51 protein-coding genes and 1 rRNA gene (2 of these 52 only partly in view) are annotated in these 56400 nt (G+C 61.6%); 22 read left to right on the top strand and 30 right to left on the bottom strand.

The annotated features are described in order from the left end of the window. Window positions 1-1393: the beginning of a transporter substrate-binding domain-containing protein gene (locus POS17_RS26000; RefSeq protein WP_060842016.1), read on the bottom strand. 2258 nt of this gene lie to the left of the window's left edge; only the first 1393 of its 3651 coding nucleotides appear in the window; it begins with the start codon at window positions 1391-1393; the stop codon falls past the left edge of the window. A gap of 122 nt (window positions 1394-1515) precedes the next feature. Beyond that, complete coding sequence (locus POS17_RS25995) at window positions 1516-2691, bottom strand: EAL domain-containing response regulator (RefSeq protein ID WP_060841149.1); 1176 nt, start codon at window positions 2689-2691, stop codon at window positions 1516-1518. Window positions 2692-3010: 319 nt separating this feature from the next. On the opposite strand from POS17_RS25995, the gene POS17_RS25990 reads away from it, so the two are divergent. Then, window positions 3011-3640 (top strand): response regulator transcription factor, encoded by a 630-nt coding sequence (locus POS17_RS25990; protein ID WP_060841148.1) that lies wholly within the window; start codon window positions 3011-3013, stop codon window positions 3638-3640. A gap of 315 nt (window positions 3641-3955) precedes the next feature. Here the strand turns inward: POS17_RS25990 and POS17_RS25985 are convergent, their stop codons facing one another. The 4 genes from POS17_RS25985 to POS17_RS25970 form a co-directional block, all read right to left on the bottom strand. Then, window positions 3956-5167 (bottom strand): M24 family metallopeptidase, encoded by a 1212-nt coding sequence (locus tag POS17_RS25985; RefSeq protein ID WP_060841147.1) that lies wholly within the window; start codon window positions 5165-5167, stop codon window positions 3956-3958. A gap of 238 nt (window positions 5168-5405) precedes the next feature. Further along, complete coding sequence (locus tag POS17_RS25980; RefSeq protein ID WP_060841146.1) at window positions 5406-6704, bottom strand: NAD(P)/FAD-dependent oxidoreductase; 1299 nt, start codon at window positions 6702-6704, stop codon at window positions 5406-5408. 60 nt (window positions 6705-6764) lie between these two features. Beyond that, complete coding sequence (locus POS17_RS25975) at window positions 6765-6938, bottom strand: DUF3094 family protein (protein WP_060841145.1); 174 nt, start codon at window positions 6936-6938, stop codon at window positions 6765-6767. Window positions 6939-7126: 188 nt separating this feature from the next. Beyond that, the gene (locus tag POS17_RS25970; protein WP_060841144.1) at window positions 7127-7756 is read right to left on the bottom strand and encodes a DUF1780 domain-containing protein; all 630 of its coding nucleotides are present in this window, start codon (window positions 7754-7756) and stop codon (window positions 7127-7129) included. Between the two features lie 146 nt (window positions 7757-7902). Here POS17_RS25970 and POS17_RS25965 point away from each other — a divergent pair, with 146 nt between their 5' ends. The 3 genes from POS17_RS25965 to POS17_RS25955 all read left to right on the top strand — a co-directional run bounded on the left by POS17_RS25965 (window position 7903) and on the right by POS17_RS25955 (window position 9335). Next, the gene (locus POS17_RS25965; RefSeq protein WP_060841143.1) at window positions 7903-8370 is read left to right on the top strand and encodes a hypothetical protein; all 468 of its coding nucleotides are present in this window, start codon (window positions 7903-7905) and stop codon (window positions 8368-8370) included. After that, complete coding sequence (locus tag POS17_RS25960; RefSeq protein ID WP_016968160.1) at window positions 8367-9056, top strand: energy-coupling factor ABC transporter permease; 690 nt, start codon at window positions 8367-8369, stop codon at window positions 9054-9056. The genes POS17_RS25965 and POS17_RS25960 overlap by 4 nt, the downstream gene beginning before the upstream one ends. Window positions 9057-9119: 63 nt before the next feature. Then, window positions 9120-9335, top strand: coding sequence for a hypothetical protein (locus tag POS17_RS25955; RefSeq protein ID WP_016968161.1), 216 nt, complete (start codon window positions 9120-9122; stop codon window positions 9333-9335). Window positions 9336-9354: 19 nt separating this feature from the next. Here the strand turns inward: POS17_RS25955 and yacG are convergent, their stop codons facing one another. The 4 genes from yacG to POS17_RS25935 are packed head-to-tail and all read right to left on the bottom strand — an operon-like array spanning window position 9355 to window position 12267. Further along, the gene (yacG, locus tag POS17_RS25950) at window positions 9355-9558 is read right to left on the bottom strand and encodes a DNA gyrase inhibitor YacG (protein WP_060841142.1); all 204 of its coding nucleotides are present in this window, start codon (window positions 9556-9558) and stop codon (window positions 9355-9357) included. Further along, window positions 9555-10178 carry a dephospho-CoA kinase gene (coaE, locus tag POS17_RS25945; protein WP_060841141.1) on the bottom strand — a complete coding sequence of 208 codons (624 nt, stop codon included), beginning with the start codon at window positions 10176-10178 and terminating at the stop codon, window positions 9555-9557. The genes yacG and coaE overlap by 4 nt, the downstream gene beginning before the upstream one ends. Further along, window positions 10175-11047, bottom strand: a complete 873-nt coding sequence (locus tag POS17_RS25940) for a prepilin peptidase (protein WP_060841140.1) — start codon at window positions 11045-11047, stop codon at window positions 10175-10177. Before POS17_RS25940 ends, coaE begins: the two co-directional genes overlap by 4 nt. A 2-nt stretch (window positions 11048-11049) precedes the next feature. After that, window positions 11050-12267, bottom strand: coding sequence for a type II secretion system F family protein (locus tag POS17_RS25935; RefSeq protein ID WP_060841139.1), 1218 nt, complete (start codon window positions 12265-12267; stop codon window positions 11050-11052). Window positions 12268-12588: 321 nt separating this feature from the next. Between POS17_RS25935 and POS17_RS25930 the strand changes: the two genes are divergently transcribed. Further along, window positions 12589-13005: a pilin gene (locus tag POS17_RS25930; RefSeq protein ID WP_060841138.1), complete on the top strand. Its 417-nt coding sequence runs from the start codon at window positions 12589-12591 to the stop codon at window positions 13003-13005. Between the two features lie 241 nt (window positions 13006-13246). Then, complete coding sequence (locus tag POS17_RS25925) at window positions 13247-13603, top strand: BON domain-containing protein (RefSeq protein ID WP_060841137.1); 357 nt, start codon at window positions 13247-13249, stop codon at window positions 13601-13603. 189 nt (window positions 13604-13792) lie between these two features. Here the strand turns inward: POS17_RS25925 and POS17_RS25920 are convergent, their stop codons facing one another. The 15 genes from POS17_RS25920 to dksA form a co-directional block, all read right to left on the bottom strand. Further along, complete coding sequence (locus POS17_RS25920) at window positions 13793-16711, bottom strand: DUF748 domain-containing protein (RefSeq protein WP_060841136.1); 2919 nt, start codon at window positions 16709-16711, stop codon at window positions 13793-13795. A 105-nt stretch (window positions 16712-16816) separates the two neighbouring features. Beyond that, on the bottom strand, window positions 16817-17833 hold the full coding sequence (locus tag POS17_RS25915; RefSeq protein ID WP_060841135.1) for a class I SAM-dependent rRNA methyltransferase: 1017 nt from the start codon (window positions 17831-17833) through the stop codon (window positions 16817-16819). A gap of 149 nt (window positions 17834-17982) precedes the next feature. Further along, on the bottom strand, window positions 17983-19161 hold the full coding sequence (locus POS17_RS25910; RefSeq protein WP_060841134.1) for an acetyl-CoA C-acetyltransferase: 1179 nt from the start codon (window positions 19159-19161) through the stop codon (window positions 17983-17985). A gap of 161 nt (window positions 19162-19322) precedes the next feature. Further along, a complete protein-coding gene (locus tag POS17_RS25905) occupies window positions 19323-20189 on the bottom strand; it encodes an oxygenase MpaB family protein (RefSeq protein WP_060841133.1) in 867 nt (288 codons plus the stop codon). 52 nt (window positions 20190-20241) lie between these two features. Beyond that, window positions 20242-22179: an acetate--CoA ligase gene (acs, locus tag POS17_RS25900; RefSeq protein WP_060841132.1), complete on the bottom strand. Its 1938-nt coding sequence runs from the start codon at window positions 22177-22179 to the stop codon at window positions 20242-20244. A gap of 117 nt (window positions 22180-22296) precedes the next feature. Next, complete coding sequence (gene pgi, locus POS17_RS25895) at window positions 22297-23961, bottom strand: glucose-6-phosphate isomerase (protein WP_060841131.1); 1665 nt, start codon at window positions 23959-23961, stop codon at window positions 22297-22299. Window positions 23962-24431: 470 nt separating this feature from the next. Further along, complete coding sequence (gene panC / locus POS17_RS25890) at window positions 24432-25292, bottom strand: pantoate--beta-alanine ligase (protein WP_060841130.1); 861 nt, start codon at window positions 25290-25292, stop codon at window positions 24432-24434. After that, window positions 25289-26089, bottom strand: coding sequence for a 3-methyl-2-oxobutanoate hydroxymethyltransferase (gene panB / locus POS17_RS25885; RefSeq protein ID WP_060841129.1), 801 nt, complete (start codon window positions 26087-26089; stop codon window positions 25289-25291). The genes panC and panB overlap by 4 nt, the downstream gene beginning before the upstream one ends. 395 nt (window positions 26090-26484) lie before the next feature. Next, the gene (folK, locus tag POS17_RS25880) at window positions 26485-26964 is read right to left on the bottom strand and encodes a 2-amino-4-hydroxy-6-hydroxymethyldihydropteridine diphosphokinase (RefSeq protein WP_060841128.1); all 480 of its coding nucleotides are present in this window, start codon (window positions 26962-26964) and stop codon (window positions 26485-26487) included. Window positions 26965-26967: 3 nt separating this feature from the next. Beyond that, window positions 26968-28365: a polynucleotide adenylyltransferase PcnB gene (locus POS17_RS25875; RefSeq protein ID WP_060841127.1), complete on the bottom strand. Its 1398-nt coding sequence runs from the start codon at window positions 28363-28365 to the stop codon at window positions 26968-26970. A gap of 743 nt (window positions 28366-29108) precedes the next feature. Further along, window positions 29109-30536: a sigma-54-dependent transcriptional regulator gene (locus POS17_RS25870; protein WP_060841126.1), complete on the bottom strand. Its 1428-nt coding sequence runs from the start codon at window positions 30534-30536 to the stop codon at window positions 29109-29111. A 22-nt stretch (window positions 30537-30558) separates the two neighbouring features. Continuing rightward, entirely contained in the window at window positions 30559-33513 is a 2955-nt protein-coding gene (locus POS17_RS25865; protein ID WP_161799193.1) for a sensor histidine kinase, read from the bottom strand. Next, on the bottom strand, window positions 33497-33673 hold the full coding sequence (locus POS17_RS31975) for a hypothetical protein (RefSeq protein WP_003176118.1): 177 nt from the start codon (window positions 33671-33673) through the stop codon (window positions 33497-33499). The genes POS17_RS25865 and POS17_RS31975 overlap by 17 nt, the downstream gene beginning before the upstream one ends. Before the next feature lie 78 nt (window positions 33674-33751). Further along, entirely contained in the window at window positions 33752-34648 is an 897-nt protein-coding gene (gene gluQRS / locus POS17_RS25860; protein WP_060841125.1) for a tRNA glutamyl-Q(34) synthetase GluQRS, read from the bottom strand. A gap of 140 nt (window positions 34649-34788) precedes the next feature. After that, window positions 34789-35229 carry an RNA polymerase-binding protein DksA gene (gene dksA, locus POS17_RS25855; RefSeq protein ID WP_011063504.1) on the bottom strand — a complete coding sequence of 147 codons (441 nt, stop codon included), beginning with the start codon at window positions 35227-35229 and terminating at the stop codon, window positions 34789-34791. Window positions 35230-35571: 342 nt separating this feature from the next. Here dksA and POS17_RS25850 point away from each other — a divergent pair, with 342 nt between their 5' ends. Next, window positions 35572-36744 carry a pyridoxal phosphate-dependent aminotransferase gene (locus POS17_RS25850; protein WP_060841124.1) on the top strand — a complete coding sequence of 391 codons (1173 nt, stop codon included), beginning with the start codon at window positions 35572-35574 and terminating at the stop codon, window positions 36742-36744. Continuing rightward, complete coding sequence (gene sfsA / locus POS17_RS25845) at window positions 36744-37457, top strand: DNA/RNA nuclease SfsA (protein WP_060841123.1); 714 nt, start codon at window positions 36744-36746, stop codon at window positions 37455-37457. Before POS17_RS25850 ends, sfsA begins: the two co-directional genes overlap by 1 nt. Here the strand turns inward: sfsA and POS17_RS25840 are convergent. Next, window positions 37454-37771 (bottom strand): Rieske (2Fe-2S) protein, encoded by a 318-nt coding sequence (locus POS17_RS25840; protein ID WP_060841122.1) that lies wholly within the window; start codon window positions 37769-37771, stop codon window positions 37454-37456. The two genes, sfsA and POS17_RS25840, sit on opposite strands and share 4 nt — an antisense overlap. Window positions 37772-37990: 219 nt before the next feature. Between POS17_RS25840 and POS17_RS25835 the strand changes: the two genes are divergently transcribed. Genes POS17_RS25835 through POS17_RS25820 form a run of 4 tightly spaced genes read left to right on the top strand, consistent with a single transcriptional unit; the run spans window position 37991 to window position 41555 of the window. Next, window positions 37991-38866 carry a heme/hemin ABC transporter substrate-binding protein gene (locus POS17_RS25835; protein WP_060841121.1) on the top strand — a complete coding sequence of 292 codons (876 nt, stop codon included), beginning with the start codon at window positions 37991-37993 and terminating at the stop codon, window positions 38864-38866. Continuing rightward, window positions 38863-39900: a FecCD family ABC transporter permease gene (locus POS17_RS25830; RefSeq protein ID WP_060841120.1), complete on the top strand. Its 1038-nt coding sequence runs from the start codon at window positions 38863-38865 to the stop codon at window positions 39898-39900. Before POS17_RS25835 ends, POS17_RS25830 begins: the two co-directional genes overlap by 4 nt. Next, window positions 39900-40667 carry a heme ABC transporter ATP-binding protein gene (locus POS17_RS25825; protein WP_060841119.1) on the top strand — a complete coding sequence of 256 codons (768 nt, stop codon included), beginning with the start codon at window positions 39900-39902 and terminating at the stop codon, window positions 40665-40667. Before POS17_RS25830 ends, POS17_RS25825 begins: the two co-directional genes overlap by 1 nt. A gap of 21 nt (window positions 40668-40688) precedes the next feature. Further along, window positions 40689-41555, top strand: a complete 867-nt coding sequence (locus POS17_RS25820) for a ChaN family lipoprotein (protein ID WP_060841118.1) — start codon at window positions 40689-40691, stop codon at window positions 41553-41555. A gap of 229 nt (window positions 41556-41784) precedes the next feature. On the opposite strand, the gene POS17_RS25815 is transcribed toward POS17_RS25820, so the two are convergent. The 4 genes from POS17_RS25815 to POS17_RS25800 form a co-directional block, all read right to left on the bottom strand. Beyond that, window positions 41785-42591, bottom strand: a complete 807-nt coding sequence (locus POS17_RS25815) for a Crp/Fnr family transcriptional regulator (RefSeq protein WP_060841117.1) — start codon at window positions 42589-42591, stop codon at window positions 41785-41787. Between the two features lie 13 nt (window positions 42592-42604). Then, window positions 42605-42877, bottom strand: a complete 273-nt coding sequence (locus tag POS17_RS25810) for a TfoX/Sxy family protein (RefSeq protein WP_016964849.1) — start codon at window positions 42875-42877, stop codon at window positions 42605-42607. Between the two features lie 232 nt (window positions 42878-43109). Next, on the bottom strand, window positions 43110-43454 hold the full coding sequence (locus POS17_RS25805; protein ID WP_060841116.1) for a pentapeptide repeat-containing protein: 345 nt from the start codon (window positions 43452-43454) through the stop codon (window positions 43110-43112). A gap of 92 nt (window positions 43455-43546) precedes the next feature. Further along, window positions 43547-45103, bottom strand: a complete 1557-nt coding sequence (locus POS17_RS25800) for a bifunctional aminoglycoside phosphotransferase/ATP-binding protein (protein ID WP_060841115.1) — start codon at window positions 45101-45103, stop codon at window positions 43547-43549. A 115-nt stretch (window positions 45104-45218) separates the two neighbouring features. On the opposite strand from POS17_RS25800, the gene mrcB reads away from it, so the two are divergent. The 10 genes from mrcB to POS17_RS25750 all read left to right on the top strand — a co-directional run. Next, the gene (gene mrcB / locus POS17_RS25795) at window positions 45219-47543 is read left to right on the top strand and encodes a penicillin-binding protein 1B (protein ID WP_060841114.1); all 2325 of its coding nucleotides are present in this window, start codon (window positions 45219-45221) and stop codon (window positions 47541-47543) included. 16 nt (window positions 47544-47559) lie between these two features. Beyond that, window positions 47560-48306, top strand: coding sequence for a tetratricopeptide repeat protein (locus POS17_RS25790; RefSeq protein WP_047289227.1), 747 nt, complete (start codon window positions 47560-47562; stop codon window positions 48304-48306). Further along, complete coding sequence (locus tag POS17_RS25785) at window positions 48306-48641, top strand: YqcC family protein (protein ID WP_060841113.1); 336 nt, start codon at window positions 48306-48308, stop codon at window positions 48639-48641. The genes POS17_RS25790 and POS17_RS25785 overlap by 1 nt, the downstream gene beginning before the upstream one ends. Window positions 48642-49189: 548 nt before the next feature. Further along, on the top strand, window positions 49190-50914 hold the full coding sequence (locus POS17_RS25780; RefSeq protein ID WP_060842015.1) for an acetolactate synthase 3 large subunit: 1725 nt from the start codon (window positions 49190-49192) through the stop codon (window positions 50912-50914). A 2-nt stretch (window positions 50915-50916) separates the two neighbouring features. Then, the gene (gene ilvN / locus POS17_RS25775; protein WP_016964842.1) at window positions 50917-51408 is read left to right on the top strand and encodes an acetolactate synthase small subunit; all 492 of its coding nucleotides are present in this window, start codon (window positions 50917-50919) and stop codon (window positions 51406-51408) included. A gap of 45 nt (window positions 51409-51453) precedes the next feature. Next, a complete protein-coding gene (gene ilvC / locus POS17_RS25770) occupies window positions 51454-52470 on the top strand; it encodes a ketol-acid reductoisomerase (protein WP_007959661.1) in 1017 nt (338 codons plus the stop codon). A gap of 146 nt (window positions 52471-52616) precedes the next feature. Then, window positions 52617-53474, top strand: a complete 858-nt coding sequence (gene pssA, locus POS17_RS25765; protein WP_060841112.1) for a CDP-diacylglycerol--serine O-phosphatidyltransferase — start codon at window positions 52617-52619, stop codon at window positions 53472-53474. A gap of 63 nt (window positions 53475-53537) precedes the next feature. Next, the gene (msrP, locus tag POS17_RS25760) at window positions 53538-54551 is read left to right on the top strand and encodes a protein-methionine-sulfoxide reductase catalytic subunit MsrP (protein WP_060841111.1); all 1014 of its coding nucleotides are present in this window, start codon (window positions 53538-53540) and stop codon (window positions 54549-54551) included. Continuing rightward, entirely contained in the window at window positions 54551-55171 is a 621-nt protein-coding gene (msrQ, locus tag POS17_RS25755) for a protein-methionine-sulfoxide reductase heme-binding subunit MsrQ (RefSeq protein WP_060841110.1), read from the top strand. Before msrP ends, msrQ begins: the two co-directional genes overlap by 1 nt. Before the next feature lie 544 nt (window positions 55172-55715). Further along, a 16S ribosomal RNA gene (locus POS17_RS25750) occupies window positions 55716-56400 on the top strand; it runs 854 nt beyond the window's last position.

The raw sequence follows: 56400 nt of genomic DNA, 5'->3' as shown, positions 1-56400 counted from the left end.
GACGGACAATGTAGTAACGCGAGGCCGGTAGGGACACCACCGCAGCATCGGCAGCGCCTTCATAGACCTTGTTCATGGCATCCAGCGAGGCACCGGCTTCGATTATCCGGGTTTGCGGATAGAGCTCGCGCACCTGTTGCAGCGTGACATGGCCGCTCGGTATGGCCAGGCGCTTGCCGATCAGTGCTCCGGCGAGCAGTGCCTTGCCGTTCTTGTCGGTTTGGGTGACGAGGACGAAGGGGCTGCTGAGAAAGGGCCGGGTGAAGCGCAGATTGTTCTCGCGTTGCGCGCTGGCGGTCATGATGGCCAGGTCCGCTTCCGATTTACGCAGGGCTTCAATCTGTTCCGGGTAGCCGCCGTTGCGGGCGGTCACCTGGAAACGCAGGCCGGTACGTTGGGCAATCAGCTCCAGCAGTTCGGCGGTGACTCCGGAGAAAATGCCGTTGGCGTCGAAAAAGGCCACGGGTGCCAGGTCATCGTTGATCACCAGGCGGACCACCGGATTGCGGGCGATCCAGCGCGACTCCTCCGGCGTCAGCACCACCTTCTCGTCCGAGGGAATGAAGCCGCTGCCGACCCAGCGGCGACTGAGGCTGGTGAGTTTTTCCCGGCCAATGGCTTCGATGCACTGGTCGACGATGCGCAGCAGGCGCTGGTTGTCCTCTTTGAGGGCAAAGCCATAGCCACCTTCGGAAAACGCAGCGAAACGTTCGAACTTGAGGTAGCTGTAGTAGGCGCGGTTGATGCGGAAGTAGGCACTGAGCACGTCGTCCAGGTACAGATCGGCATGGCCGAAGGCCGCCGCGGCGATGGCTTCGTCGGGGTTGGGGTAGATCATCGCGTGGGCGAGCGGAAAGCGTGACAGCAGTTCGGCGCTGTGCTCCTGAGGGACGGCTACCCGCAGCCCGGCCAGGTTGGCGGACACAGGCTTCAGGTCGTCGTTGCGCCTGAACAGCGCCAGGCGACCCTCGGCGAAGGGGCGGCTGAACCTGATGCTGTCGGCAGTGGCTGGCGCGGAACTGTAGCTGCCCAGCAGATCGATGTTGGCCGTCTGCAAGGCCTGCAAGGCGGCGTCCCGGGTGGCAAACGGCACGACCTTGATGCGTATCCCGAGCATCTGCCCGATCAGGGCGCTGACGTCGGCGGAAATGCCTTCGTAGTAGTTGTCGTTGTAGCTGACATTGAACGGTGCCGACTCGGTGGCGACGGCGCCGATTTTCAACTCCGACTTGTGACGCAGCCAATGCCAGTCTTCATCCTCCAGGACCAGATCGTGGTGATCGAGGTGAACCGTGCTGTGCAGGGTATTGGGCAATGTCGGGGGCTCGGCCGCTGCCGGTTGCACAGCGGTGAGCGCCAAGCAGAAAAACAGCCAGATAAATCGTGAATGCATGATCGCGTCGAAAGTAGGAGGGCAGGAGGACTTGAGCCGGGAGTCGTAGCGCAAGGCGCGTCGGGCGGACGGTACATGAAGCAGGGTCATGGGTCGCCACCTTAATCGGCCGTCATGAGGGGCTAGCGGCTGCAATAGGCGATGAAATGATTTTCCGGCATGGGCCGCGCGAACAGAAAACCCTGGGCGGTCTCGCACCCCAGTGCCAGCAAGCGCTCCTGCTGCTCGCGGGTTTCCACCCCTTCGATGATCAATGACATGCCCAGCGAGCGAGCCAGCGCCACGGTGTAGCTGATGACCGCATTGCTCCTGGGTTGGTGCCCCATCTTGCGCACGAAGGCTCCATCGAGCTTGATCTGACTGAAGGGCAGTTCACACAGGCGATCCAGGCTGGCGTAGCCGGCGCCGAAATCGTCCATGGCCAGGCCGCAACCCATCACTCGCAGGCGCACCAGGTTTTCCAGACTGATGGCGGGAGCGCTGACCAGACTGCTCTCCGTGATCTCGAAAGTGATGCAGGCGCACGGCACCTGAAACAGCGTGAGCAACGAGGCAATGGATTCGGTCAGGGTCTGGGACGTCAGTTGCGAGGGGTGCAGGTTGAAGGAAAATCCCAGGGCGGTTCCTTTCTCCGCCAGTTTGCGACGCAGGGCCAGGCCTTGATCGAGCAGTTGCCAGAACAGGCGGTCCAGCAGGTGGTGGTGTTCCATGAGACACAGAAAGTGCGAGGGCGGCAGGACGCCTAGCTGGGGGTGGTTCCAGCGAGCCAGAACTTCCACCCCCAGTAGAGACGCGTCTTCGAGGGCGACTTTGGGCTGGTAATAGGGCTCGAATTCACCGTTGTCCAGGCCTCGAAGGACATCCTTCAGGGCCGGTAGCCTGGATTGTTCCAGCGGCCTGACCAGTCCGGGACGCTGGGACGGATAGCGTTTGAGCAAAGTGGTCAGCCGCTCCAGATCGAAGGGCTTGCCCAGGTCACCCAGGAAGTTGAAGCCCAGGTGCTTGATCATGGACGCGGTGGTGTGCCGCAAAATCGAATCGATCTGGCTGCAGAGAATGACCGAGTGCAGCTTGCCGCTGTGACTGGCGTTACGCAGGAAGGCCAGGCCGTCCATGCCGGACATCTTCAAGTCGCAGATGGCGATGTCCATCTTCTCGCTGTTCTCCAGCAGCGCCAGGGCCTCGCGGCCGCTGGCGGCCTGATGCACCTGCCCCGACATCACCTTTTTCAGGGCCGTCACGGTGACCAGGCGCTGCAGCGGTTCATCTTCCAGAACCAGAACATTCAAATGTTGCATTTCCGGCTCGCGTCATTATTTGTCGAGCATCTTGCTTAACAATCTGGATCGGGAGCCATAAGGCAAATCCCCACGTGTGGTGAGAAATTTCCTAGTGAAAAATCAGACTGTCTGATTCCTTTGGGAGAAGTGATTAACCTCTTGTATCGTCCCTTGTTTGTCAGGAGTCTGAAATTTACCGGGCATCGCGCAGGCAACGCCTCTGTGGCAACAGTGGTTACCCAAATACGAACGTTGCATCTGATCGGGGTGCGATTGCGTTTATCTTCCGAGCGACAAGGCCGGCCCCAAGGCCAGGTTTTTAAGGTGAAGTGACAACATGCACAGCGTATTGATAGTTGACGATCATCCTGTTGTCCGGCTCGCCGTTAAGGTCTTGCTGGAAAAAAACAACATGCGGGTTGTGGCCGAAACAGACAATGGACTGGATGCGCTGGAACTGGTTCGTGAACATGAACCGGCGGTGGTGATCCTCGATATCGGCATTCCCAAGTTGGACGGCCTCAAGGTGCTGTCACGGATCAAGGCCTTGGGTATATCCACCGAAGTGCTGGTGCTGACCTCGCAGTCCGTCGAAAGCTTCTGCAGGCGCTGCATTCAGTTGGGCGCGCGTGGGTTCGTCAACAAGGAGGAGGACCTGAGTAATCTGGTCGTGGCCATTAATGCGGTGTTGGCCGGCTATACCTTTTACCCGTCCCTGGCCGTGGATGTATCCATTCCTGCCGCGGAACAACAGACCGAGAGTGAACAGATAGGTTCGTTGACCGATCGGGAAATGATCGTGCTGCAGTATCTGGCCCAGGGTTATTCGAACAAGGCCATTGGTGAAAAACTGTTCTTGAGCAACAAGACCGTCAGTACTTACAAAACCCGTTTATTGCAGAAACTAGGCTTGGGTTCACAAGTCAGTCTGGCGGAGTTTGCCAAGCGCAATGCGTTGATTCCCTGAATTGAATCCGGCCGGCCAGTTGTAGTTTGCTCACTGGTTTGCCTGAGTCTCGATCCTTGAAGACGAGCGACACAATAGTGCGTTCTTTGTACATGACTTCAGATGTGCCGGGATCGTTCTCCAGATGGTTTACAGCACGATCTACCGAACTTCGTGGCCCATCTTGCATGGGCCACTGATACTTCCTGGTGTTTGAGAGGGTTCTTGTTGCAGGTGCCTCAGCACCCTGCCAGGTGGGGCAATGGAGCTTGCAGGCGCGACGGCGCATCGGGCCCACGGTGGTGATCTGTGCTGCCCCGGTCCAGGGGCGCAGGTTCAGGCGCCGATGATGTTGTGCCCTGGCCCAAAGGGCAGAGCGGTGATGTTTTCCGCCCCCTGGGCATTGACGATCAGGATGTCGTGTTCCCGATAGCCGCCAGCACCAGGCAGGCCCTGAGGCAGCCGGATCATCGGTTCCATGGACACCACCATGTCCGGCTCAAGCACGGTGTCCACGTCCTCGCGAAACTCCAGGCCGGTTTCCCGGCCGTAGTAGTGGTTGAGGATGCCGAACGAGTGGCCGTAGCCGAAGGTGCGGTATTGCAGAAGGTCGTGCTCCAGGTAGATCTGGTTCAACTGCCGGGCAATCTCGCTGCAGCGGGCGCCGGGCCTGATCAGTTGCAACCCGGCCTGGTGCACCTTGACGTTGATTTCCCAGAGCCGCAGATGGGCATCGGGACAGTGGCCGAGGAACAGCGTGCGCTCCAGCGCGGTGTAGTAGCCGGCGATCATCGGGAAGCAATTGAGGCTGAGGATCTCCCCCGGACTGACCCGGCGCGACGTCACCGGGTTGTGGGCGCCGTCCGTGTTGATTCCGGATTGAAACCAGGTCCAGGTGTCCATCAGTTCGGCGGCGGGAAAGGTGCGGGCGATTTCCCGCACCATGGCCTGGGTGGCGTGCAGCGCCACTTCGTACTCCGCCACCTGATCGTGCAGCGCCTCGATCGCGACGGCGCCGCCAATGTCGGCGATGCGCGCGCCCTGGCGGATCAGCGCTTGTTCCTCGGCGGACTTGAGCATGCGCAGGTTCATGCAGGGTCCGGCGATGTCCAGCAGTTGCGCCTGTGGATAACGTTCGGCCAGGGCCCGGTAATGGGGCAGGCTCAACTGATCGAACTCCAGCCCCAATCGCGAAGCTCGGGGCAGGGCCTGTTTGACCGCGACGAGGAAGTTGCCCCGTTGCCAGTCGGTGTAGATCACTTGAGCGTCACAGATCGCCCGGCGCCCCGGCTGACCGCCGTCGATGTTGGCGCTGATCAGCACCGTGCGCTCCTGGGTCACCGCCAGTGCGTACTGACGGCCGAAGGAACAGTACAGGTAATCGGCGTAGTAGTTGATGTTGTGGTACGAGGTGAACAGCACCCCGTCCAGGCCTTCTTGGGCCATGTGAGTCCGCAGGGCACTCAGGCGCCGGACGTATTCCGCGGCAGAGAAAGTGGAGGGGGCTTTTTCGCCATTGCGCAACTCAAGCGTCTGGGGCATCTGCATGGCATGGGTCCTTGCTGCTATGAACGATGCGTGGCGCCACACTCGGGTGGGCCGGGACACGGCATTGCAGCAGATCGCGCAGTAGCGGGCATGTGCAGTACCGACCCCGGGTTGGCTGCAAGCGCTGTTTTGACCGCGCGCCGCCCCAGGAGCCAGGGCGCTGGCGATCCAGGCGAGCAGCATCGAAGACTGGCCCCCCGCTACATTGCGTAGCGGGGGGCCAGGGACACGCGGGGACTCAGTGCAGCTTCAAGCGTGGGTCGGTGCCGCGTCCGATGCGGCTGCCGAGCATCAGCATCGCCGTGCGGAAGACTCCGTACAACGCCATCTGATGCATGCGGTACAGCGAGATGTAGAACATCCGCGCCAGCCAGCCTTCGAGCATCACACTGCCGGTGAGATTGCCCATCAGGTTGCCCACCGCCGAGAAGCGTGACAGCGAGATCAGCGAGCCGTAGTCGGTGTACTTGTAGGTCGGCAGGTCCTTGCCTTCGATACGCAGCTTCAGCGACTTGGCCAGCAAAGACGCTTGCTGATGCGCAGCCTGGGCCCTGGGCGGCACGTTGCGGTCGCTGCCCGGTTGCGGGCAGGCGGCGCAGTCACCGAAGGCGAAGATGTTCTCGTCGCGGGTGGTCTGCAAGGTGGGCAGGACCTGAAGCTGGTTGATGCGGTTGGTTTCCAGGCCGTCGATGTCCTTGAGAAAACCCGGCGCGCGAATGCCTGCCGCCCAGACCTTGAGGCTGGCGGGAATGGTCTGGCCGTCGGCAGTGATCAGGCTCTCGGCGGTCACTTCGCTGACCGCGGCATTGGTCAGAACCTTGACCCCGAGTTTCTCCAGGGTCTTGTGCACCGGGCCGCTGATGCGCTCGGGCAGGGCCGGGAGTACCCGTGGTCCGGCTTCGATCAGGGTGATGTGCATGTTCTCCGGCTGGATACGATCCAGGCCATAGGCCGCCAGCTCATGGGCCGCGTTATGCAGTTCGGCGGCCAGTTCCACGCCGGTGGCTCCGGCGCCGACGATGGCCACGCTGATCTGTTCCACGGCATCGGTCTGCCCGGCGTGAGCCCGCAGGTAGTGGTTGAGCAACTGCTGGTGGAAGCGTTCGGCCTGTTTGCGGGTGTCGAGGAACAGGCAATGCTGGGCTGCGCCCTGGGTGCCGAAGTCGTTGGTGGTGCTGCCCACGGCAATCACCAGGGTGTCGTAGCCCAGTTCCCGGGCTGGCAGCAGTTCCACACCGGCTTCGTCATAGGTTGCCGCCAGCTGGATTCTCTTGCTTTGACGATCGAGCCCGCTCATGCGCCCCAGCTGGAACTCGAAGTGGTTCCATTTGGCTTGGGCGACGTAGTTGAGTTCGTCTTCGGAGGAGTTCAGCGAGCCGGCGGCCACTTCGTGCAGCAGGGGTTTCCAGATATGGGTCAGGTTGGCGTCCACCAGCATCACACTGGCGGTGCCGCGCTTGCCCAGAGTCTTACCCAGGCGGGTCGCCAACTCCAGGCCGCCGGCGCCGCCGCCAACGATGACAATACGATGAGTCATGGGGATATCTCGCAAGGCTAAAAGAAATCGGTGCAGTCAACCGAGCGAGCGCGAAGCGGCTCATAGCGTCAGGTAACTGATAAAACGGCTCAACAGGCCGAGGGCGACGGTCACCGCAACCACCACCACGAGGAGCGTCCACGGCCGGAAGGGCCGGCGCTCGACTCGGTGCTGGGGCAGTTGCAGATATTCTTCGACATGGCGTTGGTCGTCGGGGTTCAGGCGGCTGCTCATAAAGGGCCTCGTCAGGTAGACGTCGCAACACAGGGGAATGTTACAGCGCGATGCAATCGGGCATGAGTCGAGCATAGCCGCTGCCGTGCGGGGGGCGATGACGAGGTCCCGGCGTTGGCAGGCAGGACGCTTTTTTACCATTGCCGGGGGGTAATGCGCCATGCCCACGCATGGCGGATTGACGACCGTTACAAACTGATGCCGACGTCGAAGAGGATGCTGCGCCCCAGATTGCTGCGCAGGAACTCCGGTGCGTCGGGATGGGCAAACAGCACCCGGGCGAAGGTCGGCCCCACCAGGGACAGTGAGCGCCAGCCCTGGCGCAGGTATTCGGTGGGCGGCGGGAAGTGGCTGTTCAGATCCAGCACCTCACGCTTCAGGGCGGCGAAGGCAATGATGTCCAGCTCGCCGAGGTTCATCCCGCGTTCCTTGTAGTTGTGAGCTTTCTTGCGCAGGGTTGGCCCCAGGCGCAGCAACAGTTCGTTGGCCGGGATGCGTTTGGGCTTGGCTTCGCGGCGCACCAGCTGGCTCAGGGAAAACGCACTGCGCCGCCGCTGCAGTTCATCGCGCCATTCGTCGTTGAGACGGCGGCCCTCATCGAGGACGAAGAACACCTCGAAGCTGGCCTCGCGAAACAACACATCTGGCGGCTCTTGGCCGGCGGCGGTGAATTCGTCATTGCGATAGGGAATGTTCAGGCCTTGCAGCAGGCGCTGGCAGACCCAACGCTCACGCTCCCATTTGCGGGCATTGGACAGGAACGCGTTGGCTTGTTCGGCCTGGATGGTAAGCAGGCGCAAAAAATCTGAGTCATCCATAACTTCAAGCTTAGCGCCCAAATATGACCTTTAGCAGCAGGCTTCCGGAAAAACCTTGATCAGGGGGCCGCAGGCGCGCTTGCTGGAGCCCGGCCAAGGGCGGTGTAGACTGTTCGCCGTCCTCCCCCTCGATTTAGGAGTGTGCAGTGAAACCCTGGTCAATTCTGTTGCTGAGCCTGTTGCCTCTGTGGGCCCAGGCCCTGGAAATCGGTGAGCGTCTGGCCCCCTGGACCTTGCTGGATCAATTCGATCAAGCCTACAGCCTCGACTCCCAGGCGCGGTTCCTGCTGGTGGCTCGCGGTATGGATGCGGCCAAGGTGGTGAACGGCGCGCTCAAGGACAAGCCCAAGGATTATCTGCAGGCGCGTCATGGGGTGTTTGTCGCGGATATCCAGCGCATGCCGGCGCTGATCGCCAAGATGTTCGCGGTCCCTGCCATGCGTGATTATCCCTACCGGGTGATGCTCGATCGGGAAGGGCGCGTGGCCTCGCGTTACCCCGCTGCCGAGGACAAGGTCCTGTGGCTGCAATTGCAGGATGGCCAACTGGTGTCCCGGCACGAGTTCGACACGGTCGAGCAATTGAAGGCAGCGCTGGAGAACATCCAGCCATGATCAGCGCGGCGCTGCTGTCGCCGGAAAGCCTGAGCATCGGGTGGCTCCTGTATGTCCCGGTGCTGGCCTGGGCGGTGTTGCGAGCGCCGTGGGTCGAGCTGTTCACCGACAGCCGCCGTCAGCATCTGTTGTTCGGTACGGTATTTGCCCTGTTTCTGCTGTGGCTGGTGCGTCGGGACTTCGACACCGGCGTGTCCTATCACTTCATCGGCATGACCGCGGTGACCCTGCTGCTGGATTGGCCATTGGCGATCGTGGGGGGCTTGATCGCGCAACTGGGGCTGCTGGCCCTGGGCCGCCAGGATCTGGCGGCATTGGGGGTCAACGGGGTCTTGTTGATCCTGCTGCCGGTGGCGGTTACGGAAGCCTGCGCTTGGCTGGTGGAACGGGCCCAGCCGCGCAACCCCTTCGTCTATATCTTTTGTTCGGGCTTCTTTGCCGCGGCCTTGTCGGCGCTGCTGTGCCTGCTCTGCGCGCTGGGGCTTTTGTGGTTCGACGAGCGTTTCGCCATGCCCGAGTGGCTGGAGGATTTCGTCGGTTACCTGTGGCTGATCATCTTTCCCGAGGCGTTCATCAACGGCATGGTGATCAGTGCCCTGGTGGTGTTTTGCCCGGAATGGCTGGAAACCTTCAATCGCACCCGCTACCTCTCGGCGCCCTGGAAAGACGAGGATCCGCGCTCTTGATCCATATCAACGCCGAGCCTGGGGCCCCGCTGCATGCTCGGCAAAAATCCCAGGAGTGCGGTCATGAGTGTCTATCAGTGGGCCCGGCAGGAAGTGCGCGACAGCCTGCACAGCGCCCAGCAGGAAGGGTTTGAACCGGGCTTGAGCCTGCGGGCGCTGCTCAGCGCGGTGGTGCAGCAGAGCAAGAGCGTGCGCAGCATCGAGGATCTGGCAGACGAACTGCAGTTCCTCGCGGAGAACCTCGACGACGATCAGGACTACAGTTTCATGCGGCCCTGACCGGCGTCGGCTTGAGCACTCAGTGTGCGCGGGGCGGCAGTTCTTCCGAGAACAGTTCGTCCTCGGCATCCGGGCTCACCGGAATCTTGTGTTCCTCGGCGGCCCAGGCCCCCAGGTCAATCAGTTTGCAACGGTCGGAACAGAATGGCCGATTGGTGTTGGCCGCGGTCCATTCCACGGGGGCGCCACAGGTTGGGCATTCGACGGTCAGGGGTTGGCTCATGACTGGCCTCCACGCAAAGTTAAGTAAAAGTGATGCAGGCGCTCGACTTCGCTGCGCAACCAGGCCTGGTCGCGGTCGTTGACCAGTACATCGTCGGCGTGACGCAGGCGCTCCTCCCGGCTGGCCTGGGCCTGGAGAATCGCCCGGACCTGCTGTTCGCTGGTCCGGTCCCGTTGCAGGGTGCGTTCAATCTGCAACTGTTGCGGCACATCGATCACCAGGATCCGCTGGGTCATCCGTGACTGGCCCGACTCGATCAACAGCGGTGACACCAGAATCGCATAGGGCGATTCGGCGCGGGCCAGATGCTTGGCAATCTCCTCGGCGATCAGCGGATGCAGCAGCGCTTCCAGCCAGCGCCGTTGCTCGGGGATCTCGAAGATCAACGTGCGCAACGCGGCGCGATCCAGTTGGCCATCGGCCTGTAGCACGCCCTGGCCAAAGTGGCGGGCAATCTGTTCCAGGGCCGGGCGCCCGGGTTCCACCACCCAGCGTGCGGCGTGATCGGCATCGATCACATGCACGCCCAGGTCGATGAAATGCTGGGCGGCAGCGCTTTTGCCACTGCCGATGCCGCCGGTCAGGCCAAGAGTCCAGGGTGTGTGAGGGGAGCGAGTCATTGGAAGCCGACAGCCTGCAGATAGAAGTCGGTCATTTGACCACCCCAGAGCAAGGCAATCCAGCCGGCAATGGCCAGAAAAGGGCCAAAGGGGATCGGCGTCGAGGTTTTGGCCCGGTTCAGGCGCAGCATGAGGGTGCCGATGATGGCGCCCACCAGTGAGGAGAGGAGCAGGGTCAGCGGCAGCACCTGCCACCCGCCCCAGGCTCCCAGCATCGCCAGCAGCTTGAAGTCGCCGTGCCCCATGCCGTCCTTGCCGGTCAGCAGCTTGAACAGCCAGAACACCGACCACAGGCTCAGGTAGCCGAGTACCGCCCCCCACAGGGCATCGCCCAGGCTGACCAGCAGCCCGAAGCTGTTGGCGATCAGTCCCAGCCACAGCAACGGCAACACCAGTACGTCGGGCAGCAGTTGGTGATCGGCATCGATCAGACTCATGGCGATCAGCCCCCAGCTGAGGATCAGCAACAGGCCCGCCTGCCAGCCGAAGCCGAAGTGCCAGGCAACGAAGGCCGAGATCAACCCGCAGGCCAGCTCGGTCAGCGGGTAGCGGGGGCTGATGGCGGCCTTGCAATGGCGGCAACGGCCCCGCAGGCACAGATAGCTGAGCAGGGGAATGTTCTCCCAGGGGCGGATTGGCTGTGTGCAATGCGGACACTGGGAATGGGGCAGCAGCAGGTTATAGGGCGCCCCTGCCGGCTCCGGGGGCAGCCCCAGCACTTCGTGGGCCTGGGCGCGCCAGTCGCGCTCGAGCATCTTCGGCAGGCGCCACACCAGCACATTGAGGAAGCTGCCGACCAGCAGCCCCAGTATCAGGGCGGCCAACACGAAAGCCAGGGGGTAGAGGGTCAGGACTTCAGTCAAGGACATGTTCAGATCGCTGTACCGAGTTGAAAGACAGGCAGGTACATGGCCACCACCAGGGCGCCGACGATACTGCCCAGAAGCACTATGATCAACGGCTCCATGAGACGGGTCAGGCTGTCCACCAGGTGGTCCACCTCGACTTCATAGTGGGTCGCGACCTTTTCCAGCAAGTGGTCCAGGGTTCCGGACTCTTCACCGATGGCGGTCATCTGGACCGCCATGCCGGGGAAGACCCCGCTGGCGCGCATGGCAAAGTGCAATTGCATGCCGCTGGCCACCTGTTGGCGAATGCGCTCCACCGCTTGCTTGAAGACCCGATTGCCACTGGTTCCGGCCACCGAGTCCAGAGCCTGCACCAGGGGCACCCCGGCAGCGAAGGTGGTCGCCAGGGTTCGGGCATAGCGCGCCACGGCGGATTTTTGCAGCAAGGGGCCGGCCAGGGGCAAGCGCAGCAGCCCCACATCCACCGTGTCCCGCAGGCGTGCCGAGCGTCGATAGGCCTGGATCAGGCCGACACCGACCAGCAGGCTGGCGGCGAGCAAGAGTCCGCCGTGGCGCTGGAGCACCTGGGAGAGGTTGATCACCCATTGAGTGAGCGGCGGCAACTCGGCGTCGAACCCGGCGAACAGGCTCTGGAACTGGGGAACCACTTTGAGCAACAGGATGCTGCTGACGACGACTGCCACGCCGATCACCGCCAGCGGATAGACCATGGCTTGCTTTACCCGGGTCTTGAGGTTTTCGCTCTTTTCCTTGTGGGTCGCGACACGTTCCAGCAGCGTGTCCAGGGCCCCGGCCTGCTCGCCGGCATCCACCAGGTTGCAGTACAGCGCATCAAAGTGGCGTGGATGCCGGCGCAGTGCGCTCGCCAGGCTGGAACCGGCCTCGATTTCGCGCTTGAGGCTGGCCAGCAGCTGGCGCATCAGGGGCTGTTCAAAGCCTTCGGCAATGATGTCGAAGGCCTGCAGCAGCGGCACCCCGGCCTGCATCAACGTGGCCAGTTGGCGAGTGAACAGGGCGATCTCCCGGGGGCTGATCCCTTGGCCCAGTCGAGGCCAGGCCCTTGGCTTGCGGCGCACCCGGGTCGGGGTGATGCCCTGCTTGCGCAACCGGGCCCTGATCAGTCCCGGGTTGGCAGCGCTCAGTTCGCCGTGCATCACCTGGCCCTGGCCGTCGATGCCGTGCCAGAGATAGACACTCGTCGTGGGAGCTTTTGCCGCCATGCTTCGATCCTTGGGCAGTGGAGGAGTCTGGTCAGGAGGGTCATCGAACGGCTGATCGATGATCCGCGACCGCGGATGTGGTCTGGGCGCAAACGCGGTTGGGACGCTCCGGCCGGCGGCACCTGTTGAAGCCTAGCTGCCGGGTGCCTGTCGGACAGGGTCACGAGCTGACGAAATTTGTCAGTTTGTGCGACTTCTTGCGCTCAAGGCCAAGGGCTATCACCTCTGCAGGCCGCGGATTCCGTGGGTCGGGCCCTGGCACAGGGAATGCTTCAAGTCTTGCTGACGATCCACAGAGCATCATTGCCAGGAGGCACATCCATGAAACATCAATCCGCTTTTACCCTGATCGAATTACTGGTGGTGGTGGCCATCATTGGCGTTCTCGCCATGGTGGCGATGCCGCTGTACGCCCAGTATCAGGCCCGGGCCAAGGTAATTGCCGCGTTAGCCGAGGTCTCGGCGCTCAAGGTGAATGTCGAGGACCTGCTGAACCAGGGGACCGACCCGACCCTGGCCTTGATTGGAGGCTCGGCCCAGACCTCCAACTGCCGGGTGAGCGTCGGTGGCACAGCGGCCTCCGGTGAAGGGAGCATTGGCTGCACCATCCTCAATGCGCCGGGAGCGGTGCTGAACAAGACCCTGCTGCTGACCCGCTCCGCAGCTTCCGGATGGACTTGCAGCACCACGGTGGAGGCCGATTATGCGCCCAAGGGCTGCATGGCGCAGGACGCTTGAAGCCTGACCTGGCGTTTCGGCGCGGGCCGCTCGGATTGCTCCGGGAAAAAACCGCAACTTGCATGCAGATTGTCGAGCCGTCGTGCATTTTGCATGCTGCCGATTTTTTGGATTTTCTTTAAGTTATTGTTTTATAACGAATAATTATGGTCTTCAGACTTGGCACAGCACCTGCAACATCCCCAGTAACCCTGCTGCCAGGACTCGGAGCAGGCTTTCTAAAAGAACAGGAGTTATTCGTATGAAGAAGTTTGCTATCGCTGCTGCAACTGCTACCGCTCTGACCCTGACCATGGCTAACGCAGCTTTTGCGCAGACTACTCAAGGCACCCAGTCGCCCATGGTTGTGGCTGCCGGTGAAGTGACCAAGGCCAAAGAGGCGACTTCCGATACCTGGATCACCACCAAAGTGAAAAGCGATCTGGTTACCGAGAAAGGCATTCCTGGCACCGACATCAAGGTCGAAACCAACAAGGGCGTGGTGTCGCTGTCGTCCACCGTCGCGATCACCGAAGCGCAGAAGGCCACTGCCGTGGCAATCACCAAGAAAATCAAAGGCGTCAAGGCAGTCTCCGCTGACGGCCTGAAAGCCGAGTAAGACTCCAGCTTCTCGCCTGGACAGGGAGAGGAAGCGGCAGACGGGCCCAATGGTACGGCTGCCGCTTCTTTCATGAGTTCATGCGGAAGATCACAAGGATGTGATCATTACAGGCCCCGGCACTGCGTGTCGGGGCCTGTTCTATTGTGGGGGGCTTGTTGTGGACCCGACGGCGTCGCCGGGCGCAGTTTATTCGCTGTCCAGATGCAGCGGCGTGATCACCTTGCCGTCGCTCTCGGCCTGGCCCAGGTTGGCATCGATGAAGTAAACGCGGTCGTCGGCCAACTGGCCCTTGTCCACCAGGAAGTCCTTGATGCTGCTGGCTCGTTCCTGGCCCAGCTGGCGCAGCAGAACGTCGCTGCCGCTCCAGAACTTGATCAGGCCTTCACGCAGCTTGGCGCTGCGTTCGTCGCGGCTGAGCTGCGCCCATTCCGCCGGAGGCTGCTGCTTCAGGCGGGTACGGTAGATGCCTTCCAGCAACGGTGCCTTCTCGCCTTCGGGAACCTGCAGCAGGGACGCCTGGGCCGGAACCTTGTCGCCGCGGCGCTGGAGGATCTTGTAGTAGTTGTACTGGTATTCCCGCTCCAGGCGCTGCTCGGCGATCAATGGACCGTCGCTGCTCTGGGCGCTGGTGCCTTCGATTTCCAGGCGCAGGGTCGGACGTTCCTTGAGGGCCTTGGCCAGGGTGGTCAGGGCCGATTCCGACTCTTTGCTCAGCTCGCTGGAACCGGGTGCGAAGGAAACGTTGCTCAAGTCTTCCGAACCGCCACCGGAGATCAGGCCGCCGATGAACTTAAAGGGCGCTTCGGCCGCGCGCAGCACCAGATTGCGCAAGGTCTGCCAGACGATCGGCATGACGCTGAACTGCGGGTTGTTCAAGTCGCCGGAGATCGGCAATTCGATGGAGATCTTGCCGTCGGTGTCCTTGAGCAAGGCTACGGCCAGGCGGATCGGCAGGTCCACGGCATCCGGGCTGTCGACCTTCTCGCCCAACTGCAACTGCTCGACCACCAGCTTGTTCTCGGCCTTGAGCTGGCCCTTGGTGATCATGTAGTGCAGGTCGAGGTTGAGCCGGCCCTTGCGAATGCGGAAGCCCGCGAACTTGCCGGAGTAGGGGGTCAGGGTGGTCAACTCCACCCGTTTGAAACTGGTGGCGATATCCAGGGCGGCCATTGGATCGAACGGGTTGACGCTGCCCTTGATGGTCACTGGCGCGTAGCGGTCGACCTTGCCCTTGACGTCGACTTCCGCCGGTTTGGCCTGCCGGCTGTCGATGGTGCCGACATGCCCGTTGAGTTGCTGGATGGCAGTGGCGAAGTTGGGCGTCAGGCTTAGGTCGGCGAAGTTGGCCGAACCGTCATTGATGGCGATTTCACCAATGTGGATGCCCAGCGGCTTGCTGGAGCCGGGGGCGGATTTGCCCGAGGGTTTTCCGCCCGCGCCTGCCGGTTGTGGAATCAGCAGGTCGTCGATATTGGTGGTGCGGTCATCGTTGATGATGAAGCGCGCATAGGGCTGCATCAGGTTGACCCGGCTGATGCTCAGGCTGTCACCGTGCTGATAGTTCAGGCCTTCGACCACCACCTGCTTCCACTTGACGAAGTCGCGGGTCTTGAGGGTGTCCAGGGTGTGCAGTTGGTCCACTTCGGCGCGGCCGGTGATGCTGAAAGTCAGCGGCTCGACTTTCTTCAGGTCCACGGCCAGGTCGCTGCCAAGCATGCCGCTCCGCAATTCCAGGCGAATGAAGGGGCTGATGTAGGACTGGGCGATCCGCAGGTCGATGTCCTTGGTCTGCACCTTGAGCTTGGCGGTGATGGGGTTGAGATTGACCTCGCCGCTGGCGGTGACCTTGCCTTGCTTGCCCAGGCCGGTATCGAGCTTGAGGCTGAAAGGCGACTGGTTGAGGCTGTCGAAGTTCTTCAGGTCGAGGTTCAGTGGGCCCACATCCAGGGCCACGGCCGGCTTGGCCTTGCGGTCGGCCAGGTGCACTTGGTAATTGCGCAGCTCTACGTCCTTGAGCAGCACCTGCCAGGGCTTGCCGGCTGGTGCAGGATCCTTGGGGGAATCGGCGGCGGCCGGTTGTGGCTTGGGCGCCGGCTTGGCGGGTTGGCTGGCAAACAGTTTCTGCCAGTCGAGCTGGCCATCGGCTTCAAGGGCGGCCCAGGTTTCCAGCTTCTGGCTGCGGATCTTGCCGACGATCACCTGCTGCTTGGCCAGGTCCACGGTGGTTTCGCTCACCTCCAGCCGCTCCAGGCGCGCCAGTGGCCGTCCATCCGGAGCCTTGATGGCGAAGGGCGCGACACTGATGGACGTGTTGTCCAGCAGCAGCTCTGTTTCCTTGGCCAGGCTGAATGTGTAATGGGTACTGAGGTTGACCACCCCGTCTTCGAGGACCAGTGGCACTGCGTCGCGCACGTAGGGCCACCAGGCTTTCATCTTGCCGTCGCTGACCTTCAGGGTGCCTTGGGACGTCAGCGGGATGACGCTGAAGTTGCCGCGCCAGTCGATCTGTCCGCCTTCGGGCCCAGTGGCGACCAGGGTCATGTCGGCGCTGTCGTCTGGCAGGGTGCTGAGGTTCTTCAGTTCGAAATCGAGCTTGTTGTAGATGAACTCGATGGGTTCGCTGGGGCGCAGGTCCCGAAAGTGCAGGTAGCCGCCGGCCAGCTTGATGCGCTCGATGCGCACCGGAAACGGTTTGGCGTTGGGATCGCTCGGGGTCGGCTCGCTGGCGGGCAGCTTGAACAGAGCCAGGAGGTTGAGCTTGCCGTCCTTGTCAAAGAGGATTTCGGTCTTGGGCTGGTCCAGCTCGACATCTGCCAGATGCAGTGCGCGGGTCCACAGGCTGTCCAGTTGCAGGTTGGCGTAGAGGCGTTCGAAGGCCACCTGCTCCTTGCCCGGCTCGCCGATGTTCAGGCCCCAGACGGTCAGCTCCAGGCTGAAGGGGTTGAGTTCGATGCGTTGGATATGGGCCGGGGTCGTGGCGTAGTTGGCCAGTTGCTGATTGGCCACCCGCAAGGCGATGCCCGGCAGAATCAGAAAGCCCAGCAGACTGTAAAGGGCGAGAGCGGTCAACAAGGCGCAAAGAGCGCGAATCAATCCTTTGGTCATGCGAGGCTTCATCTATCTGAATCGGAAGTGCCTTGGAGTATGGCACGCGTTTACGGTTCCGAAACCCATCCAGTCTTCAGGAATATTCAGATTTCCTGCGCTCGATCAAAGTTGCAGGATCAGGGTTTTCAACGGCGGCTGGCCGTCATGGGAAGGGAAGTCCGCGGCAGGTGCCAGGACCTGGCAATCGCGCACCGGGCGCCCGGCCTTTTCGGCACAGCGCAACACTTGCTCGCGCCATTGCGACATCGGCACCTTGGCCAGATTGTTACAGCAGATCAACACACCGTCTTCGGCCGTGGCCAGCAGCGCCGGCTTCAGTAGGCTCTGGTAGTCGCGCAGCAGGTCGACGGTGCCGAACGCACTCTTGGCCCAGGCCGGCGGGTCCAGCAGCACCAGGTCATATTGGCGTTGCTCCAGACGGGGGTAGCCAGGCAGTTTCTGTCCGCGTCGCTGGCTGATGGGCAGGCCCGCCAACTGGCGGATCGCCGGGAAGTAGTCCGACTGCACGAACTGCATGTCGGGCAGATGCGGGTTGAGCCGGCCGTTCTCCCGACCCACCGCCAGGTTGCCTTCGGCGAAGTCCAGGTTGCACACCTCCCGGGCACCACCGGCTGCGGCGCTGAGGCCGACGCCGCAGGTATAGGCAAACAGATTGAGCACGCTCTTTCCGGCGCTGTGCTGCTTGACCCAACCGCGGGCGTTGCGCAGATCGAGAAACAGCAATGGGTCTTGTCCGGCATGGCGACCACGGACCCGGTAATTCAGCCCCCACTCGTGTCCGATCAGGTCTTGCAGGGCCGGCTCTTCGGCGCGGTACACGCTGTCTTCGCGATCGATGCGCGAGTTGCCTCGGGAGCGGTCGTTGTAGACCAGCAGGGTCGACAGGTTCAGCTGCTGATTGATGGTGTCGTGCAATTGCAGCAGGTCGTCGCGTTCCAGCGTCTGGTGAAAGCTTTGCACCAGCAGTTGAGGGCCGTAGCGGTCGATGGCCAGGCCTCCCGCACCTTCCTGGCTGCCATGGAACAGACGGTAGCAGTCGGTGCCTTGCTGATGCAGCTCGGCGAGCAGTTCCTGGCGGTGAACGAGGGCGGCGCGCAGCGCCTGATTCAAGGAAGACATGCAGGGCGCCTTGGAGGAGAGGAGTAAGGCGCCGCAGTCTACCAGCGTCCCGCCTTCTGTAGGAGCCGGCTTGCTGGCGAAGACGCGCTTACGAACGCCTTCGCTGGCAAGCCAGCTCCTACAGGGGGGGCGGGGGGAGGGGCGCGTGGTTAGCGTTCGATGGCCAGTGCCACGCCCTGGCCGCCGCCGATGCACAGGGTCGCCAGGCCTTTCTTGGCATCGCGCTTGAGCATTTCATGCAGCAGGGTCACCAGCACCCGGCAGCCCGACGCGCCAATCGGGTGGCCGATGGCAATCGCGCCGCCGTTGACGTTGACCTTGCTCGCATCCCATTCCAGTTCCTTGCCTACCGACAGCGATTGCGCGGCGAAGGCTTCGTTGGCTTCGATCAGGTCCAGCTGGTCCAGGGTCCAGCCGGCCTTGTCCAGGCAGCGGCGGGTGGCCGACACCGGGCCGATGCCCATGATCGCCGGGTCGACCCCGGCGTTGGTGTAGGCGGCGATCCGGGCCAGTACCGGCAGGCCCAGGGCCCGGGCCTTGCTGGCGCTCATCAGCATGACCGCGGCGGCGCCATCGTTCAGCGACGAGGCGTTGCCTGCGGTCACCGTGCCGTCTTTCTTGAACGCCGGCTTGAGCTTGGCCAGGGCCTCGGCGGTGGTGCCGGGGCGCGGTTGTTCGTCGGTGGCGAAGCTCAGCGGCTCGCCCTTGCGCTGGGGAATCAGGATCGGGGTGATCTCGTCGACAAAACGCCCGGCCTCGATGGCGGCCACGGCTTTTTGCTGGGACGCGGCGGCGAAGGCGTCCTGGGCTTCACGGCTGATGGCGTATTTGTCCACCAGGTTCTCGGCGGTGATGCCCATGTGGTAGTCGTTGAAGGCGTCCCACAGACCGTCGCTGATCATGGTATCGATCATCGGGCTGTGGCCCATGCGCAGACCGGTGCGGGCGCCGGGCAGCACGTAGTTGGACAGGCTCATGTTTTCCTGGCCGCCGGCGATCATCACCTCGGCATCGCCGCAGCGGATGGCCTGGGCGGCCAGGTGCAGGGCCTTGAGGCCGGAGCCGCAGACCTTGTTCAGGGTCATGGCAGGCACGGCGTGGGGCAGGCCGGCCTTGATCGCGGCCTGGCGTGCGGGGTTCTGCCCGGCGCCGGCGGTGAGCACCTGGCCCATGATCACTTCGTCGACCTGGGCCGGGTCGATGCCGGTCTGGGCCAGCAGCTGGCGGATCACCGCGGCGCCCAGGTCAACGGCGGGAATGCCCGCCAGGGAGCCCTGGAAACTGCCCACGGCGGTACGGGTGGCGGCAACGATGACAACCTCTTGCATGCTCGAATCCTCTGGTTAGGGGGGGAGGGGCCCGTGAAGGTGCGGGCTCGTGGAGCGACCGGTGCAGGCGCCTGAAATTGGGGAAATCATGGTTGCACACAAGCCCTGGGACCGGCCAATCGCGAACCGGCCGGTCGGGTTGTGCTTGAGCGGTCGTGTTTCTACAGGCCCATGCGCCGTTTTGCCCGGTGCACCGAACTGTCGCGCACCGCCCAGCGCAGCATCGGCGTACTGCGTTTGACACTGGCGCGAATCAACTGGCGCTGCAGTGGGTTCTGATTGACCTTGAGCATGGCGCTGGCCCAGTCCGGCAACAGGTCGATACCGGCCTGCATCATCAGTGAGCCAAAGGGCTTGGCCAGTCGGCTGGGGGCGGGGGCGGCCTGGAGCAGACGCAGCACTTCGTGGCTGCGCTCGTCGCACAGCAGCTGTGGACGCATGGCTTGCAGGTAATCGGCGACTGCCCGCCGTGAGCGGGGCACGTCCCGGGCTCCGAGGCGTTCGGCAATCAGGGCGATCTCGTCGTAGTAGCGATCCTGGTCAGCCCCGGACAGGCGAGGGTTGAGGTAGCGCAGGTGCGCGGCGAGAAAACTGCTGACTTCCGCCACATGCACCCAGGTCAGCAGGTCCGGATCGCTGGCGGCATAAGGGCGGCCATCCGGGGCGGTGCCGACGATGTGCAGGTGGATGTTGCGCACTTTGTCGATCAGCCACTCGGCGTCCTGACGGGAGCCGAAGGTGGTGCCGGAAATGAACTGCCCGGTGCGGCGCAGACGACCAATCATGTCCTGGCGAAAATTCGAATGGTCCCAGACTCCGGCCAGGGCCAGGGGATGCAGGGCCTGCAACAACAGGGCGCTGATGCCGCCGATCAGCATGCTGCTGAAGTCGGCGTGCACCTGCCAACTGACCGATCCCGGCCCGAACAGGCCGGGGTCGCCCTTGGGGTTTTCCAGATCCAGTTGGCCCAGCGAGAGGCCGGACAGGCTCATGACCTGGCTTTCGATACGGCTGCGAATGAATTCCATGACAGCTCGGTGCGGAGAGTGAAAAAAGGGCGCGGCCTTGGCCGCGCCGGTCTCAAGCGTTCAGGCGCTTGTCGATCAGGCCTTCCACCACGCAGGGGTCCGCCAGGGTCGAAGTGTCGCCCAGGGTGTCCAGCTCGTTGCAGGCGATCTTGCGCAGGATACGCCGCATGATCTTGCCCGAGCGAGTTTTCGGCAGGGCCGGGGCCCACTGGATCAGCTCCGGTTTGGCAAAGCTGCCGATCTCGCGGCTGACCAGGGCCAGCAGTTCCTTTTTCAGTTCCTCGCTGGGTTCGACACCCTGCATGGGCGTGACGAAGGCGTAGATCCCCTGGCCCTTGAGGTCGTGGGGGTAACCGACCACGGCGGCCTCGGCGATGCTGTCGTGGAGCACCAGCGCGCTTTCCACTTCGGCGGTGCCGATGCGGTGCCCGGAGACGTTGATCACGTCGTCGATGCGTCCGGTGATCCAGTAGCTGCCATCCTCGTCGCGCCGGGCGCCGTCGCCGGTGAAGTAGTAGCCGGGGTAAGGCGCGAAGTAGGTTTCGACCATGCGCTTGGGATCGCCGTAGACGCCGCGGATCTGCGCCGGCCAGCTGGCCTTGATCGCCAGGATGCCGCTGCCGACGCCCTGGATCTCCTTGCCCTGGTCGTCCAGCAGCACCGGTTGTACGCCGAACATCGGGGTCGAGGCGCAGCCGGGTTTGACCTGTCGGGCGCTGACCAGGGGACTGAGCATGATGCCGCCGGTCTCGGTCTGCCACCAGGTATCGACAATCGGGCAGCGCTGCTCGCCCACGACATTGAAATACCACTCCCAGGCTTCCGGGTTGATCGGCTCGCCGACGCTGCCCAAGAGCCGCAGGCTGCTGCGGGAGGTGCGCTGCACGGGGTCGCTGCCTTCGCGCATCAGCGCTCGCAAGGCGGTGGGGGCGGTGTAGAAGATGTTGACCTGGTGCTTGTCCACCACCTCCCAGAAACGCGAGGTGCTGGGGTAGTTGGGTACGCCTTCGAAGATTAGCGTGGTCGCACCGTTGGCCAGGGGGCCATAGAGGATGTAGCTGTGGCCGGTGACCCAGCCGACGTCGGCGGTGCACCAGAAGATCTCGCCATCACGGTAGTCCAGCACGTACTTGAAGGTCATGGCCGCCTGCAGCAGATAGCCGCCGGTGGTGTGCAGCACGCCCTTGGGTTTGCCGGTGCTGCCGGAGGTGTAGAGGATGAACAGCGGATCTTCGGCGTCCATCGGTTCGGCGGGGCACTGGTCGCTGGCCGCGGCCACGGCCTGTTCGTAATGGATGTCGCGACCTTCTACCCAGTTCACCGGGCTGCCGGTGCGTTCGACCACCACCACGCTGCTGACATCGGGGCAACTGAGCAGGGCCTTGTCGACGTTGTTCTTCAGCGGGACCCATTTGCCGCCACGCACGCCTTCATCGGCGGTGATCACGGTGCGGCAGTCGGCATTGAGAATCCGGTCGCGCAGAGCCTCCGGTGAGAAGCCGCCGAACACCACCGAATGCACGGCGCCGATCCGGGTGCAGGCAAGCATGGCGTAGGCCACTTCGGGAATCATCGGCATGTAGATGCACACCCGGTCGCCTTTCTTCACGCCGCGGCTTTTCAGCACGTTGGCCAGGCGGCAGACATGCCCGTGAAGTGCTTTGTAGGTGATGCGCTTGGAGTCGGCGGGGTTGTCGCCTTCCCAGAGGATGGCGGCCTGATCGCCGCGTTTTTCCAGATGACGATCGATGCAGTTGTAGCTGACGTTGAGCTGGCCGCCGCTGAACCAACTGGCCTCGCCGGTGCGCATGTCATGCCTGTGCACGCTGTCCCACGGGCTGCTCCAGTGCAGGAAGCGCTTGGCCTGCTCGGCCCAGAACTGGTCCGGATGTTCTATGGATTGACGGTAGAGGTGCTGGTAGTCGTCCTGACTCATTTGTGCCGCCCGGCGGACGGCATCGGCTTTGGGAAAAGTGCTGATATCGAACATGACGGTTCCTTATTCTTGTTTTGCGACAAGTCATAAGGTTGCGCACAAGTGTCAGGAAGGTTCAAGAGGGGCCCGGACGGGAGCCGGCGTGGCGGCTCCCGGGGCAGGAAATGCTGATCAGCCGCGGTGACGACCGCGGAAGTAGTTGATCAGGCCTTGGGTCGAGGCGTCGTCGGCCAGGGTTTCATCGCTGCCGACCAGGCGGTTGTAGACGCCTTTGCCCAGCTCCTTGCCGAGCTCTACGCCCCACTGGTCGAAGGCGTTGATGCCCCAGACCACGCTTTGCACGAAGACCTTGTGTTCGTACAGCGCCACCAGGGCGCCCAGGCGCCGCGGGCTGATGCGCTCGACCACCAGGGTGTTGCTCGGGCGGTTGCCGGGGATGACTTTGTGCGGCGCCAGCCTGGCCACGTCGGCTTCGCTCAGGCCCTTATCGCGCAATTCGCTCTCGGCTTCGGCGCGGGTCTTGCCCAGCATCAGTGCCTGGCTCTGGGACAGGCAGTTGGCGTACAGCCATTGATGGTGGTCGGCCACCGGGTTGAAGCTGACGATCGGCACGATGAAGTCGGCCGGAATCAGCTGGGTGCCCTGGTGCAGCAACTGGTGATAAGCGTGCTGGCCGTTGCAACCGACGCCGCCCCAGATCACCGGGCCTGTGTCGGTGGCCACCGGCGTGCCGTCCTGGCGCACGCTCTTGCCGTTGGACTCCATGTCCAACTGCTGCAGGTGCTTGGTGATGTTGCGCAGGTAGTGGTCGTACGGCAGGATCGCGTGGCTTTGCGCGCCCCAGAAGTTGCCGTACCACACCCCCAGCAGGGCCAGCAGCACCGGCATGTTCTGTTCGAACGGCGCGCTCTGGAAATGCTGGTCCATGGTGTAGGCACCGGACAGGAGTTCCTTGAAGTTGGACATGCCGATGGCCAGGGCGATCGGCAGGCCGATGGCGGACCACAGCGAGTAGCGCCCGCCGACCCAATCCCACATCGGGAAGATGTTCTCTTCGCGAATCCCGAAGGCCACCGCCGCGGCGTTGTTGCTCGACACGGCGATGAAGTGGCGATGCAGTTCGGCTTCGGAGCCGCCTTGCGCCAGATACCAGGCCCGCGCTGCTTGGGCGTTCTTCAGGGTTTCGAGGGTATTGAAGGACTTGGAGGACACGATGAACAGTGTGGTTTCCGCGCGGATCTTCGCCGAAAGCTCATGGAACTCACTGCCGTCGATGTTCGCCAGGTAGTGGCAGCGCACGCCTTTCTGGGCGTAGGACAGCAGGGCTTCGGATACCAGTTCCGGGCCGAGGAAGGAGCCGCCGATGCCGATGTTCACCACGTCGGTGATGGGCTTCTCGGTGTAGCCGCGCCACAGGCCGTCGTGGATGCGCCCCACCAGCTCGGTGATCTGGTTCAGTACCTTGTGCACTTCCGGCATCACGTTGACGCCGTTCACCGACAGCTTGTCGCCAACCGGACGGCGCAGCGCGGTGTGCAGGGCCGGACGGCCTTCGGAGGCGTTGACCAGCTCGCCGGTGAGCATGGACTTGATGGCATCGGCCAGGCCGACTTCCTTGGCCAGGTTCACCAGCAGGTCGCGGGTCTGGCTGGTGATCAGGTTCTTCGAGTAATCGAGAAACAGTCCGCAGCTGCTCAGGGTGAATTGGCTGAAGCGCTGTGGATCGGCATTGAACGCCTCGCGCATGCTGAAATCCTGCATGGCTTGGCGGTGGTCTTTCAACGCTTGCCAGGCGGGCAGAGCGGTAACGTCGTGAGGAGTGCGGTAGTACGCCATCGCTGCGGTTTTCCTTTTGCTTGAACTGCCTTTTGGACACTGAAAAGCCTGGAACGTCCTGCATGGTCCCGAGGACCTCGTTCGCTCAGCCCTGTGCTGATTCGATTAATCACCCAGGGCGATAACAGTAACCCCGGCGTGCTGTTCTGTCTTGGCTTTGTCCGACTTGTGGCCGGTACTATTTTGTACTTGCGCAGCCAATCAGGGCGGCAAAGGGGTTTTCAGTGGGAATAATAGGGGGGGAATCGGCTGGCCTGGGCCGGGAGCCCGGTTCTGGCAAGGTCCAGTGCATCACCGGGGGAGCATCCGCAACCGGGGTGGTTGAAGCTTGAGCCGCTCGGTTGCACCTTGGGCAAGATGGCATGCATGGACATTCCTCGGTCGGGTCCTCGAACGGGGCTTGCAGTATTGGCTGCAGGCCCCAGCCGGCGGCAGTTTGCCCGAAGGTTGGGGTTCGGGCAATCAGGTGCTTATGCCGGTGTATCGAGGTCCAGATGCAGGTTGTCGATCAGACGGGTGGAGCCCAGATACGCTGCGACCAGAATCACCAGATCGCGGTCTTCGGCGGTGGCGGGACACAGGTTTTTCGCGTGACGGATTTCCAGGTAGTCCCGGCGCAGGCCGGCGTCTTCCAGTTGCTGCTGTTGCTCGGCCAGCAGCTTCGGATAATCGCGTTCGCCACCGCGGATGGCCTGGGCAATCTGCTGCAGGCTCCGGTACAGCGCCGGGGCGATGGCACGCTGTTCCGGGCTCAGGTAACCGTTGCGCGAGGACAGCGCCAGGCCGTCATCGGCGCGTACGGTCGGTTCACCGATGATCTGGATTGGCATGTTCAGGTCATGCACCAGGGCGCGAATGACGGCCAGTTGCTGGTAGTCCTTCTGGCCGAATACCGCCAGATCGGGCTGGACCATGTTGAACAGCTTGCTGACCACCGTGGCCACGCCCTCGAAATGGCCGGGACGGCTGGCACCGCACAGGCCCTCGGACAGTTGCGGCACGCTGACCCGGGTCTGTCCGGCCATGCCGTCGGGATACATTTCTTCGACGCTGGGGGCGAACAGCAGATGGCAGCCGGCTTCGAGCAGTTTTTCCTGATCGGCAGCCAGGGTCCGCGGGTACTTGTCCAGGTCTTCGCCGGCGCCGAATTGCAGCGGGTTGACGAAGATGCTGGCCACCACGAAATCCACGCGCTGAGCGGCCTTGGCCACCAGTGCGGCGTGGCCGCTGTGCAGGTTGCCCATGGTGGGCACGAAGCCGATCCGCTTGCCGTCGCTGCGGGCGCGAGCGACCGCTGCGCGCAATTCGCGCACGGTTTTAACTGTATTCATGCGGAGAACCCGTGTTCGGCGCCTGGAAAGGTAACGGCTTTGACTTCTGCGACGTAGGCGCTCAAGGCCGCCTGGATGCTGTCTTGGCCAGCCATGAAGTTTTTCACGAACTTGGGCGAGCGACCGCTGAGGGACAGGCCCAGCATGTCGTGGAGCACCAGCACCTGGCCGTCGGTGGCGCTGCCGGCACCGATGCCGATCACCGGGATCTTCACCGCCTGGGTGATTTCCGCCGCCAGCTCGCTGGGCACGCATTCCAGCAGCAACATGGCCGCACCGGCCTGCTCCAGGGCAATGGCGTCGGCACGCATCTGCCGCGCCTGGCTCTCGTTGCGCCCCTGGACCTTGTAGCCGCCCAGGACATTCACGGTCTGTGGCGTCAGCCCCATGTGCACGCACACCGGAACACCGCGTTCGTTCAGCAGGCGTACCGATTCGGCCAGCCAGGCCGCGCCTTCGATCTTGACCATGTGCGCGCCGGCCTGCATCAGCTGGGCGGAACTGCTCAGTGCCTGTTCGGGGGTGGCGTAGGACATGAAAGGCAGGTCGGCGAGGATCAGTGCCCCGTTGTTGCCGCGTTTGACCGCTGCGACGTGATAGGCCATGTCGGCGTTGCTGACGGGCAGGGTGCTGTCGTGCCCTTGCAACACCATGCCCAGGGAGTCGCCTACCAGCAGGACTTCGACACCGGCCTCACAGCAGGTGTGGGCGAAGGTCGCGTCATAGCAGGTCAGCATGGTGATTTTTTCACCTTTCTGCTTGAGGCTTTGCAGGGTGGTCAGAGTGATGTCTGGCATGAAAAGGGGTCCTCATTTCAGGCGCTTTGGAAACTACTGCGAGTAACGCGCGTGATTCTTCGTTTTTCAGGCGCACGGTCTTTTGTCGTGCTTATACAGCCTGGTTCCAAGCGATTTGAAAGTGCGGCCGGGACTCGTCTTGGCGCTCTTGCGCACATCATTCTGTGCCCAGAAGGTGCTCTGTACCAGCGGGTGCCACCGCCGTTGCACAAGCGCCTTGGCCTAACGTTTCCTGGGGTCGCCGCGAACAAGCCTCGCTTGAATTGCGCCCTTTAACGCCGGGATGGCGGCAACGGGACGCCTATAGTCGTGATGAGGACTCGGGAAGTCAATTAGATGTGTTACCGCCTTGTTACGCCGCGAGTGTTACCGCCGTTACTGATCCGTTTCAGCCCTCAGGCCAGGCGTTCCAGGCCGACAAATGGGCAAGCGTCGAGCAGTGCCTTGAGGCTGCGCCCATCGGCCAGCCGCAACTCGGCAGGGGCCAGTTCCGCCAGGGGATAGAGGACAAAGGGGCGGGCGTGCATGTGGTAATGAGGCACCTTGAGACGGGGTTCGTCGAGCAGACGGTCACCGAACAGGAGGATGTCCAGGTCCAGGGTGCGTGGCCCCCAGCGCTCGTTGCGCTCGCGCCCCTGCTGGTTTTCGATCGCCTGCAGGGCATCGAGCAGCGCCAGGGGTTCGAGGTTGCTGTCCAGCGCCGCCACGGCATTGGTGTAGCGCGGTTGGCCCGGAAGCAGGGAGTCGCTTTGATAGAAGGCCGAGACGCCGCGCAGTTGGCTGTCGGGCAACTGCGCCAGGGCCTCGACGGCGCTGCGCAGTTGCTCTTCAGGGGCAGCCAGGTTGCTGCCCATGCCGATGTAGATACGTTCCATCCACTATTCGCCCGAAGCGTTGGAGCCGCCGGCACGCTTGCGCTTGGCGCCGCTGCTGCGCCGGCGTTTGCGAGGGGCACCGCTGGCATCTTCCTTGCCGCTCAGTTCGCGGATCATGTCCCGACGTTCGGCATCGTTGGCGTCCTGGTAATCGGTCCACCATTCACCCAGGCCATCGGTCTGCTCACCGGCGCTTTCCCGCAGCAGCAGGAAGTCGTAGCCGGCACGGAAACGCGGGTTATCCAGCAGCAGGTCGGCGCGCTTGCCGCTGCGGCGCGGCAAGCGCTCTTGCATGTCCCAGATCTCGCGGATCGGCATGGTGAAGCGCTTGGGAATGGCAATGCGCTGGCACTGTTCGGCGATCAGCTCGTGAGCCGCTTCCTGCATGGCCGGGATTGGCGGCATGCCACGTTCCTGCAGGCGCAGCACCCGGGCCGGCAGGGCCGGCCAGAGCAGGGCGGCGAACAGGAAGGCTGGGGTCACCGGCTTGTTCTGCTTGATCCGCAAGTCGGTGTTGATCAGCGCTTCGCTGATCAGCGTGTGGGTGTAGGTCGGGTTGTATTCCAGGGCTTCGGCGCTGGCCGGGAACAACGGATCGAACAGTTGCAGGTCCACCAGCATTTCGAAGGTGTCGGCAGCGTAGCCGGAGAGGAACAGCTTGAGCACTTCCTCGAACAGGCGCGCCGAGGGGATCTCCCGCAGCATGGGCGCCAGTTCACGGATCGGCGTCGCGGTGTGCTTTTCGATACCGAAGTTCAGTTTTGCCGCGAAGCGCACGGCCCGCAGCATCCGCACCGGGTCTTCCTGGTAGCGCTGGCGAGGATCGCCGATCAGGCGGATCAGGTTGTTGCGAATGTCGTGTACGCCATTGGCGTAGTCGAGGATGCGCTCGCTGACCGGATCGTAGTACAGGGCATTGATGGTGAAGTCACGGCGTTGCGCATCTTCTTCCAGGGTGCCGTAGACGTTGTCCCGCAGGATTCGCCCGCTTTCGTTGCGGGAGGATTGGTTGCTGTCCTCCTCGTCGTCGTTCTGCGGGTGGTTGGCGCGGAAGGTCGCGACCTCGATGATTTCGCGACCGAAGTGAATGTGCACCAACTTGAAACGACGGCCAATGATCCGCGCGTTACGAAACTCGGCCTTGACCTGTTCCGGTGTGGCGCTGGTGGCGACGTCGAAGTCCTTGGGGGTGATGTTGAGCAGCATGTCGCGCACGCAGCCACCCACCAGGTAAGCCTGGTAGCCGGCGTTCTGCAGGCGCTCGACGATATTCACCGCATACCGGCTGAATTGGGCACGTTGCAGCGAATGTTGGCTGCTATTGAGCACTTCAGGGGTGCTGCGTTGGTGTTGCGTACGACGCAAGGGAGAACGGAATGACTGGAACAGCTTCTTCAGCATGGGATGCACTGTTTGAAGGAATGTTCGGCCAAAACGAAGAATGACCGCATGATGGGCCGGGATTCTAGCATTTAGTCGAAGGATGGTGTAGGAAGCTGCCGCGACTTGTGTAGGTCTGCCCAAAACCGCGTGTTACCGGGGCGGTGAGGGTTTCGTCGGGGGGGATACGAATTGCACAAACCACAAGGGGAGCCGAAGCTCCCCCAGAATAGTTGCGTGCTCTATTTTTATTATTGGTTTTGGGCTTCTTGTTTTTGTTGATCGCCCTCGTCACCTGGTTTACCCAGTGTGACGCTCCCAATCGGGAGCCAAGAGCAAACGGATTGCTTTGATCGCTGAGTTGCAATGACCTTTCGATCCAACCAGTTCAGGCTCTGCCTTAGGGCAGTTTTTGTTGTTCTCGGCCTGGTTGTGGGGCAAGCCCCAAATACAACGCCTCTCCAAAAGAATCAGTTAGCTGCGCCTCCGCCGTGTTGTTTTTATTGTGCGTGAGTCGATTCGTCTTATTTTTATTGTCTTGTGCATTGCTTGTTATTGTTCTTGTACCAAACGTATAGCAGGTGCCGTGCCAACTTTTGCGATCCCCAGTAAAACAAGGGGTTAGGAGCCTGTGGCACTCTTATTCAGACGAAAAAAAACCGGGGCTTCGTTACCTTTAGCCCCGGCTTTTGTTACGTCCAATGATGTGGGTAACAGTTTTTTGCATTTTGTCGAATGTCACCCGCACATTCGACAGCCTCGGTTCAGCTTTCGCTGGCGACCCCGCTCTTGCGGCGCGGGATGCCCAGACGCTGGCGCCGCTCCCACAGGCATTTGCGGCTGACCCCAAGCTTGCGTGCCAGCTCGGTCTCGGTCATGTGGTCCTGGTGCTCAAGAACGAAATGCTGGAAGTAGTCCTCCAGGGAAAGGTCTTCCGTAGGTTCGTGGCTGGTGTTACCCGGCTGTGGCGCCAGGCCGACGAAGTCGTCGTCTTCCAGGTCGCTCAATTCGATATCGATGCCCAGCAGGTCAGCTGAGATCTCCGGGCTTTCGCACAAGATCACCGCACGCTCGACCGCGTTCTCCAGCTCACGCACGTTCCCCGGCCAGGAGTAATGACGGATCGCCTGTTCGGCGTCGGCGGCGAACCTCAGGTCCGAACGACCGATGCGCGCACTCTGTCGAGCCAGGAAGGCGTTGGCAATTTCATTGACGTCGGCCCCCCGCTCGCGCAGGGCTGGCAGTTTCAAGGCGATCACGTGCAGGCGGTAGTACAGGTCTTCACGGAACTGGCCGATTTTCGACAGGCTCTTCAGGTCGCGGTGAGTCGCTGCTATCAGGCGCACGTCGACTTTTTGCGACTGCACCGAACCTACCCGACGGATCTCGCCTTCCTGCAGGACGCGCAGCAGGCGGGCCTGGGCTTCCAACGGCAGCTCGCCGATTTCGTCAAGGAAGAGGGTGCCGCCGTCTGCCGCTTCCACCAGGCCGGCACGACCGGCACTGGCGCCGGTGAAGGCGCCTTTCTCGTGGCCGAACAGTTCGGATTCGATCAGGGTTTCCGGGATGGCAGCGCAGTTCACCGAGATCATCGGCGCCTTGGCGCGTTTGGACAGGTTGTGCAGCGCCCGGGCCACCAGCTCTTTGCCGGTGCCGGATTCGCCCTGGATCAGGACATTGGAGTCTGTCGGCGCGACCTTGCGGATCTTGCTGTACATGTCCTGCATGGGCGGACAGGAACCGATGATGCCGATTTCACCGTTGCTGTTGCCGGCAACGGCCTTGTCCGCGGTCGCCCCGGCCTTGCCCGCTGGGCGATCTGGCGCTGCGCTCTCGGCGCTTTGCCGATCCCGAAGGATTCGCGCCACGGCCTGGAGCATCTCATCGTGGTCGAAAGGCTTGGCGATATAGTCCACCGCGCCCATCTTCATCGAGTCCACGGCTGAGCGCAGGCTGGCGTAGCTGGTCATGATCAGCACTGGAGTGCCCTGGCCGAGCTTGATCAGTTCGGTGCCCGGAGCACCCGGCAGGCGCAGGTCACTGACGATCAGATCGAACGTGGGGATGCTGAAGCGTTCCTGGGCTTCCTGCACTGAGCCGGCTTCGCTGACCTGATACTGGTTGCGTTCCAACAGACGGCGCAGGGCGGAGCGGATAATGGTTTCGTCTTCGACGATCAGAATATGCGGCATTGATTCAATTCTCTCGACGGTCTCAGTTCACAGCGGACGTCGCTTCGACATGACGCGGCAAGGTCACCCGGATACGGGTGCCGCGCTGGCTTTGTAGATCGGCCGGGCTGTCGATGGTGATTTGTCCATAATGCTCTTCAACGATGGAATAGACCAGTGCAAGGCCCAGTCCGGTGCCTTCTCCAGGGTCCTTGGTGGTGAAAAACGGTTCGAACAACCGGTCCATGATGTTCTTGGGAATGCCGCTGCCTTCGTCCTCCACGATCAGGTCGACCGTGTGCTCGAAAGCCTCGCTCTTGACGCGTACCGCGCTGCCGGGAGGGGAGGCGTCGCGGGCGTTGGAAAGCAGGTTGATCAGCACCTGGGCGAGGCGCTGAGGATCGCCATCGACCCAGTGGTCGGGATCGCACAGATTGAAGAACTGCACTTCGAAATTGCGTCGGTTCAGGGCCAGCAGGCCAATGGCGTCCTGAGCGACTTCGGCCAGGCACACGGCTTCGTCATTGTGCTGGTGGCTGCCGGCGTGGGCGAAGCTCATCAACGACTGCACGATGCGCGAGATGCGTTTGGTCTGTTCGAGAATCTGCTCGCTGATCTCCGTCAGTTCGCCGTCCTCCTCGCGCTCTTCCCGCAGGTTCTGCGCCAGGCAGGCAATGCCGGTGATCGGGTTGCCGATCTCGTGAGCGACCCCGGCGGCCAGGCGCCCGATGCTGGCCAGGCGCTCGGAGTGCACCAGTTTGTCTTCCAGGGTCTGGGTTTCGGTGAGGTCTTCCACCAGCAGCACCAGGCCGCTGTTGCCCGGGGCCAGGGGCTCGTCGATGGCCGCCTTGTGCAGGTTCAGCCAGCGGGTCTGGCCATCGAGGGCCAGGTGCTGCTTGTGCAAGTGTTCGTCCGGCAGATTGATGAAACCTTGCAGCAAATCCTTCCATGGGTTGGCGATGGTGCTCAGGCGCGACCCCACCACGTGTTGCGCAGGAATGCCGGTCAGCTCCTCCATGGCCTTGTTCCACATCAGGATTTCTTGGTCCTTGGCCAGGGAGCAGACACCCATCGGCAGTTCCTGCAGGGTTTGCCGGTGGTAGCGACGCAGGGCATCGAGTTCGGCTGCCAGGCCGGTCAGGCGCGAGTGATAGTCCTCCAGCCGGCTTTCGATGAAGTGGATGTCCTCGGTGACGTAGTTTTCTCCGCCGGCCTTGTAGGGCAGGAAGGTCTCTACCATGTCCTGGGCAACACTTGGTCCCATCAGCCCAGAGAGGTTGGCTTCGATGCGGTCCCGCAGGCGCCGCAAGGCGTAAGGCCGACGCTCGTCGAAGGGCAGGTAGAGGTCGCGCAGGGCCTGTTCCACTTCCTTTTGTGCGGCCTTGGCTCCCAGCGGCTTGGCCAGTTGGGTGGCGAATTCCTGGGGCGAGGCGGCATGCAGTTCCCGTCGTTGCGGGCGCCGCACGTTGTCCACGGCGCAGGCTTCGGCGGCGCTGGCTTCCTCGCTGCTGGCGTTGGTGAACAGCGAGATCAGGGTGAACATCAGCACGTTGGCGGCCAGCGAAGCGATGGCTGCCATGTGCCAGCTGGTGTCGTCGAGGACGTAGATCATGTTCAGCAGCGGGATATAGAACCCCTGCAGGTTGCCGATCAACGGCAGCAGCATGGTCACCAGCCACACCAGGATCCCGGCCAGTAGCCCGGCGATGAAACCACGCCGGTTGGCGGTCGGCCAGTACAGCACCGACAGCACGCCCGGCAGAAATTGCAGGGTGGCGACGAAGGCGACGATTCCCAGATTGGCCAGGTCCTGCTCGGCCCCCAGCAGCAGATAGAAGGCATAGCCGGCCATGATGATGGCGACGATCAGGGCGCGGCGGGTCCATTTCAGCCAGCGATAGATGTTGCCTTCCGCCGGCGGCTGATAGAGCGGCAGCACCAGGTGGTTCAGGGCCATCCCCGACAAGGCCAGGGTGGTGACGATGATCAGGCCGCTGGCTGCGGAAAGGCCACCGACATAGGCCAGCAGGGCCAGGGCCGGGCTGTTGGCGGCAATGCCGATGCCCAGGGTGAAGTATTCCGGATTGGTGGTGGCGCCGAGTTTGAGTCCGGCCCAGAGAATCAGCGGCACCGCCAGGCTCATCAGCAGCAGGAACAGCGGCAGGCCCCAACTGGCGCTGACCAGGGCGCGGGGGTTGAGGTTTTCGGTAAAGGTCATGTGGTACATGTGCGGCATGACGATGGCCGAGGCGAAGAACACCAGCAGCAGAGTGCGCCATGGACCTTCTTGCAGGGGCGTATGCAGCGCAGCGAGGGCGGTCTGGTTCTGCAGCAGCCAGAGCTCCAGCTGTTGCGGCCCATCGAAAACCCCGTACAACGCATAGAGGCCGACGCCGCCGATGGCGATCAGTTTGATCACCGATTCAAAGGCGATGGCGAACACCAGGCCTTCGTGTTTTTCCCGGGTCGCGATGTGCCGGGAGCCGAAGAAAATCGTGAACAGGGTGATCAGCGCGCAGAAGCTCAGCGCCACGCGGTGCTGCACCGGCTCATGGGTGAGGATGCCGATGGAGTCGGCCACCGCCTGGATCTGCAGGGCCAGCAGGGGCAGGACCCCCACCAGCATGAAGATGGTGGTCAGGGCGCCGGCCCAGGTGCTGCGAAAACGGAAGGCGAACAGATCCGCCAGGGATGACAGCTGGTAGGTGCGAGTGATCTTGAGGATCGGATAGAGCAGCACCGGCGCCAGCAGGAAGGCTCCGGACACCCCCAGGTAGCTGGAGAGAAAGCCGTAGCCGTATTGATAGGCCAGGCCCACTGTGCCGTAGAAAGCCCAGGCGCTGGCATAGACCCCCAGCGACAGGGTGTAGGTCAACGGGTGGCGAATGATCGAGCGCGGAATCATGCCGCGCTCACTGATCCAGGCCACCCCGAACAGCACCAGCAAGTAGGCGGCGCTGATCAGGATCATCTGGGTCAGGCTAAAGCTCATCGGCATCTTTTTGGCTCTGCAGGATGAAGGTCACGACGATCAGAATCAGCCAGAGCAGATACGGGCGATACCAGGCGCCTGTAGCATCGATCCACCAATCCATGATGGCGGGGGAAAACAGATAGATCCCCACTACCAGGAGCAGGACCAAGCGATAGATGTACATCTCGGCCTCTCTATTATTGTGTACGTGCCCGAAAACGTGCGGCGATGGTAACGGATGGGCGCCAGGCTGCAAGGGGCGTCAGCTCAATTGCGCTTCCGGCAGGCTCGGCGTGCGAGGAATCAAGCTGGCATCCCAGTGCGCGATGCCCCAGCGCATGATCTCGGCCACGCTGGCATCGGCCAGTTCGCTTGGCGGTTTCTGCCCCAGGGCCCGCAGCGCCCGCAACAGCAAGGGCGGCGCCTGATCTTCGGTCAGTGGCGGCGAGCGGTAGGACTTGCCCAGTTTGTGGCCGTCCGGCTGAGTGATCAGTGGCACATGCAGGTAGCGCGGCTGGGACAGCCCCAGCAACTCCTGCAGGTACAACTGACGCGGTGTGGAGTCCAGCAGGTCCGAACCGCGGACGATGTCGGTGACGCCTTGCCACGCATCATCCAGCACCACGGCCAATTGATAAGCATAGAGGCCATCCCGGCGCTGGATCACGAAGTCCCCCACATCCCGGCCCAGGTGCTGGTGGTACTCGCCCTGGACCCGGTCGGTGAAGCGGTACTCCAGCTCCGGCACGCGCAGGCGGATCGCTGCATGCTCCCGGGCATGGCCGAGGTTGCGACACAGGCCCGGGTAGATGCCATGGTAGGGCTCCAGCTGTTTGCGTGAGCAGGTGCAGGCATAGGCCAGGCCCTGGTTGAACAAGCGATTGAGAACCTCGGCATAGGCCGCGTGGCGCTCGCTCTGACGGACCATGTCGCCGTCCCATTCGAAGCCGTAGCTTTCCAGGGCCTTGAGGATCGCCGCCTGGGCGCCGGGCTCTTCCCGGGGCGGGTCGAGGTCTTCCATGCGCACCAGCCAGCGGCCGCCGACGGCGCGGGCATCCAGGTAGGACGCCAGGGCCGCCACCAGCGAACCGAAGTGCAGGTAGCCACTGGGGGTGGGGGCGAAGCGCCCGATGTACAAGGAGGATGTGCAGGCAGTCATGGAGCGGATGTTACTTCGTCTGGCCCCCGGGCGACGATGTCTTCGGGGGGGAGCGCTTTCGCGAGCGGGCTCGCTCCTGCAGGGAGCGGCGGAAACGAAAACGGAGCGTGGGTACGCTCCGTTTCAGGTTCAGTCGGCGATTATTTGCCGACCTGTTTTTCCTTGATTTCCGCCAGGGTCTTGCAGTCGACGCACATGTCGGCGGTTGGGCGGGCTTCCAGACGGCGAATGCCAATCTCGACGCCGCAGGATTCGCACCAGCCGTATTCTTCGTCTTCGATCAGTTGCAGGGTCTTGTCGATCTTCTTGATCAACTTGCGCTCGCGATCACGGGCGCGCAGTTCAAGGCTGAACTCTTCTTCCTGGCTGGCACGGTCAGCCGGATCGGGGAAGTTGGCCGCTTCGTCTTTCATGTGATCAACAGTGCGGTCGACTTCCTGCATCAAGTCCTGTTTCCACTTGTTCAGGATCTTGGTGAAGTGTTCGCGCATGGGCTTGCCCATGTACTCTTCGCCCGCAGTTTCAACATAAGGTTCAAAACCGCTGATCGATTGAATCTGTTGCTTTGCTTGGGTGGGCATGAATGGACCGCCTCTACTCTTGTAATCCATTGCGCAGGATTGCTCCATCTCCGACACTTGCCGGCCCTGCGGCTGCAAGCGGGCGAACTTACCAGATCAAACCAGAGCGCGCTACTCCCGGTTGTCGAGCCTATGTCGTGTATCGCTCATGGATACGGGAAAAGTCTGACACGGCCTGTTGAACGGTTCGTTCAATCATTGATTTTAGTCAAATCTGCGGGTTCTGTTGGCGCCGGTTGGCTAAGGTAGCAGACCGCGTGAACGGCTCCGGGTTCTCCCTGGCTTCTCTGGATGGGTAGAATCGGACTTTTTGCTTCCCCACCTTGTAATGAAGGAAGGCTAATGGCTCTGCCCTACAGTGCGCGCAGTCGCGCTATCGAACCTTTCCATGTCATGGCCCTGCTGGCTCGCGCCAATGAGCTGCAAGCGGCGGGACACGATGTGATTCACCTGGAGATCGGCGAGCCGGACTTCACCACCGCCGAACCGATCATCAAGGCCGGGCAGGCCGCGCTGAGTGCCGGCAAGACCCGCTACACCGCGGCCCGGGGCATTCCCGAGCTGCGCGGGGCCATCTCCGGGTTCTACCAGCAGCGTTATGGCCTGGATATCGACCCCGAGCGGATCATGATCACCCCCGGAGGCTCCGGCGCCCTGTTGCTGGCCAGCAGCCTGTTGGTCGACCCGGGCAAGCACTGGCTGCTGGCAGACCCGGGTTATCCGTGCAACCGGCATTTTTTGCGCCTGGTGGAAGGCGCCGCGCAACTGGTGCCGGTAGGTCCGGACGTGCGTTATCAACTGACGCCGGATCTGGTGGAGCGCTATTGGGACCAGGACAGTGTCGGAGCCCTGGTGGCGTCTCCGGCGAACCCCACCGGGACCATTCTCAGTCGCGATGAGCTGGCGGGCCTGTCCGCGGCGATCAAGGCGCGCAATGGGCATCTGGTGGTGGATGAGATCTATCACGGCCTGACCTACGGCACGGACGCGGCCAGTGTTCTGGAAGTCGATGACAGTGCGTTTGTGCTGAACAGTTTTTCCAAGTATTTCGGCATGACCGGCTGGCGCCTGGGGTGGCTGGTGGCACCACCGGCGGCGGTGGGCGAGTTGGAGAAGCTGGCGCAGAACCTCTACATCAGTGCACCCAGCATGGCCCAGTACGCGGCCCTGGCCTGTTTCGAGCCGGAAACCATCAGCCTGCTGGAGGAGCGTCGCGCCGAGTTCGGACGCCGTCGGGACTTCCTGCTCCCGGCCTTGCGCGAGCTGGGCTTCGGTATTGCCGTGGAGCCGGAAGGAGCGTTCTACCTGTACGCCGACATCAGCGCCTTTGGTGGGGATGCCTTTGCCTTCTGTCGGCACTTCCTGGAAACCGAGCACCTGGCCTTCACTCCGGGTCTGGATTTTGGACGTCATCAGGCCGGTCACCATGTGCGCTTTGCCTACACCCAGAACCTGGCGCGCCTGCAAGAAGCCGTGGCGCGCATCGCCCGCGGCCTGCAGAGCTGGCAAGGCTGATGCGCTTCGATCCGGCCCTGGAGGAAGGGCGTCTGTTGCGGCGCTACAAGCGTTTCCTGGCGGACATCGAAACCGCAACCGGCGAGTTGCTGACCATCCACTGTCCCAATACCGGCTCGATGTTCAATTGCATGGTCGAGGGCGGGCAGGTGTGGTTCAGCCGCTCCAATGATCCCAAGCGCAAGCTGCCGGGAACTTGGGAAATCAGTGAAACCCCGCAGGGGCGACTGGCCTGCGTCAATACCGGACGGGCCAATGGGCTGGTCGAGGAAGCGCTGCGCGCCGGGCTGATCAGCGAGTTGCAGGGCTTTACCGGCCTTAAGCGCGAGGTGCCCTATGGGCAGGAGAACAGCCGCATCGACTTTCGTCTGGATTACCCTCATGGCCCGGCCTATGTCGAGGTCAAGAGTGTCACCCTGGGATTCGACGGTTCGCCAGTGGCGGCGTTTCCCGATGCGGTGACCCAGCGCGGTGCCAAGCACTTGCGTGAGCTGGCGAGCCAGGCCCGGGAGGGGGTACGGGCGGTGTTGCTGTACTGCGTCAATCTGTCGGGCATCGAAGCCGTGCGTCCGGCCGAGGAGATTGATCCGGGTTATGCCGCCGCATTGCGTGAAGCGGTGGCGGCCGGTGTCGAGGTACTGGCGTACGGCGTGCGCCTGACCGCGCAGGAAGTCTGTATCGACCGGCGCCTGGACGTGCGGTTGCAGGGCTAGATATCGACCCAGATACCCTGGCTGTCTTCCCGGCAGCCGATGGCCTGCAGAAACTGGCCGGCGCAAGGGCCGGCCACGCATTCGCCGCTTTCAATCAGAAACAGTGCGCCATGGGTGGCGCACTGGATCAGGCTGGCGCTGGGGTCGAGAAACTGCTCGGGCTGCCACTCCAGGGGAACGCCGCGGTGCGGGCAGCGGTTGGCATAAACGTAAGCCTGGCCTGCTCGACGCACGGCAAACAGCTTCAAGCCCTCTAACTGGAAACCGCGGCTGCCGGCCTCGGCCAGCTCAGTCCCGGCGCAAAGAAATTTCATGGCTATCCTCTTGGTCCTAAGGCTCTGGGCCCGGGCTGTCACAGTTCTTGGCCGACGCCAGGATGAAACATGTCGGCGCTTGACGGCTAAATGAAAACAATTATCAAATGGCCGCCTCGCCCGGCACGGCGTGCTTGCTCCTTTCGATGCCAGCTCTGTCTGGCATGTCACATGGACAGTCGCTTCGCGGGCCTCACTGCTATCAAAGGAAATCTACTTATGCGCCTGAGTGCCAGCGCCCTCGCGTTCTGGGTCGCACTGCTGGTGAGCCCGTGGGCCGCCGCCGAGGAGTTGCCGCAGCGTTGGGTCAGTGCCGGGGGCGCCTTGTCCGAGTGGGTAGCGGCCCTGGGGGCGGAGCCGAAGCTGGTAGGGGTCGATACCACCAGCCAGCACCCGGAGTCGCTCAAGGCCTTGCCGAGCATCGGCTATCAACGGCAGCTGTCGGCGGAAGGCATTCTCAGTCTGCGCCCGGATATTCTGGTGGGTACTGAAGAAATGGGTCCGCCGCCGGTGCTGGCGCAGATTCGCAGTGCCGGGGTCAAGGTCGAGCTGTTTTCTGCTCAGGCCGACCTGCCGACCCTGCAGCGCACCCTGCGTCAGTTGGGGCAACTCCTGGGGCGCGAGGATCAGGCCGGGCAATTGTTCAGCACCTATCAGCAACGTCTTGAACAGCAGCGGGCCTGGATCGCACGAGTGCAGGAGCAGCAGGCGGCGCCTGGAGTGCTGTTGCTACTGGGGCACGCGGGAGGCAAGCCGCTGATCGCCGGCAAGGACACGGCCGCGGACTGGCTGTTGCAACAGGCCGGCGCGCGCAACCTGGCGACCCATAGCGGTTACAAGCCGTTTTCGGCGGAATCCCTGGCGGGACTGAATCCTCAGGTGCTGGTGTTCTCCGACCGCAGCCTGAGTGGCGATGCGGCCCGCGTTGCGTTGTTCAAGGAAAGTCCGGTGTTGGCCTCCACTGCCGCGGCCAAGGCGGGGCGGGTGGTGGAGCTGGATCCGACCTTGCTGGTGGGCGGCCTGGGGCCGCGTCTGCCGGATAGTCTGAAACGCCTGGCAGCGGCCTTCTATCCTCAGGCCAAGCCGGCCCCATGAACCGCCTGGTCAAACCTCGAACGCTGTTTCTCGGGCTTGGCGCCCTGTGTGTATTGGCGATCTGGCTGTCCCTGGCGCTGGGGCCGGTCAGCCTGCCCTTGATCGATACCTTGCGTGCTGCCTTGCGCCTGCTCGGGCTACCCATCGATGGGCAGGGGCTGGAGCAGGCAGAGTTGATCCTTGGACAGATCCGCTTGCCACGGACCCTGCTCGGTCTGGCGGTAGGCGGGGTGCTGGCGCTGTCCGGCGTGGCCATGCAGGGGCTGTTTCGCAACCCCTTGGCCGATCCCGGATTGGTAGGTGTATCCAGTGGGGCGGCGTTGGGGGCGGCGATCGCCATTGTCGGCGGCTCGATGTTCGGCGGCGTGCCGGAATCTGTTGCGCCCTACCTGCTCTCGCTCTGTGCCTTTCTCGGCGGGCTCGGGGTAACGGCACTGGTCTATCGCCTGGGCCGGCGCAATGGCCAGACTCACGTGGCGACCATGCTGCTGGCGGGGATCGCCCTGACCGCCCTGGCCAGTTCGGCGGTGGGCTTGTTCACCTACCTGGCCGATGACTCGACCTTGCGTACCTTGACCTTCTGGAACCTCGGCAGTCTCAACGGTGCCAGTTATCAGCGCCTGTGGCCGTTGCTGCTGGTGACGGTGCTGGTGGCCCTGTGGTTGCCTCGCAGGGCCAAGGCGTTGAATGCGCTGCTGCTGGGCGAATCGGAAGCCAGGCACCTGGGCATTGATGTCGAAGGGCTCAAGCGGGAGCTGGTGTTCTGCACCGCCCTGGGCGTGGGGGCCGCGGTGGCTGCGGCAGGCATGATCGGTTTCGTTGGCCTGGTGGTGCCCCATCTGGTGCGTCTGTTGTCGGGACCGGATCACCGAACCCTGCTTCCGGCATCGATTCTGGCGGGGGCCAGTCTGTTGCTGCTGGCCGATCTGGTGGCGCGCCTGGCGCTGGCACCGGCCGAGTTGCCCATTGGCATCGTCACCGCCTTTATCGGCGCACCGTTCTTTCTCTACCTCTTGCTGCGAGGGCGTGCCTGATGTTGCGAGTCGAGAACCTGCATGTGCGGCGCGGGGGCAAAGAGGTGCTGGTGGGGATCGATCTGCAGCTGCTGCCCGGGCAAGTGCTGGGGGTGCTGGGCCCCAATGGTGCCGGTAAAAGCAGCCTGCTTGGGGCCTTGAGCGGCGAGCTGACGGCGCATCAGGGACGGGTGTTGCTGGATGAACGGGAGATGGCGCAATGGCAGGGGGCGGCACGGGCGCAACGTCTGGCGGTATTGCCCCAGGCGTCGAGTCTGGATTTTGCCTTTCGGGTCGAGGAAGTGGTGGCGCTGGGACGCCTGCCCCATCACAGCGGCCGTGCGCAGGATGCACAGATCGTCGACGCTGCCCTGGAGGCCGCCGATGTGGCTCATCTGCGAGGGCGCAGCTACCTGGCGTTGTCGGGGGGCGAACGCCAGCGGGTGCACCTGGCGCGGGTCCTGGCGCAATTGTGGCCAGGACAGGCCGGGCATCATTTGCTGCTGGACGAACCGACTTCGGCCCTCGACCCGTTGCACCAGCACGTCACCTTGCAGGCCATCCGGGCATTTGCCGATCGGGGCGTTGCGGTGCTGATCATTCTCCATGACCTGAATCTGGCGGCGCGTTACTGTGATCGGGTGTTGCTGCTGGAGGGCGGGCACCCCCATTCCCTGGGCGTGCCGGCCGAAGTGCTGCGACCCGAGCCGCTGAAGGCGGTCTTTGGCCTGGAGGTTCTGGTACAGAAACACCCTGAGCGTGGGCACCCGCTGATCATTGCCCGTTGACCCGTCACCCGGAGAACCTTGATGCGTAGACTGCCGCTTGTGCTGTCAGCCCTGTTGCTCGCGGCCTGTCACGGCAGCCCGGAGCCAGTGCCGCCGCCCGTGGTGCCGGACCCGGGCAGCATCCTAGATCTGCGCACGGGGCAGGCGCTGAGTCCGGAGGAATTGGTCGAGCGCCTGGCGCAAGCGCCCCGGCTGATCGTCGGCGAGCAGCACGACAATGCCGATCATCACGTTTTGCAACTCTGGCTGTTGCGCTCGCTGGCCATGGAACGCCCTCAGGGCAGCCTGTTGCTGGAAATGCTCAATCCCGATCAGCAGCTCCGCGTCGATGAGGTCAAGCGTGAGGCGGCCGGGCAGCGCTTGCCTGATGACTTGATCAAGGCGTTGGCCTGGCAACCGGGTTGGGATTGGGGGCTGTATGGGCCGGTGGTGGGCTATGCTCTGAGACAGCCTTATCCCTTGTTGGCAGCCAATCTGGATCGTCAGGAAATACGCCGGGTCTATACCCAGGCGCCGGTTCTCGGCGGCATGCAGAGCAATGCCTTGTCCGTGACCCAGGCGTTGTCGGAGCAGATTCGTCAGTCCCACTGTGGCTTGCTGCCGGAGACCCAGGTGCCGGCGATGTTGGCGGTGCAGCAGCAACGGGATCGGCGCATGGCCGAGCGATTGCTGGCGGCGCCGGTGCCGGCCATGTTGCTGGCGGGGGCCTTTCATGCTCGCCGTGACCTTGGGGTGCCCCTGCACATGGCTGATCTGGACCAGAGCCGGCCAGTCGTGGTGTTGCTCCTGGCGGAGCGGGGGAGCAGGGTGCCCGCTGCCGCGGCGGACTATGTCTGGTACACACCGCCTCAGCCAGCCAAGGATTATTGCGCGCAACTGAAGCCCTGATCGGCGGTACTGTTTCACGGGCAAAAAAAGACCCGGCAAGAGCCGGGTCAAATAACCGTGATTAGCCTGATGAGGAGATAATCTGAGAGTCCGAACCACTGGTCTTCCAGGTTATCGACTGATCTCGCGACCAGTTGTGATAATCATAACGATTCTCATTTCGAAGTCAACCAGGCTTTTCCAGTTCCTGCGCATTTTTGTCAAACGCTCGTTTGGATTCTCGGTGAGGCTATCCCTGGACCTGGCTGTTCAAGGCCATGAGGCGGGTCACTTCCTTGTTCAGCAGGTCAATGCGGCGGGCCATGCTTTCGATCAGGCTGTGGGCAATGCGCGGATTGCTCTGGGTCAGGCTGAGAAAGTGCTCCTTGGGGATCAGCATGATCGTGCTTGGTTCATTTGCAATGACGCTGGCACTGCGCTTTTCTCCGGTGAAGACCGCCATGGCGCCGAAGATTTCATCCTTGGGCACGTCGCCCACTTTGTGCCCGTCGACAAAGGCTTCGGCATGGCCTTCGAGAATCACGAACACGTGATCGGCGTCATCCCCTTGGGTAATCAGTACTTCTCCCGGCTCCACCCGCTTGAAGCCGTTGTTGCTGCGCAACTCCGGCGGCTTCAGGCGGGCTATGGCATCGCAGAGCAGGGCAGTCTGGCCGATCAGGTACTGCAGCAGCCATTCCGAGCGCTGTTCGTCAGCGTAGATATGACGGAACACCTCGGTCCGCAGATAGGGCGTCAGGCTCAGTGGCACATCGCAGCTCAGTTGGCACTGCGGGTGCTCGATGCCTCGACGTAGCCCTACCAGGTCACCTTCATGCAGGTAGAACAGCGGACGCTGTTCAACGCTGGCCTGGATCACGCCCCTGTCCAGCAGGAACAACTGATGTTCGGGCAAGAGTCCCGACAGATCCGCCGCAGGTTCAATTTCCAGCGTTGCGCCGCAGGGAGAAAGGCCCTCCAGCAACTGGGCCGGGATACTTTGCAGTCGGTTGATCAAGGCATCGGCGTAGGCCGGTTGTTCCCCCATCAGATACATAAGGTTCTGCCAGTCAGTTCTTGTGACGCGAGGATATGGCGTCCAATTGCTTGTTCAGCGCCTCCTTGCGTTCGGCCGGAAGCTCGTTCCAGTGCATGTCCATCAACGCGCCTTCGATGGCGTACAGCAGCACTTTCGAGGCCCGAAAACCCCGGGTGCGCACAGCCCTGTATGCGTCCACCGCGCCCAGGCGGCGCAGGTCCGATGCGCTGTGGATGCCCACTGCATGCAGCCACTGTGCCGATGTCTTGCCAAGGTTCTTCAGGTGTTGCAGTTCATCATTCATTAAGCCTCCTGGCGATGGCCGAATGGTGAGTGGGCAGCCTCACAGGAGTGTAGCGCTCAGCAGAAAATGCGCTGTTCGTTGGTCGGGTTTGGCGCAAATGCTTCTAAGGCAGGGCGGTCAAGGCGCGACGGGCAGGTGAATGCGGACCTTGCGCGGGGGGGGAGGGAAACAGAGGGGATGATCCACAGCCCGGCGCACAGCAGGGCGCCGGACAGAACGATCGCAGGAGACTTTAGCGGGTGTTGTAGCGCAGTCGGGTGCCGAAGTTGACCGACATGAGGATTTCATCGGCTGTCAGTTCGACCGGGAAGTATGCGCCGGAGATCTGTGCGTGGGCCAGGCTGGCGCCTTCCATGGTGGCATTGCGCAGGTCCAGGCCGCGCAGATCGGCGGAACGGAAGTAGGCGTCAGTGAAGTCGATGCCCTGGGCGTTCAGCTGTCGCAGGTCGAGGCCGCGGAAGTCGCCGCCGCGCATGTCGATGGGGTGATCCTTTGGACGCTCGCGGTTGAAGCCGACGATGTCGTCTTTATGCAGCAGGGCGTAAAGCGGAGTATCCAGAAGTTTCGGTTGGCTCATGGCGACGTCACCAGTGTTGGATTTATGACGCCAGTATAGTGCCACTGTTTTTCAGCCGTGAAGTCTTTGCACTTCACGGCTGAAATTAGTGCTTACAGGCCAGGCAGACGCTGGCGGATGTTGGCAACCAGGGCATCCAGGCTGCCGCTTTCGTTGGTTTCAATGCGCTTGCTGCGCAGCAGTTCTTCGTCGGTCAGGGCCTCGCGAGTGGCTTGCTGGGTCGCAATCACCTCAAGGGTCGCATCGGACGGATCGTTCCGATCGGCCTGGCGTTGCGCCAGCCAGCTCGCAATCACGGCATCTGGCGCATTGCAGTCGATGATCAGGCAAGGCGTGCCGGTGGCTTCGGCGACCTTGGCCGCGGCATCCCGCTGGGCGCGCTTGAGGTAGGTGGCATCGATCACCACCGGGAAGCCGGCGCGCAGGATGGTTTCGGCGATTTCATGCAGGCGCGCATAGGTGGCGCTGCTGGCCTCAGTGCTGTAGATGCCGGCGTGGGGATCGTTGGGTACCTGCTGCTCGCCGAACAGACGCTTGCGCTCGACGTCGGAGCGCAGGCGGACGGCGCCCAGGGCTTCCACCAGACGCATGGCCACACCGCTTTTGCCCACCGCCGAGACGCCCGAGGTAATGGCCAGGAAACGCGATGGAATGGTGCTGTAGCTTTCCGCCAGATTGGCGTAGTTGCGGTATTGACGCAGGGTGGTGGCGCGCTGCACGGGAGTGGCCTCGGCAGGCAGGCTGAACAGGCTGACCTTGGCCCGCACCAGGGCGCGATAGGCTTTGTAGAAATTGAGCAGTTCCAGGCCTTGGTAGTCGCCGGTCAGTTCCAGGTACTGGCTGATGAAGCGCCGTGCCAGGCTTTTCAGGCCGCGGTCTTCCAGGTCCATGGCGAGGAAGCCGGTGTCGGCATAGACATCGGTGAAGCGGAAGGGCTCGTTGAATTCGATGCAGTCGAAGATCACCACCTTGCCATCGATCAGGGTGGCGTTGCCCAGGTGGATATCACCGTGGCACTCACGGATGAAGCCTTCGCTCTTGCGTTGCGCCAGCAGCGGCTTGAGGCGCTCGAAGCTGGTTTCCGCCCAGGCTTCCAGGGCTTCCAGTTGCAGCAGGTCGGCCTTGTCGCTGAGAAACGGACGGATCTGTTCGAAATTCTGGCGCACGGGGGCCATCACGCTTTCTGGTGTGCCGGCTTCGTGTGCTGCCGGGACTTTCGGGGCGCTGAGATGGAATTGGGCGATCTGTTGCGCCATTTCGTCAATGTGCGCTGTGGTCAGTTCGCTGTTGGCCTGCAAGGTGCTGAGCAGCTGGCTTTGTGGGAACTGGCGCATTTTCAGGGCGTATTCGATGACCGGACCGCTGCCGCCCAGCTCCGGGGCTTCGGCGCTGCCGGTGATCGGCAGGACTTCCAGGTACAGGTCCTGGGTCAGACGCTGGTTCAGGCGCAGCTCTTCGCCACAGAAGTGCTCGCGGGACTCGAGGCTGGTGAAGTCGAGGAAGCCGAAATTGACCGGCTTCTTCACTTTATAAGCAAAGGGGCCGGTGAGCAGTACCCAGGAGATGTGGGTTTCGATGACCTGAAACCCTTCAACGGGATGAGGATACAGAGCGGGGTTTTGCAGGGCGGCGATCAGTGACTGGCTCACAGGCGATCCTTCAGAGTCGGGAAAATCGAGGGCGTCATTATGGCGGTTGGCAGGGGTAACGCAAACCTCGGGTGGCGCATGTTGAGGATGAATAAAGTGCGTATAATCCGCCGCCATGACTCGTACCCGATCCCCCCGTTCCGCTAAAAAAACTCCCTCTGGTGGCCTGCGCCCCTGGCTGGGCTGGGCGCTCAAGCTCAGCCTGGTTGGTCTGGTGGTGCTCGCCGGCTTTGCGGTTTACCTCGATGCCGTGGTGCAGGAAAAGTTCTCCGGCAAGCGCTGGACCATTCCGGCCAAGGTGTATGCCCGGCCGCTTGAGCTGTTCGTCGGACAAAAGCTCAGCAAGGAAGACTTCCTGACGGAACTCGATGCCTTGGGCTACCGCCGCGAAAGTGTGGCCAACGGTCCCGGCGCGGCGGCGGTCAGTGGCAATACCGTCGACTTGAACACCCGTGGCTTCCAGTTCTACGAGGGGCTGGAGCAGGCGCAACCGGTCCGTGTGCGTTTCTCTGGCGACTATGTGGCGGAGCTTTCCGGCAGCAAGGGGGCCAAGCTGGCGGTGGTCCGGCTGGAGCCGTTGCTGATCGGTGGCCTGTACCCGAAAAACCTTGAAGATCGAATCCTGATCAAGATCGACCAGGTACCGCCCTATCTGCTGGAAACCCTGGTGGCGGTGGAAGACCGTGATTTCTACTCGCACTTTGGCGTGTCGCCGAAGTCGATTGCCCGCGCGATCTGGGTCAATACCTCGTCGGGTCAGATGCGTCAGGGCGGTAGTACCCTGACTCAGCAGTTGGTGAAGAATTTCTTCCTGACCAACGAACGCAGCCTGTCGCGCAAGCTCAACGAAGCGATGATGGCGCTGTTGCTGGAGCTGCATTACGACAAGCGGGAGATTCTCGAGGCCTATCTCAACGAGGTGTTTGTCGGTCAGGACGGTCAGCGTGCGGTGCACGGTTTCGGTCTGGCCAGTCAATTCTTCTTCAGCCAGCCGCTGTCCGAGCTCAAGTTGCATCAGGTGGCGCTGCTGGTGGGCATGGTCAAGGGGCCTTCCTACTACAACCCGCGTCGTTACCCGGAGCGTGCCCTGGAGCGGCGCAATCTGGTGCTCGATTTGCTGGCGCAGCAGGGCGTGGCGACACCCGAGCAGGTGGAAGCGGCGAAGAAGATGCCGCTTGGCGTGACCAAGCGCGGCAGCCTGGCGGACAGCTCGTTCCCCGGTTTCCTGGATCTGGTCAAGCGCCAGTTGCGTGAAGACTACCGCGACGAAGACTTGACCGAGGAAGGCCTGCGAATCTTCACCAGTTTCGATCCAATCCTGCAGATGAAGGCGGAAGCCTCGGTCAACGACACCTTCAAGCGCCTGGCCGGGCGCAAGGGCGCGGAAGACGTTGAGGCGGCGATGGTGGTGACCAATCCGGAAACCGGCGAGGTTCAAGCCATGATCGGCAGTCGACAAGCCAGTTTCGCCGGCTTCAACCGGGCATTGGACGCGGTGCGTCCGATCGGCTCATTGATCAAGCCGGCGGTTTACCTGACGGCCCTGGAGAAACCCAGCCAGTACACCCTGACCAGTTGGCTCTCCGATGAGGCGTTTTCGGTGAAAGGCGCCGATGGCCAGGTATGGAAGCCGCAGAACTACGATCGACGTTCGCATGGCACGGTTTTCCTGTACCAGGGGCTGGCTCATTCCTACAACTTGTCCACTGCCCGGCTCGGTCTGGAAGTGGGGGTGCCCAACGTTCTGAAAACCCTTGGGCGCTTGGGCGTGACCCGCGAGTTCCCGGCGTTTCCGTCGATGCTGCTCGGTGCCGGTGGCCTGAGCCCGATGGAAGTGGCGACCATGTACCAGACCCTGGCCAACGGCGGCTTCAATACGCCGATGCGCGGGATCCGCAGTGTGTTGACGGCCGAGGGCGAACCGCTCAAGCGTTATCCGTTCCAGATCCAGCAGCGCTTCGATGCCGGTTCGATCTACCTGATTCAGAGCGCGATGCAGCGCGTGATGCGCGAAGGCACGGGCAGCTCGGTGTACAACGTGTTGCCCAAGACCCTGGCGCTGGCGGGCAAGACCGGTACCAGTAATGACTCTCGCGACAGCTGGTTCGCCGGCTTCAGCCAGGATTTGTTGGCGGTCGTCTGGTTGGGGCGTGATGATAACGGCAAGACGCCGTTCACCGGTGCCACGGGCGCCCTGCAGGTCTGGACCAGTTTCATGCGCAAGGCCGATCCGCTGCCGCTGGATATGCCGCAGCCGGACAACGTGGTTCAGGCCTGGGTCGATTCACGTACCGGGCAGGGCTCCGATGCCAACTGTCCGGGGGCTGTGCAGATGCCGTATATTCGCGGCAGCGAACCGCCTCCCGGTGCTTCTTGCGGTGGTGAAACCCCGGCAGGTAGCGATTCGGTGATGGATTGGGTCAAGGGCTGGATGAACTAAGCGATGAGGGTTTGACGTGAACAAGTGGTGGGTTCCAGCTATTACAGCTCTGGCGTTGCTCAATGGTTGCGCCAGCGTGCAGCGCGGCTCCATTCCCGTCGTGGACTCCGGTACTGCCGTGTCCAACAGCGAGCGGATTTCCGCTTCCGGCGGCTTTCGCCAGACGACCATCAAGCGTCCGGCGCAAGCTCAGGCTCAGGCCATCCCGGAAGATTCCGGGGTGGTGGTGATGGTCCCAGGTGGTGGCGCGACCGCGTCGGCACCGATCAGCAGCTCGCCGATAACGCCGGGACCTGTGACGTCCGGGCCTATCACGCCGGGGCCGGTGGAGGGTGGCGCTTATCAGTCGGCACCGATCAATCAGGGCACCTACAACATGCCTTCGACGCCGAGCGGGATTCCGTCGGCTCGGGCCGGTGGTCTGTCGGCCGATGAACAGTTGGACGGGCCTGTGCTGGCGCTGTTGACCACGGCTCAGCAGCAGCAATCCAGTGGTGATTTGAATGGTGCCTCCTCCAGTCTGGAGCGTGCACAGCGTGTCGCGCCGCGCGAGCCCCAGGTGCTCTACCGGCTGGCGCAGGTGCGCATGGCTCAGGGCGATGCCCCGCAAGCCGAGCAGTTTGCCCGTCGCGGTCTGAGCTTTGCCAACGGTCGTCCCGACCTTCAGGCGAGTTTGTGGGAGTTGATCGCCCAGGCTCGGGAGAAGCAGGGTGATGCAGCGGGCGCCGCTCAGGCGCGGCAGAAAGCCCGGGTCTCGCTGTGATGGATGTGCGTTTTCCCAGAATCGCCGAGCAGTTGCTGCTGATCGAGCGTGAGTTGCGCGTGCAGGGATTGTGGGACGAGGTGGCACCCAGTGCCGAGGCTCTGGCCAGTACTCAGCCTTTTGCCGTGGATACGCTGGATTTCGAGCAGTGGCTGCAGTGGATCTTCCTGCCGCGCATGAAGGTGATCCTGGAGCAGGATCTGCCGCTGCCCAATGCCTCCGGTATCCAGGAGATGGCCGAAATGGTGTTCTCCACTCGCCCGATGCAGGGGCGCGATCTGCAGTTGCGAATGCTGCTCAAGGAATTCGATCAGCTCATCGCGGCCACCCGTTGAGTCCACGACTGCCAGGTACGCCTGGCAGTCGCCTCCCGCTGCCTGGCAGCGTCCTCCCTCCTTCTTCCTGGCGCCTTCTTGCCGTTCTGCCGGCAGCCTTGACCTGTGCCTGTCTATAGGTCGAACACCAAAGTCAAGGTTCGCATTTCTGAGTTGCTTGCCGAAGATTGCGCAATTGAAGTGCAGGCTGTGGTCGTTTTTGGGTTTTTTCTTGCGTTCTCATGCGCTTAGTTCGAATTAACTACATAGACGACTTGACTTGAAGAGGACGAAACAGAAGAATCCAAAGTCCGCTGTAGAGGGACTGCCAGAAGCAGACCCACTCAGCAGATCATGAGGCGCACATCCGCGCCGAAGTGCTACACCCGCAACGCGTTACCTCGCGCTGGGTGGGAAAACCCCGCAACACTTTGGGGCGCTCCCAATACTTGCTCAGTCAGTGCTGACGTAGTCGGCGACCACCGTCGCTCATGCTCTGCTGAGAAGTAAACCTATTAAGACCCGCTCCCTTTTGAGGGCGGTATTCTGGCGTTTTAGAGGTGAACAACGTGGAGCTTTTATCTGGCGGTGAGATGCTCGTCCGCTTTTTGCGTGACGAAGGCGTCAAATATATCTACGGGTACCCGGGTGGTGCTCTCCTTCATGTTTACGATGCCCTGTTCAAAGAACCGGAAGTGACCCACATCCTGGTTCGTCACGAGCAAGCGGCAACCCATATGGCTGACGGTTATGCCCGTGCCACCGGTAAAGCCGGCGTGGTACTGGTGACTTCCGGCCCGGGCGCGACCAATGCCATTACCGGTATTGCCACCGCCTATATGGACTCGATTCCAATGGTGATCATTTCCGGTCAGGTGCCTAGCACCATGGTCGGCACCGACGCGTTCCAGGAAACCGACATGATCGGTATCTCCCGGCCGATCGTGAAGCACAGCTTCATGATCAAGCACGCTTCGGAAATCCCGGAAGTCATGAAGAAAGCCTTCTACCTGGCGCAATCCGGTCGTCCTGGTCCGGTGGTGGTCGATATCCCCAAGGACATGACCAACCCGGCTGAAAAGTTCGAATACGTTTTTCCCAAGAAAGCCAAGCTGCGCTCCTACAGCCCAGCTGTTCGCGGTCACTCCGGGCAAATCCGCAAGGCGGCAGAAATGCTCCTGGCGGCCAAGCGTCCTGTGCTCTATGCAGGCGGCGGCGTGATCCTGGGCGGCGGTTCCGCACCGCTGACCGAACTGGCCAAGATGCTCAATCTGCCAGTCACCAATACCCTGATGGGCCTGGGTGCATACCCTGGTACCGATCGGCAGTTCGTCGGCATGCTTGGTATGCACGGCAGCTACACCGCCAACCTGACCATGCACCACGCCGACGTGATCCTGGCCGTTGGTGCGCGTTTCGACGACCGGGTTATCAACGGTGCGCCGAAGTTCTGTCCGAACGCCAAGATCATCCATGTGGACATCGACCCGGCTTCCATCTCCAAGACCATCAAGGCCGATGTGCCTATCGTGGGTCCAGTGGAGAGCGTGCTGACCGAAATGGTCGCGGCACTCAAGGAAATCGGCGACACCCCGAACAAGGACACGGTCGCCAGCTGGTGGAAGCAGATCGACGAGTGGCGTGGTGATCGCGGCCTGTTCCCTTACGACAAGGGCGACGGCAGCATCATCAAGCCGCAAACGGTGATCGAGACCCTGTGTGAAGTGACCAAGGGCGATGCCTTTGTCACCTCTGACGTGGGCCAGCACCAGATGTTCGCGGCGCAGTATTACAAGTTCAACAAGCCCAATCGCTGGATCAACTCCGGCGGCCTGGGCACCATGGGCTTCGGTTTCCCGGCGGCCATGGGGGTCAAGTTGAGCTTCCCTGATAATGATGTCGCCTGTGTCACCGGCGAAGGCAGTATCCAGATGAATATCCAGGAACTGTCCACCTGCCTGCAGTACGGTCTGCCGGTCAAGATCGTCAACCTGAACAATGGTGTGCTGGGTATGGTGCGCCAATGGCAGGACATGAGCTACGGCAGCCGCCACTCGCACTCCTACATGGAATCGCTGCCTGACTTCGTCAAGCTGGTCGAGGCCTACGGTCACGTGGGCATGCGTATCACGGACCTGAAGGATTTGAAGCCGAAGATGGAAGAAGCGTTCGCCATGAAGGATCGCCTGGTATTCCTCGATATCCAGGTCGATACCAGCGAGCACGTCTATCCGATGCAGATCAAAGACGGCTCTATGCGCGATATGTGGCTGAGCAAGACGGAGCGTACTTAATCATGCGGCACATCATTTCCTTGCTTCTGGAAAACGAACCGGGCGCTTTGTCTCGTGTAGTCGGTCTGTTCTCGCAGCGTAACTACAACATTGAAAGCTTGACCGTGGCACCGACCGAAGACCCGACCCTGTCGCGTCTGACCCTCACCACGGTTGGTCATGATGAGATCATCGAGCAGATCACCAAGAACCTGAACAAGTTGATCGAGGTGGTGAAGCTGGTGGACCTTTCGGAAAGTGCTCACATCGAGCGCGAACTGATGTTGGTCAAGATCAAGGCCACCGGCGCCCAGCGCGCCGAGGTCAAGCGCACTACCGATATTTACCGTGGGCAGATCGTTGATGTCAGCGCCAGCGTGTATACCGTTCAACTGACCGGTACCAGCGACAAGCTCGACAGCTTCATTCAATCGATCGGCACCGCGTCGATTCTGGAAACCGTACGCAGTGGTGTCACCGGGATTGCCCGTGGCGACAAAGTACTGAGCATCTAACTCAAATTAGCGAATGGCCGGAACGGCCTGATATAGGGGAAATTCATGAAAGTTTTCTACGATAAAGACTGCGACCTGTCGATCATCCAGGGCAAGAAAGTTGCCATCATCGGTTACGGTTCCCAGGGCCACGCTCAAGCTTGCAACCTGAAAGACTCCGGCGTTGACGTAACTGTCGGCCTGCGCAAAGGTTCCGCTACCGTTGCCAAGGCTGAGGCTCATGGCCTGAAAGTGACCGACGTTGCTGCAGCCGTTGCCGGCGCCGACCTGGTCATGATCCTGACCCCGGACGAGTTCCAGTCCCAGCTGTACAAGAACGAGATCGAGCCGAATATCAAGAAAGGCGCCACCCTGGCCTTCTCCCACGGCTTCGCGATCCACTACAACCAGGTTGTTCCACGTGCCGACCTCGACGTGATCATGATCGCGCCGAAGGCTCCGGGTCACACCGTACGTTCCGAGTTCGTCAAGGGCGGCGGTATTCCTGACCTGATCGCTATCTATCAGGACGCGTCCGGCAACGCCAAGAACGTAGCCCTGTCCTACGCGGCTGGCGTGGGCGGCGGTCGTACCGGCATCATCGAAACCACCTTCAAGGACGAGACTGAAACCGACCTGTTCGGCGAGCAGGCTGTTCTGTGCGGCGGTACCGTTGAACTGGTCAAGGCCGGTTTCGAAACTCTGGTTGAAGCTGGCTACGCGCCGGAAATGGCCTATTTCGAGTGCCTGCACGAACTGAAACTGATCGTTGACCTCATGTACGAAGGCGGTATCGCCAACATGAACTACTCGATCTCCAACAACGCCGAGTACGGCGAGTACGTGACCGGCCCTGAAGTCATCAACGCCGAATCCCGTCAGGCCATGCGCAATGCTCTGAAGCGCATCCAGGACGGCGAATACGCGAAGATGTTCATCAGCGAAGGTGCCACCGGCTACCCATCGATGACCGCCAAGCGTCGTAACAATGCCGCTCACGGTATCGAGATCATCGGTGAGCAACTGCGTTCGATGATGCCGTGGATCGGTGCCAACAAGATCGTCGACAAAGCCAAGAACTAAGTTCAAGTCTTGTCAGGAAAAACGCGGCCTAGGCCGCGTTTTTTCGTTTGGACGGGTAGGTTCTGGTATAAAGCTGGATCCTTTGTGGCCCAATCGCGGCCCAGGGTATCTGTCGAAACTTTTCACACCGTTGCAAGGTATTGTCCATGAGCGAACGTCCCGAAGAGCCAAACCAGGCCTCTGACGCCGAAAGCCTGCTACCGATCGATGAGCATGTCGAAGAAGGGCATGACGCTGAAGGCCGTAAAGTCCGGCATCGTGGTATCTATCTTCTGCCGAATCTGTTCACCACTGCGAACCTGTTCGCGGGGTTCTATTCCATCATCAGCTCCATGAGTGCCCAGAGCGCCTTGAGTGCCGGGGACACAGCGGGGGCGAGCAAGTACTTTGCCTTTGCCGCCATTGCGATCTTTGTCGCCATGGTCCTTGACGGCCTGGATGGGCGCGTAGCCCGTATGACCAATACCCAGAGTGCCTTTGGCGCCGAGTACGATTCGCTGTCGGATATGGTGGCGTTTGGCGTTGCCCCGGCATTGCTGGCCTTTGGCTGGGCCTTGGGCGACATGGGCAAGGTTGGCTGGATGGTCGCCTTCATCTATGTGGCGGGCGCGGCATTGCGTCTGGCGCGTTTCAACACTCAGGTGGGAACCGCCGACAAGCGATATTTCATCGGTCTGGCCAGTCCTGCGGCGGCGGGGGTGGTGGCGGGTATCGTCTGGGCTTTCAGCGATTACGGCATTCAGGGATCGAAGATGTCGTTCCTGGTGGCGTTGATGGTCGCGGCTGCGGGCATGCTGATGGTCAGCAACATCAAGTACAACAGCTTCAAGGACCTGGACCTGAAGGGCCGGGTGCCTTTTGTGGCGATTCTGGCCGTAGTGCTGGTGTTTGCCGTGGTGTTCAGCGATCCACCACGCATCCTGCTGTTGGTGTTCCTCGCCTATGCGGCTTCGGGCCCGGTCCAGTACCTGTTACACCTACGGCGTCGCAAAAGCGTCGAGTGATGTAATTTCCTCCATACTCCGCAGTCTATTGGTACATCTGTCCTCCAATGCTGCGGAGTTGCCATGTTATTCAAATTCCCCAAAGCGTCTGACTGCCATGAGTCGGATGTCACGCCAGAATCTCTTTATCTCTCACGACGCAGTTTGCTGGGCGGTGCGGTAGCAGGCCTGGCCTTCGCCGGTTTGCCCCGTTGGGCGGCTGCGCAGGATGCGACGCGTTATGCCGATGTGGAGCCGGGCCGTGCGCCAGCGTGGTTCTCCGACAAATTGGCGAGCACTCATTGGCAAGCCGTAACCGTCAAGGATGAGGCGATCACACCGTTCAAGGACGCGACTCACTACAACAACTTCTATGAGTTCGGTACTGACAAGGGTGATCCAGCGGCGAACGCGGGAGCGCTCAAGACCGAGCCATGGAGTGTGGTCGTGGACGGTGAGGTCGCCAAGCCTGGGCGCTATGCCCTTGAAGACTTCATGAAGCCTTACTCGTTGGAGGAGCGTATTTATCGACTGCGCTGCGTCGAGGCGTGGTCGATGGTGATTCCCTGGATAGGTTTCCCTATCTCCGCGCTGCTCAAGCAAGTGGAGCCAACCAGCAAGGCCAAGTTCATTCGTTTTGAAACGCTGCAGGATCCTAAGAGCATGCCGGGACAGCGTTCCGGTTTTGCCTTGATCGACTGGCCCTATGTTGAAGGCTTGCGTCTTGATGAGGCGATGAATCCGTTGGCGATTCTAGCGGTAGGGATGTATGGGCGTGAGCTGCCCAATCAGAATGGTGCGCCATTGCGCCTGGTGGTTCCCTGGAAATATGGCTTCAAAAGTGTGAAGTCCATTGTGCGTATCAGCTTGGTGGACGAGCAGCCAAAGACTACCTGGCAGAGTATTGCTGCCAATGAATATGGTTTTTACGCAAATGTGAACCCTACAGTTGATCATCCTCGATGGACTCAAGCGCGAGAGCGGCGTTTGCCCAGCAGCCTGTTCAGTCCAAATGTGCGGGAAACACAGATGTTCAATGGCTACTCGGAAGAGGTCGCTTCCTTATATAGCGGCATGGATCTGCGGAAGAACTACTGATGCGTTATTCGTTCTGGCGTATTGGAGTCTTTATTGCTGCGGCTATCTGGCCACTGTATTGGCTGTATGAGGCTTGGGGCTCGGTTCTCGGGCCTGATCCAGGCAAGGTGCTGGTTGATCGTCTGGGATTGGGCACGTTGGTGCTGCTGTTGATTACCTTGGCCATGACTCCCATGCAAAAGCTCACTGGCTGGCCGGGCTGGATAGCCGTGCGCCGACAACTGGGGCTGTGGTGCTTTGCCTATGTAGTGCTGCACTTGAGTGCCTATGGGGTATTCATTCTGGGGTTGGACTGGTCCCAGTTGGGAGTGGAGCTGCGCAAGCGGCCCTATATCTTTGTTGGAAGCCTGGGGTTTGTGCTTCTTTTGGTATTGGCGCTGACATCCAATCGCTACAGTCAGCGTCGCCTGGGAGCGCGTTGGAAAAAGCTGCATCGCCTGGTTTATCTCATCCTGGGGCTTGGGCTTCTGCATATGCTCTGGATCGTTCGGGCAGATCTGAAGGAATGGGCGGTTTACGCTTCTATAGGTGCGCTGCTGTTGGTGCTGCGAGTGCCGGCAGTGATGCGCCGTATTCCCCGCCTAATGGCTAAAAAACAACCGTCTGCAACAAAAACGTAATTAAAGGTTGACGGCAGATTCTACAGGTCTATAATTCGCCCCACTTCCGGCGCAGTCGAAACGGAAAACTCCTTGATATTCAACGAGTTACGCAGTTTTCGGCGGCGGTTACGCTTCAGTTCATCGAAGCCAGAAGCAGTTAGTAAGGCAGTGTGTTTTCGCCTTATTAACGATTCGATCGTCTCGGTCGAAAGCGGTTGAAAAGAGGTGTTGACAGCAGCGTGTAACGCTGTAGAATTCGCCTCCCGCTAACGAGAGATCGAAAGCGCAAGTGGTTGAAGTTGTTGAGGAAATCTTCAAAAACTTCTTAAAAAATCGCTTGACAGTAAATGAGGCTGCTGTAGAATGCGCGCCTCGGTTGAGACGAAAGATCTTAACCAACCGCTCTTTAACAACTGAATCAAGCAATTCGTGTGGGTGCTTGTGGAGTCAGACTGATAGTCAAAAAGATTATCAGCATCACAAGTTACTCCGCGAGAAATCAAAGATGTAACCAACGATTGCTGAGCCAAGTTTAGGGTTTTCTCAAAACCCAAAGATGTTTGAACTGAAGAGTTTGATCATGGCTCAGATTGAACGCTGGCGGCAGGCCTAACACATGCAAGTCGAGCGGCAGCACGGGTACTTGTACCTGGTGGCGAGCGGCGGACGGGTGAGTAATGCCTAGGAATCTGCCTGGTAGTGGGGGATAACGTCCGGAAACGGGCGCTAATACCGCATACGTCCTACGGGAGAAAGTGGGGGATCTTCGGACCTCACGCTATCAGATGAGCCTAGGTCGGATTAGCTAGTTGGTGAGGTAATGGCTCACCAAGGCTGCGATCCGTAACTGGTCTGAGAGGATGATCAGTCACACTGGAACTGAGACACGGTCCAGACTCCTACGGGAGGCAGCAGTGGGGAATATTGGACAATGGGCGAAAGCCTGATCCAGCCATGCCGCGTGTGTGAAGAAGGTCTTCGGATTGTGAAGCACTTTAAGTTGGGAGGAAGGGTACTTACCTAATACGTGAGTATTTTGACGTTACCGACAGAATAAGCACCGGCTAACTCTGTGCCAGCAGCCGCGGTAATACAGAGGGTGCAAGCGTTAATCGGAATTACTGGGCGTAAAGCGCGCGTAGGTGGTTTGTTAAGTTGGATGTGAAAGCCCCGGGCTCAACCTGGGAACTGCATCCAAAACTGGCAAGCTAGAGTATGGTAGAGGGTGGTGGAATTTCCTGTGTAGC

The organism is Pseudomonas sp. Os17 (assembly GCF_001547895.1).
In the GTDB taxonomy this organism is placed as follows: Bacteria; Pseudomonadota; Gammaproteobacteria; order Pseudomonadales; family Pseudomonadaceae; genus Aquipseudomonas.
This window is presented reverse-complemented; position numbering and strand designations above follow the sequence as displayed.

What these genes read in the sequence shown, in the direction of transcription:
- POS17_RS25995 (WP_060841149.1), bottom strand. Translation starts at nt 2,691, where the DNA reads ATGCAACATTTGAATGTTCTGGTTCTGGAAGATGAACCGCTGCAGCGC.
- POS17_RS25990 (WP_060841148.1), top strand. Translation starts at nt 3,011, where the DNA reads ATGCACAGCGTATTGATAGTTGACGATCATCCTGTTGTCCGGCTCGCC.
- POS17_RS25985 (WP_060841147.1), bottom strand. Translation starts at nt 5,167, where the DNA reads ATGCAGATGCCCCAGACGCTTGAGTTGCGCAATGGCGAAAAAGCCCCC.
- POS17_RS25980 (WP_060841146.1), bottom strand. Translation starts at nt 6,704, where the DNA reads ATGACTCATCGTATTGTCATCGTTGGCGGCGGCGCCGGCGGCCTGGAG.
- POS17_RS25975 (WP_060841145.1), bottom strand. Translation starts at nt 6,938, where the DNA reads ATGAGCAGCCGCCTGAACCCCGACGACCAACGCCATGTCGAAGAATAT.
- POS17_RS25970 (WP_060841144.1), bottom strand. Translation starts at nt 7,756, where the DNA reads ATGGATGACTCAGATTTTTTGCGCCTGCTTACCATCCAGGCCGAACAA.
- POS17_RS25960 (WP_016968160.1), top strand. Translation starts at nt 8,367, where the DNA reads ATGATCAGCGCGGCGCTGCTGTCGCCGGAAAGCCTGAGCATCGGGTGG.
- POS17_RS25955 (WP_016968161.1), top strand. Translation starts at nt 9,120, where the DNA reads ATGAGTGTCTATCAGTGGGCCCGGCAGGAAGTGCGCGACAGCCTGCAC.
- yacG (WP_060841142.1), bottom strand. Translation starts at nt 9,558, where the DNA reads ATGAGCCAACCCCTGACCGTCGAATGCCCAACCTGTGGCGCCCCCGTG.
- coaE (WP_060841141.1), bottom strand. Translation starts at nt 10,178, where the DNA reads ATGACTCGCTCCCCTCACACACCCTGGACTCTTGGCCTGACCGGCGGC.
- POS17_RS25940 (WP_060841140.1), bottom strand. Translation starts at nt 11,047, where the DNA reads ATGTCCTTGACTGAAGTCCTGACCCTCTACCCCCTGGCTTTCGTGTTG.
- POS17_RS25935 (WP_060841139.1), bottom strand. Translation starts at nt 12,267, where the DNA reads ATGGCGGCAAAAGCTCCCACGACGAGTGTCTATCTCTGGCACGGCATC.
- POS17_RS25930 (WP_060841138.1), top strand. Translation starts at nt 12,589, where the DNA reads ATGAAACATCAATCCGCTTTTACCCTGATCGAATTACTGGTGGTGGTG.
- POS17_RS25925 (WP_060841137.1), top strand. Translation starts at nt 13,247, where the DNA reads ATGAAGAAGTTTGCTATCGCTGCTGCAACTGCTACCGCTCTGACCCTG.
- POS17_RS25920 (WP_060841136.1), bottom strand. Translation starts at nt 16,711, where the DNA reads ATGACCAAAGGATTGATTCGCGCTCTTTGCGCCTTGTTGACCGCTCTC.
- POS17_RS25915 (WP_060841135.1), bottom strand. Translation starts at nt 17,833, where the DNA reads ATGTCTTCCTTGAATCAGGCGCTGCGCGCCGCCCTCGTTCACCGCCAG.
- POS17_RS25910 (WP_060841134.1), bottom strand. Translation starts at nt 19,161, where the DNA reads ATGCAAGAGGTTGTCATCGTTGCCGCCACCCGTACCGCCGTGGGCAGT.
- POS17_RS25905 (WP_060841133.1), bottom strand. Translation starts at nt 20,189, where the DNA reads ATGGAATTCATTCGCAGCCGTATCGAAAGCCAGGTCATGAGCCTGTCC.
- acs (WP_060841132.1), bottom strand. Translation starts at nt 22,179, where the DNA reads ATGTTCGATATCAGCACTTTTCCCAAAGCCGATGCCGTCCGCCGGGCG.
- pgi (WP_060841131.1), bottom strand. Translation starts at nt 23,961, where the DNA reads ATGGCGTACTACCGCACTCCTCACGACGTTACCGCTCTGCCCGCCTGG.
- panC (WP_060841130.1), bottom strand. Translation starts at nt 25,292, where the DNA reads ATGAATACAGTTAAAACCGTGCGCGAATTGCGCGCAGCGGTCGCTCGC.
- panB (WP_060841129.1), bottom strand. Translation starts at nt 26,089, where the DNA reads ATGCCAGACATCACTCTGACCACCCTGCAAAGCCTCAAGCAGAAAGGT.
- folK (WP_060841128.1), bottom strand. Translation starts at nt 26,964, where the DNA reads ATGGAACGTATCTACATCGGCATGGGCAGCAACCTGGCTGCCCCTGAA.
- POS17_RS25875 (WP_060841127.1), bottom strand. Translation starts at nt 28,365, where the DNA reads ATGCTGAAGAAGCTGTTCCAGTCATTCCGTTCTCCCTTGCGTCGTACG.
- POS17_RS25870 (WP_060841126.1), bottom strand. Translation starts at nt 30,536, where the DNA reads ATGCCGCATATTCTGATCGTCGAAGACGAAACCATTATCCGCTCCGCC.
- POS17_RS25865 (WP_161799193.1), bottom strand. Translation starts at nt 33,513, where the DNA reads ATGCCGATGAGCTTTAGCCTGACCCAGATGATCCTGATCAGCGCCGCC.
- POS17_RS31975 (WP_003176118.1), bottom strand. Translation starts at nt 33,673, where the DNA reads ATGTACATCTATCGCTTGGTCCTGCTCCTGGTAGTGGGGATCTATCTG.
- gluQRS (WP_060841125.1), bottom strand. Translation starts at nt 34,648, where the DNA reads ATGACTGCCTGCACATCCTCCTTGTACATCGGGCGCTTCGCCCCCACC.
- dksA (WP_011063504.1), bottom strand. Translation starts at nt 35,229, where the DNA reads ATGCCCACCCAAGCAAAGCAACAGATTCAATCGATCAGCGGTTTTGAA.
- POS17_RS25850 (WP_060841124.1), top strand. Translation starts at nt 35,572, where the DNA reads ATGGCTCTGCCCTACAGTGCGCGCAGTCGCGCTATCGAACCTTTCCAT.
- sfsA (WP_060841123.1), top strand. Translation starts at nt 36,744, where the DNA reads ATGCGCTTCGATCCGGCCCTGGAGGAAGGGCGTCTGTTGCGGCGCTAC.
- POS17_RS25840 (WP_060841122.1), bottom strand. Translation starts at nt 37,771, where the DNA reads ATGAAATTTCTTTGCGCCGGGACTGAGCTGGCCGAGGCCGGCAGCCGC.
- POS17_RS25835 (WP_060841121.1), top strand. Translation starts at nt 37,991, where the DNA reads ATGCGCCTGAGTGCCAGCGCCCTCGCGTTCTGGGTCGCACTGCTGGTG.
- POS17_RS25830 (WP_060841120.1), top strand. Translation starts at nt 38,863, where the DNA reads ATGAACCGCCTGGTCAAACCTCGAACGCTGTTTCTCGGGCTTGGCGCC.
- POS17_RS25825 (WP_060841119.1), top strand. Translation starts at nt 39,900, where the DNA reads ATGTTGCGAGTCGAGAACCTGCATGTGCGGCGCGGGGGCAAAGAGGTG.
- POS17_RS25820 (WP_060841118.1), top strand. Translation starts at nt 40,689, where the DNA reads ATGCGTAGACTGCCGCTTGTGCTGTCAGCCCTGTTGCTCGCGGCCTGT.
- POS17_RS25815 (WP_060841117.1), bottom strand. Translation starts at nt 42,591, where the DNA reads ATGTATCTGATGGGGGAACAACCGGCCTACGCCGATGCCTTGATCAAC.
- POS17_RS25810 (WP_016964849.1), bottom strand. Translation starts at nt 42,877, where the DNA reads ATGAATGATGAACTGCAACACCTGAAGAACCTTGGCAAGACATCGGCA.
- POS17_RS25805 (WP_060841116.1), bottom strand. Translation starts at nt 43,454, where the DNA reads ATGAGCCAACCGAAACTTCTGGATACTCCGCTTTACGCCCTGCTGCAT.
- mrcB (WP_060841114.1), top strand. Translation starts at nt 45,219, where the DNA reads ATGACTCGTACCCGATCCCCCCGTTCCGCTAAAAAAACTCCCTCTGGT.
- POS17_RS25785 (WP_060841113.1), top strand. Translation starts at nt 48,306, where the DNA reads ATGGATGTGCGTTTTCCCAGAATCGCCGAGCAGTTGCTGCTGATCGAG.
- ilvN (WP_016964842.1), top strand. Translation starts at nt 50,917, where the DNA reads ATGCGGCACATCATTTCCTTGCTTCTGGAAAACGAACCGGGCGCTTTG.
- ilvC (WP_007959661.1), top strand. Translation starts at nt 51,454, where the DNA reads ATGAAAGTTTTCTACGATAAAGACTGCGACCTGTCGATCATCCAGGGC.
- pssA (WP_060841112.1), top strand. Translation starts at nt 52,617, where the DNA reads ATGAGCGAACGTCCCGAAGAGCCAAACCAGGCCTCTGACGCCGAAAGC.
- msrP (WP_060841111.1), top strand. Translation starts at nt 53,538, where the DNA reads ATGTTATTCAAATTCCCCAAAGCGTCTGACTGCCATGAGTCGGATGTC.
- msrQ (WP_060841110.1), top strand. Translation starts at nt 54,551, where the DNA reads ATGCGTTATTCGTTCTGGCGTATTGGAGTCTTTATTGCTGCGGCTATC.